Origin of the sequence: Cellulomonas sp. APG4, assembly GCF_009996735.1 — a bacterium.
Taxonomy (GTDB): domain Bacteria; phylum Actinomycetota; class Actinomycetes; order Actinomycetales; family Cellulomonadaceae; genus Actinotalea.
In genome coordinates this window covers 57,224-113,750 of the sequence record NZ_JAACYI010000010.1, presented here as the reverse complement: position 1 = coordinate 113,750, position 56,527 = coordinate 57,224, and the positions used below count along the sequence as shown (strand labels likewise).

At 73.1% G+C, this 56,527-nt stretch carries 52 protein-coding genes and 1 riboswitch (2 of these 53 cut by a window edge); of the genes, 34 read left to right on the top strand and 18 right to left on the bottom strand.

All coding sequences use genetic code 11. The annotated features are described in order from the left end of the window. The 3 genes from GXB85_RS09470 to msrA all read right to left on the bottom strand — a co-directional run. Positions 1 to 724, bottom strand: partial view of an ABC transporter permease subunit gene (locus GXB85_RS09470; protein WP_161917398.1) — the 5' portion only. It extends 134 nt beyond the left edge of the window; 724 of the gene's 858 nt are visible here — the first part of the coding sequence; it begins with the start codon at positions 722 to 724; its stop codon lies off the left edge, out of view. Then, a complete protein-coding gene (locus GXB85_RS09465; protein WP_161917397.1) occupies positions 721 to 1,710 on the bottom strand; it encodes an ABC transporter ATP-binding protein in 990 nt (329 codons plus the stop codon). Before GXB85_RS09465 ends, GXB85_RS09470 begins: the two co-directional genes overlap by 4 nt. 199 nt (positions 1,711 to 1,909) lie before the next feature. Continuing rightward, the gene (gene msrA, locus GXB85_RS09460) at positions 1,910 to 2,545 is read right to left on the bottom strand and encodes a peptide-methionine (S)-S-oxide reductase MsrA (RefSeq protein ID WP_161917431.1); all 636 of its coding nucleotides are present in this window, start codon (positions 2,543 to 2,545) and stop codon (positions 1,910 to 1,912) included. A gap of 161 nt (positions 2,546 to 2,706) precedes the next feature. Between msrA and GXB85_RS09455 the strand changes: the two genes are divergently transcribed. From GXB85_RS09455 to ilvA, 3 genes are read left to right on the top strand one after another with little or no spacing between them, the layout of a single operon-like run. Beyond that, a complete protein-coding gene (locus tag GXB85_RS09455; protein WP_161917396.1) occupies positions 2,707 to 3,918 on the top strand; it encodes a cystathionine gamma-synthase in 1,212 nt (403 codons plus the stop codon). Next, complete coding sequence (locus tag GXB85_RS09450) at positions 3,915 to 5,153, top strand: AI-2E family transporter (RefSeq protein WP_161917395.1); 1,239 nt, start codon at positions 3,915 to 3,917, stop codon at positions 5,151 to 5,153. The genes GXB85_RS09455 and GXB85_RS09450 overlap by 4 nt, the downstream gene beginning before the upstream one ends. After that, a complete protein-coding gene (gene ilvA / locus GXB85_RS09445) occupies positions 5,150 to 6,352 on the top strand; it encodes a threonine ammonia-lyase (RefSeq protein ID WP_161917394.1) in 1,203 nt (400 codons plus the stop codon). The genes GXB85_RS09450 and ilvA overlap by 4 nt, the downstream gene beginning before the upstream one ends. A gap of 61 nt (positions 6,353 to 6,413) precedes the next feature. Here ilvA and greA read toward each other — a convergent pair whose 3' ends face one another. Beyond that, positions 6,414 to 6,902, bottom strand: a complete 489-nt coding sequence (gene greA / locus GXB85_RS09440) for a transcription elongation factor GreA (protein ID WP_161917393.1) — start codon at positions 6,900 to 6,902, stop codon at positions 6,414 to 6,416. Positions 6,903 to 7,210: 308 nt separating this feature from the next. Next, complete coding sequence (locus tag GXB85_RS09435; protein ID WP_161917392.1) at positions 7,211 to 7,621, bottom strand: DUF4307 domain-containing protein; 411 nt, start codon at positions 7,619 to 7,621, stop codon at positions 7,211 to 7,213. A 176-nt stretch (positions 7,622 to 7,797) separates the two neighbouring features. Between GXB85_RS09435 and mca the strand changes: the two genes are divergently transcribed. The 7 genes from mca (at position 7,798) to GXB85_RS09400 (ending at position 13,650) form a co-directional block, all read left to right on the top strand. Next, positions 7,798 to 8,658, top strand: coding sequence for a mycothiol conjugate amidase Mca (mca, locus tag GXB85_RS09430; protein WP_161917430.1), 861 nt, complete (start codon positions 7,798 to 7,800; stop codon positions 8,656 to 8,658). After that, positions 8,655 to 8,975: a hypothetical protein gene (locus GXB85_RS09425; protein ID WP_161917391.1), complete on the top strand. Its 321-nt coding sequence runs from the start codon at positions 8,655 to 8,657 to the stop codon at positions 8,973 to 8,975. Before mca ends, GXB85_RS09425 begins: the two co-directional genes overlap by 4 nt. Further along, positions 8,975 to 9,757 carry a carbon-nitrogen hydrolase family protein gene (locus tag GXB85_RS09420; RefSeq protein ID WP_161917390.1) on the top strand — a complete coding sequence of 261 codons (783 nt, stop codon included), beginning with the start codon at positions 8,975 to 8,977 and terminating at the stop codon, positions 9,755 to 9,757. Before GXB85_RS09425 ends, GXB85_RS09420 begins: the two co-directional genes overlap by 1 nt. An 83-nt stretch (positions 9,758 to 9,840) precedes the next feature. Beyond that, a riboswitch (TPP riboswitch) is annotated at positions 9,841 to 9,960 on the top strand. Positions 9,961 to 10,051: 91 nt separating this feature from the next. Next, entirely contained in the window at positions 10,052 to 10,765 is a 714-nt protein-coding gene (locus GXB85_RS09415) for a YkoF family thiamine/hydroxymethylpyrimidine-binding protein (RefSeq protein WP_161917389.1), read from the top strand. Then, positions 10,762 to 11,445: an ECF transporter S component gene (locus GXB85_RS09410; protein WP_161917388.1), complete on the top strand. Its 684-nt coding sequence runs from the start codon at positions 10,762 to 10,764 to the stop codon at positions 11,443 to 11,445. The genes GXB85_RS09415 and GXB85_RS09410 overlap by 4 nt, the downstream gene beginning before the upstream one ends. Continuing rightward, positions 11,432 to 12,817, top strand: coding sequence for an ABC transporter ATP-binding protein (locus GXB85_RS09405; RefSeq protein ID WP_161917387.1), 1,386 nt, complete (start codon positions 11,432 to 11,434; stop codon positions 12,815 to 12,817). The genes GXB85_RS09410 and GXB85_RS09405 overlap by 14 nt, the downstream gene beginning before the upstream one ends. After that, the gene (locus GXB85_RS09400; RefSeq protein WP_161917386.1) at positions 12,814 to 13,650 is read left to right on the top strand and encodes an energy-coupling factor transporter transmembrane protein EcfT; all 837 of its coding nucleotides are present in this window, start codon (positions 12,814 to 12,816) and stop codon (positions 13,648 to 13,650) included. Before GXB85_RS09405 ends, GXB85_RS09400 begins: the two co-directional genes overlap by 4 nt. Positions 13,651 to 13,685: 35 nt before the next feature. Here GXB85_RS09400 and GXB85_RS09395 read toward each other — a convergent pair whose 3' ends face one another. Then, positions 13,686 to 14,354, bottom strand: coding sequence for a hemolysin III family protein (locus GXB85_RS09395; RefSeq protein WP_370524125.1), 669 nt, complete (start codon positions 14,352 to 14,354; stop codon positions 13,686 to 13,688). Between the two features lie 177 nt (positions 14,355 to 14,531). Between GXB85_RS09395 and GXB85_RS09390 the strand changes: the two genes are divergently transcribed. Then, positions 14,532 to 15,290, top strand: a complete 759-nt coding sequence (locus GXB85_RS09390) for an isoprenyl transferase (protein WP_161917385.1) — start codon at positions 14,532 to 14,534, stop codon at positions 15,288 to 15,290. A 265-nt stretch (positions 15,291 to 15,555) separates the two neighbouring features. Next, a complete protein-coding gene (locus GXB85_RS09385; RefSeq protein WP_161917384.1) occupies positions 15,556 to 16,914 on the top strand; it encodes a PhoH family protein in 1,359 nt (452 codons plus the stop codon). 60 nt (positions 16,915 to 16,974) lie between these two features. Here GXB85_RS09385 and GXB85_RS09380 read toward each other — a convergent pair whose 3' ends face one another. Continuing rightward, positions 16,975 to 18,402, bottom strand: a complete 1,428-nt coding sequence (locus GXB85_RS09380; protein WP_161917383.1) for an aspartate ammonia-lyase — start codon at positions 18,400 to 18,402, stop codon at positions 16,975 to 16,977. A gap of 52 nt (positions 18,403 to 18,454) precedes the next feature. Beyond that, positions 18,455 to 19,114 carry a carbonic anhydrase gene (locus GXB85_RS09375; protein ID WP_161917382.1) on the bottom strand — a complete coding sequence of 220 codons (660 nt, stop codon included), beginning with the start codon at positions 19,112 to 19,114 and terminating at the stop codon, positions 18,455 to 18,457. A gap of 176 nt (positions 19,115 to 19,290) precedes the next feature. Here GXB85_RS09375 and GXB85_RS09370 point away from each other — a divergent pair, with 176 nt between their 5' ends. Genes GXB85_RS09370 through GXB85_RS09355 form a run of 4 tightly spaced genes read left to right on the top strand, consistent with a single transcriptional unit; the run spans position 19,291 to position 23,712 of the window. After that, entirely contained in the window at positions 19,291 to 20,583 is a 1,293-nt protein-coding gene (locus GXB85_RS09370) for an extracellular solute-binding protein (RefSeq protein WP_370524124.1), read from the top strand. Beyond that, positions 20,580 to 21,560, top strand: a complete 981-nt coding sequence (locus GXB85_RS09365; RefSeq protein WP_370524123.1) for a carbohydrate ABC transporter permease — start codon at positions 20,580 to 20,582, stop codon at positions 21,558 to 21,560. The genes GXB85_RS09370 and GXB85_RS09365 overlap by 4 nt, the downstream gene beginning before the upstream one ends. Continuing rightward, the gene (locus GXB85_RS09360; protein WP_161917380.1) at positions 21,560 to 22,402 is read left to right on the top strand and encodes a carbohydrate ABC transporter permease; all 843 of its coding nucleotides are present in this window, start codon (positions 21,560 to 21,562) and stop codon (positions 22,400 to 22,402) included. Before GXB85_RS09365 ends, GXB85_RS09360 begins: the two co-directional genes overlap by 1 nt. A 26-nt stretch (positions 22,403 to 22,428) precedes the next feature. Further along, the gene (locus tag GXB85_RS09355; protein ID WP_161917379.1) at positions 22,429 to 23,712 is read left to right on the top strand and encodes an ABC transporter ATP-binding protein; all 1,284 of its coding nucleotides are present in this window, start codon (positions 22,429 to 22,431) and stop codon (positions 23,710 to 23,712) included. Between the two features lie 24 nt (positions 23,713 to 23,736). Here the strand turns inward: GXB85_RS09355 and GXB85_RS09350 are convergent, their stop codons facing one another. From GXB85_RS09350 to xseA, 3 genes are read right to left on the bottom strand one after another with little or no spacing between them, the layout of a single operon-like run. Further along, positions 23,737 to 24,801, bottom strand: a complete 1,065-nt coding sequence (locus GXB85_RS09350; RefSeq protein ID WP_161917378.1) for a carbohydrate kinase — start codon at positions 24,799 to 24,801, stop codon at positions 23,737 to 23,739. Further along, on the bottom strand, positions 24,798 to 25,160 hold the full coding sequence (locus GXB85_RS09345; protein ID WP_370524121.1) for an exodeoxyribonuclease VII small subunit: 363 nt from the start codon (positions 25,158 to 25,160) through the stop codon (positions 24,798 to 24,800). Before GXB85_RS09345 ends, GXB85_RS09350 begins: the two co-directional genes overlap by 4 nt. Before the next feature lie 25 nt (positions 25,161 to 25,185). Beyond that, positions 25,186 to 26,466, bottom strand: coding sequence for an exodeoxyribonuclease VII large subunit (gene xseA, locus GXB85_RS09340; protein WP_161917377.1), 1,281 nt, complete (start codon positions 26,464 to 26,466; stop codon positions 25,186 to 25,188). 113 nt (positions 26,467 to 26,579) lie between these two features. Between xseA and GXB85_RS09335 the strand changes: the two genes are divergently transcribed. Then, complete coding sequence (locus GXB85_RS09335) at positions 26,580 to 27,608, top strand: 4-hydroxy-3-methylbut-2-enyl diphosphate reductase (protein ID WP_161917376.1); 1,029 nt, start codon at positions 26,580 to 26,582, stop codon at positions 27,606 to 27,608. A gap of 24 nt (positions 27,609 to 27,632) precedes the next feature. Here GXB85_RS09335 and GXB85_RS09330 read toward each other — a convergent pair whose 3' ends face one another. Together GXB85_RS09330 and GXB85_RS09325 are read right to left on the bottom strand one after the other, a co-directional pair. Beyond that, positions 27,633 to 28,688, bottom strand: coding sequence for a zinc-dependent alcohol dehydrogenase family protein (locus tag GXB85_RS09330; RefSeq protein ID WP_161917375.1), 1,056 nt, complete (start codon positions 28,686 to 28,688; stop codon positions 27,633 to 27,635). Positions 28,689 to 28,901: 213 nt separating this feature from the next. Next, positions 28,902 to 30,173 (bottom strand): DNA recombination protein RmuC, encoded by a 1,272-nt coding sequence (locus GXB85_RS09325; RefSeq protein ID WP_161917374.1) that lies wholly within the window; start codon positions 30,171 to 30,173, stop codon positions 28,902 to 28,904. A 122-nt stretch (positions 30,174 to 30,295) separates the two neighbouring features. Here GXB85_RS09325 and GXB85_RS09320 point away from each other — a divergent pair, with 122 nt between their 5' ends. The 4 genes from GXB85_RS09320 to GXB85_RS09305 are packed head-to-tail and all read left to right on the top strand — an operon-like array spanning position 30,296 to position 34,317. Next, positions 30,296 to 31,069 (top strand): ABC transporter ATP-binding protein, encoded by a 774-nt coding sequence (locus GXB85_RS09320; RefSeq protein WP_161917373.1) that lies wholly within the window; start codon positions 30,296 to 30,298, stop codon positions 31,067 to 31,069. Beyond that, entirely contained in the window at positions 31,045 to 32,613 is a 1,569-nt protein-coding gene (locus GXB85_RS09315) for a hypothetical protein (RefSeq protein ID WP_161917372.1), read from the top strand. Before GXB85_RS09320 ends, GXB85_RS09315 begins: the two co-directional genes overlap by 25 nt. Positions 32,614 to 32,638: 25 nt before the next feature. Continuing rightward, positions 32,639 to 33,733: a redox-regulated ATPase YchF gene (ychF, locus tag GXB85_RS09310; RefSeq protein WP_161917371.1), complete on the top strand. Its 1,095-nt coding sequence runs from the start codon at positions 32,639 to 32,641 to the stop codon at positions 33,731 to 33,733. Positions 33,734 to 33,786: 53 nt separating this feature from the next. After that, positions 33,787 to 34,317, top strand: a complete 531-nt coding sequence (locus tag GXB85_RS09305) for an OsmC family protein (protein WP_161917370.1) — start codon at positions 33,787 to 33,789, stop codon at positions 34,315 to 34,317. 58 nt (positions 34,318 to 34,375) lie between these two features. Here GXB85_RS09305 and GXB85_RS09300 read toward each other — a convergent pair whose 3' ends face one another. Continuing rightward, positions 34,376 to 35,074, bottom strand: coding sequence for a HEAT repeat domain-containing protein (locus tag GXB85_RS09300; protein ID WP_161917369.1), 699 nt, complete (start codon positions 35,072 to 35,074; stop codon positions 34,376 to 34,378). A 671-nt stretch (positions 35,075 to 35,745) separates the two neighbouring features. Here GXB85_RS09300 and GXB85_RS09295 point away from each other — a divergent pair. The 3 genes from GXB85_RS09295 (at position 35,746) to GXB85_RS09285 (ending at position 40,493) form a co-directional block, all read left to right on the top strand. Then, positions 35,746 to 37,584 carry an ABC transporter family substrate-binding protein gene (locus GXB85_RS09295; protein ID WP_161917368.1) on the top strand — a complete coding sequence of 613 codons (1,839 nt, stop codon included), beginning with the start codon at positions 35,746 to 35,748 and terminating at the stop codon, positions 37,582 to 37,584. A gap of 240 nt (positions 37,585 to 37,824) precedes the next feature. Further along, on the top strand, positions 37,825 to 39,483 hold the full coding sequence (locus tag GXB85_RS09290) for an ABC transporter permease subunit (RefSeq protein WP_370524120.1): 1,659 nt from the start codon (positions 37,825 to 37,827) through the stop codon (positions 39,481 to 39,483). Beyond that, complete coding sequence (locus tag GXB85_RS09285; RefSeq protein ID WP_161917367.1) at positions 39,480 to 40,493, top strand: ABC transporter permease; 1,014 nt, start codon at positions 39,480 to 39,482, stop codon at positions 40,491 to 40,493. Before GXB85_RS09290 ends, GXB85_RS09285 begins: the two co-directional genes overlap by 4 nt. Before the next feature lie 62 nt (positions 40,494 to 40,555). On the opposite strand, the gene GXB85_RS09280 is transcribed toward GXB85_RS09285, so the two are convergent. Next, on the bottom strand, positions 40,556 to 41,200 hold the full coding sequence (locus tag GXB85_RS09280; protein ID WP_370524119.1) for a PH domain-containing protein: 645 nt from the start codon (positions 41,198 to 41,200) through the stop codon (positions 40,556 to 40,558). A 103-nt stretch (positions 41,201 to 41,303) separates the two neighbouring features. Between GXB85_RS09280 and GXB85_RS09275 the strand changes: the two genes are divergently transcribed. The 6 genes from GXB85_RS09275 (at position 41,304) to GXB85_RS18660 (ending at position 50,882) form a co-directional block, all read left to right on the top strand. Then, positions 41,304 to 43,157, top strand: coding sequence for an ABC transporter ATP-binding protein (locus tag GXB85_RS09275; RefSeq protein WP_161917366.1), 1,854 nt, complete (start codon positions 41,304 to 41,306; stop codon positions 43,155 to 43,157). Positions 43,158 to 43,307: 150 nt separating this feature from the next. After that, complete coding sequence (gene typA, locus GXB85_RS09270) at positions 43,308 to 45,218, top strand: translational GTPase TypA (protein WP_161917365.1); 1,911 nt, start codon at positions 43,308 to 43,310, stop codon at positions 45,216 to 45,218. A 75-nt stretch (positions 45,219 to 45,293) separates the two neighbouring features. Next, positions 45,294 to 47,009, top strand: coding sequence for a BCCT family transporter (locus tag GXB85_RS09265; RefSeq protein ID WP_161917364.1), 1,716 nt, complete (start codon positions 45,294 to 45,296; stop codon positions 47,007 to 47,009). Next, positions 47,006 to 47,911, top strand: a complete 906-nt coding sequence (locus tag GXB85_RS09260; RefSeq protein ID WP_161917363.1) for a PIG-L family deacetylase — start codon at positions 47,006 to 47,008, stop codon at positions 47,909 to 47,911. The genes GXB85_RS09265 and GXB85_RS09260 overlap by 4 nt, the downstream gene beginning before the upstream one ends. A 5-nt stretch (positions 47,912 to 47,916) precedes the next feature. Further along, on the top strand, positions 47,917 to 48,303 hold the full coding sequence (locus GXB85_RS09255; RefSeq protein WP_161917362.1) for a hypothetical protein: 387 nt from the start codon (positions 47,917 to 47,919) through the stop codon (positions 48,301 to 48,303). A gap of 497 nt (positions 48,304 to 48,800) precedes the next feature. Further along, positions 48,801 to 50,882: a VanW family protein gene (locus GXB85_RS18660; RefSeq protein ID WP_161917361.1), complete on the top strand. Its 2,082-nt coding sequence runs from the start codon at positions 48,801 to 48,803 to the stop codon at positions 50,880 to 50,882. Between the two features lie 13 nt (positions 50,883 to 50,895). Here GXB85_RS18660 and GXB85_RS09245 read toward each other — a convergent pair whose 3' ends face one another. Then, complete coding sequence (locus GXB85_RS09245) at positions 50,896 to 51,171, bottom strand: hypothetical protein (protein WP_202627766.1); 276 nt, start codon at positions 51,169 to 51,171, stop codon at positions 50,896 to 50,898. Positions 51,172 to 51,230: 59 nt separating this feature from the next. Between GXB85_RS09245 and fdxA the strand changes: the two genes are divergently transcribed. The 3 genes from fdxA (at position 51,231) to GXB85_RS09230 (ending at position 54,255) form a co-directional block, all read left to right on the top strand. Beyond that, positions 51,231 to 51,557, top strand: a complete 327-nt coding sequence (fdxA, locus tag GXB85_RS09240) for a ferredoxin (RefSeq protein ID WP_161917360.1) — start codon at positions 51,231 to 51,233, stop codon at positions 51,555 to 51,557. 11 nt (positions 51,558 to 51,568) lie between these two features. Next, positions 51,569 to 52,696: a succinyldiaminopimelate transaminase gene (gene dapC / locus GXB85_RS09235; RefSeq protein ID WP_161917359.1), complete on the top strand. Its 1,128-nt coding sequence runs from the start codon at positions 51,569 to 51,571 to the stop codon at positions 52,694 to 52,696. Between the two features lie 260 nt (positions 52,697 to 52,956). After that, on the top strand, positions 52,957 to 54,255 hold the full coding sequence (locus tag GXB85_RS09230) for a citrate synthase (RefSeq protein ID WP_161917358.1): 1,299 nt from the start codon (positions 52,957 to 52,959) through the stop codon (positions 54,253 to 54,255). Between the two features lie 72 nt (positions 54,256 to 54,327). Here GXB85_RS09230 and GXB85_RS09225 read toward each other — a convergent pair whose 3' ends face one another. Continuing rightward, positions 54,328 to 55,155, bottom strand: coding sequence for a hypothetical protein (locus GXB85_RS09225; protein ID WP_370524117.1), 828 nt, complete (start codon positions 55,153 to 55,155; stop codon positions 54,328 to 54,330). A 44-nt stretch (positions 55,156 to 55,199) separates the two neighbouring features. Then, on the bottom strand, positions 55,200 to 56,177 hold the full coding sequence (dapD, locus tag GXB85_RS09220; protein WP_161917356.1) for a 2,3,4,5-tetrahydropyridine-2,6-dicarboxylate N-succinyltransferase: 978 nt from the start codon (positions 56,175 to 56,177) through the stop codon (positions 55,200 to 55,202). Positions 56,178 to 56,266: 89 nt separating this feature from the next. Between dapD and dapE the strand changes: the two genes are divergently transcribed. Further along, positions 56,267 to 56,527: the beginning of a succinyl-diaminopimelate desuccinylase gene (dapE, locus tag GXB85_RS09215; protein ID WP_161917355.1), read on the top strand. 840 nt of this gene lie beyond the right edge of the window; 261 of the gene's 1,101 nt are visible here — the first part of the coding sequence; it begins with the start codon at positions 56,267 to 56,269; the stop codon falls past the right edge of the window.

The window sequence follows — 56,527 nt, the reverse complement described above, 5'->3', positions numbered from 1 at the left end:
CGTCGTCCATCATGAGCTTGCTGCCCGCGGTCCCGGGAAGGAACGGGCTCACGTTCTGGAAGAACGCGTGCGGGATGCTCTGGAACACGGTCTCGACCACGAGCAGCAGGCCGAGCACGGTCGCGAGAGCGGCCGCGGTGTGCCTCAGGATCGCACCGACGGCGAGCGAGAAGACCGTGATGGTGGCGAGGTAGAGCACCCCGCCGCCGAGCACGCGCAACGTCTCGCCGTCGGACAGGTCGAAGGTCATCCCCAGGCCGTCGAGGTAGGGCAGCGTGACGAGTGCCGAGAGCGCGATCGCGACGGTGGCGACCACGGCTCCCACGACGGCCGCGACGAGGGCCTTGGCCCACAGCGCGGGCAGGCGCTTCGGCACCGCGGTCAGGGTCGAGCGGATCATCCCCGTGGAGTACTCGCCCGTGATGACGAGCACCCCGAGCACGGCGAGCGCGAGCTGGCCGAAGTAGTAGCCGAAGACGATCATCGGTGCGGCGCTCGCGGGGATGCCCTGCGCGCTGGGGTCGTCCACCGCGGTGCTGAGCGAGGCCATGAGGAACGCGAGGCCCACCATCACCAGGACGGTGATGGACGAGGTCCACACGGTCGAGCGCAGCGACCGGAACTTGATCCACTCGGCCGTGAGCACGCGGCCGAACGTGGGGCCGCTGCCGGTGGTGCGGGGCCGCGAGGTCACGGCGGGGGAGTCGACGGTGGTCGTGGTCATCGCAGGGCACTCTCCGTGCTGGGCGCGTCGGCGCCGGTGGTCGTGACGGTCGGGTTCCCCGCACCGGCGAGGTGCCCGACGGGTGAGGCCGAGTGGTACTCGACCTCCTCGGCGGTGAGCTGCATGTAGGCGTCCTCGAGCGAGCTCGCGACAGGAGTGAGCTCGTGCAGCGCGAGACCTGCGGCGGCGGCGGTGTCGCCCACCTGGGCCGCGGTGCGGCCGACGACCTCGAGCAGGCCCTGCTCGGTCGAGGCGACCTGGGCGCCCTCGGCCCGCAGCAGCCGCTCGAGCGCGTCGGGCTGGGGCGTGCGCACGCGCACCACACCACCCTCGGCGCGGCCGATGATGTCGCTCACGGGGGCATCCGCGATCACGCGGCCACGCCCGACGACGATGATGTGGTCGGCCGTGAGGGCCATCTCGCTCATGAGGTGCGAGGACAGGAACACGGTGCGGCCCTCGCTCGCGAGGTAGCGGACCAGGTTGCGCACCCACTTGACGCCCTCGGGGTCGAGGCCGTTGACCGGCTCGTCGAGGATGAGCGTCTGCGGGTCGCCGAGCAGCGCGGCGGCGATGCCCAGACGCTGGCCCATGCCGAGCGAGAACCCGCCCACGCGCTTGCCCGCGACGCTGTCGAGGCCCGTGAGGCCGATGACCTCCTGGACGCGTGCCTTGCCGATCCCGTGCGTCGCGGCCTGCGCGAGCAGGTGGTTGTACGCGGTGCGCCCGGTGTGGACCGCCTTGGCGTCGAGCAGCGTGCCGACCTCGCGCAGCGGGGCGCGGTGCTCGGCGTAGCGCTTGCCGTTGACGGTCACCGTGCCGGCGGTGGGCAGGTCGAGCCCCACGACCATGCGCATGGTGGTGGACTTGCCGGCGCCGTTGGGCCCCAGGAAGCCGGTGACCTTGCCCGGGTGGACCGTGAAGGTCACGTCGTCGACCGCCGTCTTGCGGCCGTACCGCTTGGTCAGGCTTCTCGCCTCGATCATCTCTGCTCTCCTCGTCTCGGACACCACGACGCTACGGACGTGCGCGCGCGCCGGGGACGCCTGCAGGACGGAGATCGAGGGGTCGTCCGGGTCGTCCGCGAGGATGACCCCGTCATCCCCGGAGCGGAGCGGCGGTGGGTGCCGACACGGCGAACGCCGCCGCACGGGGGTCCGTGCGACGGCGCTCGTGGGTGGTGCCTCAGCCCGGGACTGGGCAGGCCACGCCGGTCGAGTGGACCGGGCAGTAGCCGTTCGGCACCTTGTGCAGGTACTGCTGGTGGTACTCCTCGGCGTAGTAGAAGCGCCCGGCGCCACCGTCACCGTCGACCGGCCTGATCTCGGTGGTGATGTCGCCATAGCCGTGGCGGCGCAGCTCGGGTGCGTAGGCCTCGCGGGTCGCCCGCGCGAGCTCGAGCTGCTCGTCGGTCGTCGTGAACACGGCCGAGCGGTACTGGGTGCCCACGTCGTTGCCCTGGCGGAACCCCTGCGTCGGGTCGTGCAGCGCCCAGAACGTGCGCAGCAGCTCACCCGTGTCGAGCACCGCCGGGTCGTACGCGACGAGCACGGTCTCGGTATGTCCCGTGAGGCCGGTGCACGTCTCCTCGTACGTGGGGAACGGCGTGAAGCCGCCCTGGTAGCCCGCGGCCGTGGTGACGACGCCGGGCAGGCGCCACATCTCCTTCTCGGCGCCCCAGAAGCAGCCGAGCGCGAGGTGGATCACCTGGGTGCCCTCGGGCCACGGCCCGGCCAGCGGCGTGCCCAGGACGGCGTGGCGCTCGGGCACGGGGTAGGCGTAGCCGTCGCGCCCCCGCAGGGCGCGCTCGGGGCTGACCATGGTGGTGCGGAGCGAGGGAAGGAACACGTCGGTCCTCTCCGGCGCGCGGTGGTCGCGCACCTGTCGCCCAGCACAACGACGACGACGCCCCGGGGTGTTCCCGCAGCACGGCCGCGCCGCGTGCCCGCGTGCGCCGCCCCCGAAGCCCTAGCCTGGTGCCCGTGACGACTCCCGCAGAGCACCACGACTGGACCGAGGCAGGGTTCGCGACCCGTGCCATCCACGCGGGGCAGGAGGCCGACCCCACGACGGGGGCCGTGGTCCCGCCCATCTACCAGGTCTCGACCTACAAGCAGGACGGCGTCGGCGGGCTGCGCGGCGGGTACGAGTACTCGCGCTCGGCGAACCCCACGCGCACCGCGCTCGAGGACGCGCTCGCGAGCGTCGAGGGCGGCGCGCGCGGCTTCGCGTTCGCGTCGGGGCTCGCGGCCGAGGACACGCTGCTGCGTGCGGCGCTGCGGCCCGGGGACCACATGGTGATCCCCGACGACGCCTACGGCGGCTCGTACCGTCTGATCGCGCGCGTCCTCGGCCCGTGGGGCGTCGAGCACAGCGCGGTGGACCTGCGTGACCTCGACGCGGTCACCGCCGCTGTCGAGCCCGGCCGGACCAAGGTCGTCTGGGTCGAGACCCCCACCAACCCGCTGCTCGGGGTGAGCGACATCGCGGCGATCGCGGCGATCGCCCGCGCGGCCGGTGCCGTGCTCGTGGTCGACAACACGTTCGCGACCCCCTACCTCCAGCAGCCTCTGGCGCTCGGCGCGGACGCCGTCGTGCACTCGACCACCAAGTACGTGGGGGGCCACAGCGACGTCGTCGGCGGGGCGGTGGTGGTGGCCGACGGTGCGCAGCTGCCGGTCGGTCTCGAGGGGCCCACCGGCGGCACGGCGCTGGCCGACGCGGTCGCGTTCCACCAGAACGCGTCGGGCGCCGTCGCGGGACCGTTCGACGCGTGGCTGACCCTGCGCGGCCTGCGGACGCTCGCGGTGCGGATGGACCGGCACTGCGCGAACGCGCTCGCGGTCGCGCGGTTCCTGGCCGAGCACCCCGCGGTGACCGAGGTCATCTACCCGGGGCTCGAGTCGCACCCCGACCACGAGCTCGCGCAGCGACAGATGCGTGGCTCGGGCGGCATGGTCGCGTTCCGCACGGGCAGCCGCGAGAAGGCGCTCGAGGTGTGCGCGCGTGCCAAGGTCTTCACGCTCGCCGAGTCGCTCGGCGGGGTCGAGTCGCTCATCGAGCACCCGGCCCAGATGACGCACGCCTCGGTCGCGGGCTCGGCCCTGGAGGTCCCGGACGACCTGGTGCGCCTCTCGGTGGGCATCGAGGACGTCGCGGACCTCGTCGCGGACCTCGGGCAGGCCCTGGCATGAGCGACGAGTCCCGTCGCCGGCCGCGGGGCCGGCGGCCGAGCGCGCCCCCGGACCTCACGGGCCAGGCCCGGACGACGGCGACCGTGACGCCCGAGGCGGGCGCCTCGGCGCGCCCCGTCGCCGACGGCGTTCCGCGCTCGGTGCAGCTCGCGGCCGCCTGGTCGTGGCGGCTGCTCGTGATCGGGCTCGCCGTCGCGGCCGTGGTGCTGGGCATGGCCTTCGGCAAGGTCATCTGGGTGCCCGTGGTGGTCGCCCTGCTGCTGACCGTGCTGCTCACGCCCGTGGTCGACGCCCTCGTGCGGCTGCGCCTGCCGCGCGGGCTCGCGGCGGCCCTGACGGTCGTCGCGCTCATCGCGTTCGTCGGTGGCCTGCTCACCCTCGCGGGCCGCCAGATCGTCCAGGGCGTCGGCGAGCTCTGGACCCAGGCGTCCGAGGGCATCGACGCCCTCCTCGTGTACCTCGCGGACGGTCCGCTGGGCCTCGACGCCGACCAGCTCGCGGGCTACGTCGAGCAGGCGCGCGACCAGCTCAGCAGCAGCAGCGGCGCCATCGCCTCGGGGGCGCTCTCGGTCACGACCACGGTGGGCCAGGTGCTCGCGGGCGCGATCATCGCGCTCTTCTGCCTGCTGTTCTTCCTCAAGGACGGACCGGTCATCTGGGCCTGGCTGCTGCGCCTGCTGCCCCAGCCCGCCCGGCTCCCCTCGTACGAGGCCTCGCGCCGCGGGGTCCTGACGCTCGGCTCGTACGCGCGGGCCCAGATCCTCGTCGCCTTCGTCGACGCGGTCGGCATCGGCATCGGGGCGGCGATCCTCGGGCTGCCCCTGGTCATCCCGCTGACGGTCCTCGTGTTCCTCGCGTCGTTCATCCCGTTCGTCGGGGCGATCGCGACGGGTGCGATCGCGGTGCTCGTCGCCCTCGTCGACCAGGGGCCGGGGACGGCCCTGGTCATGCTGCTCATCGTGCTCGGCGTGCAGCAGCTCGAGGGCAACGTGCTCCAGCCCCTCCTGCTGGGCCACGCCGTGTCGCTGCACCCGGTCGCGGTGCTGCTCGCCGTCACCGCAGGCTCCCTGGCCGCCGGGATCGTGGGTGCGCTGCTCGCGGTGCCCCTCGCCGCGACCCTCAACACCGTGATCCTCTACCTGCACGGCCGCGACAAGTTCCCACAGCTCGGTCAGGACCCTGACGGCCTCGCGAGGCGGTTCCGGCAGCTCGAGGGCACGCGGGACGGCGCATGAGGGTGGGGCCTGCCGACGTCGCCGCGGCCGCCGCGCTGCTCGACGGCGTCGCGACCCGCACGCCGGTCGAGGAGAGCCGAGCGGTGTCGGCGCTCGCGGGCGGGCCCGTGCTGCTCAAGTGCGAGAACCTGCAGCGCGCGGGGTCGTTCAAGATCCGCGGTGCGTACACGCGGATGGCGCGGCTCTCGGCCGAGGAGAAGGCGCGCGGCGTGGTCGCGGCGAGCGCGGGCAACCACGCGCAGGGCGTCGCCCTCGCCGCCCGCATGCTGGGCGTGCACGCGACCGTCTTCATGCCGCAGGGTGCCGCCCTGCCCAAGGTCGCGGCGACCGAGGAGTACGGCGCCGAGGTGGTGCTCGAGGGCTCGTCGGTGGACGACTGCCTCGCGAGCGCACGGGCGCACGCGGAGCGCACCGGGGCCGTGCTGATCCACCCGTTCGACCACCCGGACGTCGTCGCCGGCCAGGGCACGGTGGGCCGCGAGATCCTCGAGCAGGTGCCCGACGTCCGCACCGTCATCGTGCCGGTGGGCGGCGGGGGTCTGGCGGCGGGCGTCGTCGCCGCCCTCGCGGACCGCCCCGACGTGGACGTCGTCGGGGTGCAGGCGGCCGGGGCCGCGGCCTACCCGACCTCGCTCGCGGCCGGTCACCCGATTCCGGCTGCGCGGCTGCGGACGATGGCCGACGGCATCGCGGTGGGACGCCCGGGCGACGTGCCGTTCGGGATCCTGCACGAGCGCCACGTGCCGGTGCGCACGGTCTCCGAGGAGCACCTCTCGCGTGCGCTGCTGCTCCTGGCCGAGCGCGCCAAGCTGCTCGTCGAGCCCTCGGGGGCCGCAGGCGTCGCGGCGCTCCTCGCGGGTGGGCCGCCGGTGCGCACCCCCGCCGTCGTGATCCTCTCGGGCGGCAACATCGATCCGATCGTGCTGCTGCGCGTGGTGCGGCACGGGCTCGCCTCGGCCGGGCGCTACCTGCAGATGCGCGTGCGCATCGACGACGAGCCCGGGGCCCTCGCGGCGCTCCTCGGCGAGCTCGCCGCGACCGGCGGCAACGTGATGCACGTGGGTCACGTGCGCACGGGGGTCGACCTCGCGATCGACGAGGTCGAGATCGGCGTGCAGGTCGAGACCCGTGGTCCGCGTCACTGCACCGCCGTGCTCGAGCACCTGCGCGCGGCCGGCTACCGCGTGACCGAGGGCTGAGCCCCCGGGCACGACGAAGGCCCCGCACCGGGTGGTGCAGGGCCTTCGGGGTGTGCCGGGCTCAGCCCTGGAAGGGCTTGGCCGCGCGGATCTCCACGCTGATCTCGTTGCCGTTGGGCGCGGTGTACGACGTCGTGTCGCCGACCGAGCGGCCGACGATCGCCTCGCCGAGCGGGGAGCGCTCGCTGTAGACGTCGAGGTCGGACGTGCCGGCGACCTCACGCGAGCCGACGAGGAAGGTCATCTCGTCGCCTGCGACCGTCGCGGTCACGACCATGCCGGGCTCGACGACGCCGTCGTCCGCAGGGGCCTCGCCCACCACGGCCTTGCGCAGCAGCTGGGTGAGCTGGGCGATGCGGGCCTCGATCTTGGCCTGCTCCTCGCGCGCCGCGTGGTAGCCGCCGTTCTCCTTGAGGTCGCCCTCCGAGCGGGCGGCCTCGATCTTCTCGGCGATCTCACGCCGGCCGGTCGTGGTGAGCTCTGCGAGCTCAGCACTGAGTCGGTCGTGCGCCTCCTGGGTCAGCCAGGTGCCGGCAGTCGTCTCGGTCACGGTCGCTCCTTCCGAGCTCCTCGTCGGTGGCGTGGGCCATCGTCGTGCGGGTGCGCCGGGCCGAGGTGAACCCGGTGCGAGGTGGGGCGGTTGCCCCGAGGGGTGCACGCCAGGGGGAGGGCCCTCCGATGCGTCGTCGCGCTCGGTGGGAAAGCCTCGGGCCGTCTCCTCGCGCTGTCGTCGAGCCGGTGGGGCTGCAGGGCCCACGCGTGGTCGCGCCGTGGGCACCCAGCACCGCTGGCGTGCAAAACGACGAGTGTAGCAAGGTCACCGCACGGATGGCCCGCAGCGGCGCTCCGTCCGCCCCGTCAGCCCTCGTCGACGATCCAGCAGTACTTGACGACGCCTGTGACCGCGGGCTCCGAGACGCGCACCGTGGTCGCCTGCCGCACCGTGCGCTCGCCCGTCGCCGGCACGTCGACCTCGAGGACGCCCACCTGGGCGTAGGAGTGGCTGAGCGCCTCGAGCGTGCAGCGCGCCGGGGCGTGCACGTCGGTGCGGCTCACCTCGTAGACCACCTCGACCTCGCCGTCGCGCAGCGTGAAGCCGACGTCCGTCCAGGTCACGGGCGTGGCGGCGGCCCCGAGGCCGAGCCACACGGCGCCCGCGAGACCGACGGCGCCGAGGGCGCCCAGGGCGACCTTGCGACGTCGGGGTGAGAGCGCGCGCTGCGGGCCGTACCGCCCCGGAGGCGGAGCGACGGGCGGGGCGGCGGACATGTCGTCTCCTGCGGCTACGGTGGACGTCGGTCGGGGCTCGGACGAGCGCTCCGACCATTGTCCCCCGCGCCGCGGGGTGGTGGGCATGTGGTGGACGCGCCGCCCGGCGGCGCGGACGACGGAGGAGAGACGTGGGCGACTCAGGCGCGCCGCTGCGGCGCGAGGGGCTTCGGCTGATGGCGGTGCACGCGCACCCGGACGACGAGTCGAGCAAGGGCGCGGCGACCACGGCGCGCTACGCGGCCGAGGGCGTCGACGTACTGGTGGTGACCTGCACGGGCGGTGAGCGGGGCAGCATCCTCAACCCGCGCTACCCGCACGCGCCGGACACCCCCGAGGAGATGGCGCAGGTGCGTCGCGAGGAGATGGCAGCGGCGGCCGCCGCCCTCGGCGTGCGTCAGCACTGGCTCGGGTTCGTGGACTCGGGCCTGCCCGAGGGGGACCCGCTGCCGCCGCTGCCCGAGGGCTGCTTCGCACTCGTGCCGCTCGAGGAGGCAGCAGCGCCGCTGGTGCGCCTCGTGCGCGAGTTCCGACCGCACGTGATCACGACGTACGACCCGACGGGCGGCTACCCGCACCCCGACCACATCATGTGCCACAAGGTCGCGGCCGAGGCGTTCGCTGCGGCGGGTGACGCCGACCGCTACCGCGGGCAGGGTGAGCCGTGGCAGCCGCTCAAGCTCTACTACAACCACGACTTCTCGTTGAACCGCATCCGCACGGTCCACGAGGCCGTCGTGGCGGCGGGCCTCGAGTCGCCCTTCGGCGACTGGATCGAGTCCCGCGCCATGCGCGAGGTCCCGGAGCGCGAGGTCACCACGCGCATCCACTGCGCCGACCACTTCGCGGCCCGGGACGCCGCGCTCGTCGCGCACGCGACGCAGATCGACCCCGAGGGGTTCTTCTTCGCGGTGCCGCGTGACCTCGAGGCCGACGTCTGGCCGGTCGAGGAGTACGAGCTCGCGCACTCGCACGTGCCCACCCACCTGCCCGAGGACGACCTCTTCGCGGGCATCCACCCCGAGGACGAGCGGTGACTGCCGTGCCGGCGCTGGCCGCCCTCGGCGTGCTCGCAGAGGTCGAGGACGAGCTGCGGCCCGGGCTCGAGCCGCTCGACGTGAGCCCGGGGCTGCTGGGCTTTCTCGTGGTCTTCGCGATGGTGCTCGCGTGCATCCCGCTCTTCCGCTCGATGTCCGGCAAGCTGCGCGGTGTCGACCACCGTGCGCCGGACCGCGACGACGACGGTGAGGAGAGGGCTGAGGGCGGCACCGACTCCCAGCGCGCGCCCGGACCGCGCGACGGCGGCCCGGGTGACGGCGGCGTCGGCGACGAGGACGCGGGGCGCGGTCGCTGATGCGGGTCGCCGCGGTCGGCCTCGGCTCGGGCGACGATCCGCGGGTCGCCCGCGAGCACGCCGTCGGGTCGGTGCGCCGGGCCGCCGACGAGGGCGCGCAGCTCGTGGTGCTGCCCGAGTACGCGGCCCGCTTCGACCCCCGGGGGGTCGGGGTCGAGCACGCCGAGCCGCTCGACGGCCCGTTCGTCTCCGCGTTGCGGGCGGTCGCGACGCAGACGCGGACCACGGTGCTCGCCGGCACCGTGGTGCCCGCCGGTGACCTCGCCGCGAACCTGGTGGTGGCCGTCGGGGCGGACGGCGCCCTGCTCGGCACCTACGCGAAGGTGCACCTCTACGACGCGTTCGGGCAGCGCGAGTCGGACCGGCTCGTCGCGGGCGACCCGGCGGCCGCGCCGCTCGTCGTCGACCTCGACGGACTCCGGGTGGGGGTGATGACCTGCTACGACCTGCGGTTTCCCGAGTCCGCCCGTCGGCTGGTCGACGCCGGCGCGACCGTGCTCGCCGTGCCGGCCGCATGGGCGGCCGGTCCGCACAAGGCGGACCAGTGGGAGACGTTGCTGCGCGCGCGTGCGATCGAGAGCTGCGCGTACGTGCTCGGCGCAGCGCAGCAGGGCCCTGGTGTGGCCGGGGACAGCCTCGTGGTGGACCCGCTCGGTGTCGTGCTGGCTCGAGGGTCGGGTGGGGCCGCGATCGCATCCGTCGAGCCCGCGGAGGTCGCGGCCGTCCGCGAGCGCAACCCGTCGCTCGTGAACCGCCGCTACGCGGTCGTCCCCCGGGGCTGAGCGACCCTTCTCGGTGGAGCGCGCCGTCCGCGGACGTGGGTGCCCCTTGACATGGGATGTCTCGGGACGCGTAGGGTCGTGGTGACAAGCCCCCGGGGGGCGCTGACGCGCTGAGATTGTGGTCGGACCGCAAGGTCGAGCCACTGACCCGTGGAACCTGATCCGGTTCACACCGGCGTAGGGAGCTGGGCGAGGCACCGCGGTGCTGCCGGTCGCGACCGGTCGCACCGGGTTCCGGTCGTCGACCGGGTGCCGTGCTGTCCGGGGGTCCGAGCACCCTCGAGAGGCGGACCCATGACGAGCACGACACCACGAGAGGCGGCGCCCCCCGCGGGCACCGCGGCGGACGGCACGGCGTCGACCTGCCCCGCACCTGCCGTGCACCCCGCGGCCAGGCAGCCCGGTGCCCCCGACCACGTACGGATGGGCGTGGGCGCGCGCTTCACGCTCCACCCGGCCGCCGACGAGTTCGTCCCCGTGATCCTCGGCGCGCTCGCGGCGGCTCGCGCGGCGGCGCCCGACGTCGAGGTGCGGACCGACGACGTCTCGTCGTTGCTGCGCGGGCCCGAGCAGCAGATCGCCGAGTTCCTGCGCGCCGCCATCACGGCGGCCGCGGCGGCGACGCCGTCGGGCCATGTGGTCGCGACCCTCGCGTTCTCGCGCGGCTGCCCGGGCGAGGTGGGCTGCGACCTGCCCGCGGGTGAGCTCGTCGAGGTCGCCCCGGTCGACCTCGACCCCACGGGCGTGGCGGCCGCGGCCCACTGGGCGCTCTACCCGCTCGGCACCACCGACGCGATGGGCCCCATCGCCGAGGCGATCGGGCTCGCGCAGAAGGCCGGCACCTGGGGAGGCCCCGAGAACTTCGCCACCAGGCTGGACGGCGACCTGTCGCAGGTGCTCGGCACGCTCGTCGACACCTGGACCGTCGTCGGGCGGCGCGTCGCGCACGTCGCGGCGCACGCGACCGTCAGCGTGGGCAGCCCCACGGCCGCGGAGCGTGCGCGATGAGGCGCGCGTCGTGGGCGCTGCGCGACATCGTCGTGCTCGCCGTGCTCGCGGTGGTGTTCGGCTTCCTCTACTGGGTGCTCGTCCAGGCGTGGGGCGGGCTCCAGGTGCTCATGGGCCCGCTCGGCGACCTCGCGCAGAACGCCCTCATGGGCGGCTGGATCGTCGTGGCGCCGCTCGCGGTCTTCATCGTCCGACGGCCCGGTGCGGGGATCGTCGCCGAGATCGCCGCCGCGTTCGTCGAGTTCGCCTTCCTCGGGTCCCCGGCGGGGCCCATGCTGCTCATCGCGGGCCTCGTCCAGGGCGGTGGTGCCGAGCTCGCGTTCGCCGTGACGCGCTATCGCCGCTACGGCTGGCCCACCTTCCTCCTCTCCGGCGTGGGCGCGGTGACCGCGAACTTCGTGTGGGCCGGCACGCTGTACGACTGGTGGCACCAGGACCTGCTCGTGCTGCGCATCGTGCTGCAGCTCGTGAGCGGGCTCGTGCTCACCGGGGTGCTCGCCAAGGTGCTCGCCGGCGCGTTGATGCGCACGGGCGTGCTCGACGACCTCGCGCCCGGCCGTGCGCTCGCGGAGGCGGAGAGCGCTGACGCGCCGGGCGGCCCGCCGCCCGCGGCGTCCTCCTCGGGGGACGTCCTGACCCCGGGCGTCCGTGGGACCGAGGAACCTCGTGCCCGAGGCTGAGGTCACGGCGAGCGGCCTCGGCGTCCACTTCCCGCGACGCCCCGCCCCCACGCTGCTCGATGTGGGTCTCGAGCTCGAGGAGGGTGAGCACGTGCTCTGCTCGGGCGCCTCGGGCGGGGGCAAGTCGACCCTGCTGAACACCCTGAGCGGGGTGGTGCCGCAGAGCGTGCACGCCCGGGTGACCGGGCAGGTGCGCGTGCGGGGTCACGACCCGCGCACGGAGCCCGTGGCGCGACTCGCCCTCGAGGTCGGGCGCCTCGGCCAGGACCCGGCGTCGAACACGTGCCTGCCGGTCGTGCTCGACGAGGTCGCCCTCCCGCTCGAGAACCGCGGGGTGCCCGCCGCGGAGATCGGGCCGCGGGTGCGGCGTGCGCTCGCGGACGTGGACGCCGAGCACCTCGCGCACCGGCGCGTGTCGACCCTCAGCGGCGGCGAGCAGCAGCGCGTCGCGCTCGCGGCCGTGCTCGTCGCGGACCCGGCCGTGCTGCTGCTCGACGAGCCCACCTCGATGCTGGACCCGGTGGCCGCGGCGCGCGTGCTGCGGCTGCTCGGCCGGCACGGTCGCGGACGGACCACGCTGCTGGTGGGGCACGGGCTCGACGCCGGGCTCGCGGCGGCGGGGTGGTCACCCGACCGCGTGCTCGAGCTCGACGGGAGCGGCGGTCTGCGGACGGCGCTGCCCGGACGCACCGCGCCGCCCGTGCGCACCCGGCGCGGTTCCGGCCCGGTGGCGCTGCGGCTCCGAGGCGCGTCGTTCTCCCAGCACGGGCGCACCGTCGTCTCGGGGGTCGACCTCGACCTGCGCGCAGGTGAGGTGACGGTGCTGCTGGGCCCCAACGGGAGCGGGAAGTCCTCGCTCCTCCTCGGCCTGTCGGGCCTGCTGCGCGGCTCGACGCCCGAGGGGGCCGGAGACGTCGCGATGGTGTTCCAGCGGCCGGAGCACCAGCTGCTGCGCAGGTCCGTGGTCGCCGAGGTGGGCGGGCGCACGGACCTGCTCGACCGCACCGACCTCGCCGAGCACGCGCACGCCGACCCGTTCCGGCTGTCCGGAGGTCAGCAGCGTCGGCTGTCCGTCGCAGCGATGGTCGCGCTCGGCCGCCGCGTGCTCGCGCTCGACGAGCCGACGGCCGGGCTCGACGCCGTGCAGGTGGTCCGGCTCGTCGAGCTGCTGGACGGGCTCGCGGCCGAGGGCACCGCCGTCGTGATGGCGACCCACGACCTCACGCTCGCGGCAGCGGTCGCGGACCGCGTGGTGGTGCTCTCGCAGGGGCGTGTCGTGGCCGACGGCGGCGTGGACCTGCTCGACCCGGACCTGCTGGCCCAGGTCGGCCTGCGCGAGCCTGCGGCGCCGTCGGCGGCGGTGACCTCATGAGCGCGCCGACGACCACCGGCGTCGTCGGCGTGCCCGACGGTCGCCCGCCCGGTGCCGTCCCGTGGCTCGCGCGCACCGAGCCCGCGGTGCTGCTCGCCGTGGTCGTCGCCGTGCCGCTGGTGCTCGTGCGCACCTACGCCGTCGTGCCCCTGCTCGTGCTGTGGTGCCTCGCGGTGCTCGCCGTGCTGACCCTCACGGGGCTCGGGCCGCGGCGGCTCCTCCTCGCCCAGCTCCCGTTCGTCTCGTTCGGTGCGAGCCTCGTGCTCGTCAACGCCGTGACCAGGGACGGCGCGGTCGTCGCGTCCCTCGGGCCGCTCGCGGTGACCGACACGGGTCTCGCGATGGGGGCGGCCCTCGCGGTGCGCACGCTGCTCGTCGGCACGTGCGCCGTCGCCTTCCTCGCGGTGGTCGACCCGGGGCGGCTCCTGACCTCGCTCCACCTGGTGGCCAGGCTGCCCGTGCGCGTCACGTGCGCCGCGCTCGCGGCCCACCGCATGCTCGACGACCTGCCTGCCGAGTGGATGACGATCCGACGCGCGCACGCCGTACGCCGACCGGCACGAGCCGACGGCTCGCGCGAGCCGGCGCGGGACGTGCGCAGCCTCGCGACCGCCACGTTCGCCCTCCTCGCGACGAGCATCCGACGGGCCGAGCGGGTCGCGGTCGCGCTCGAGAGCCGCGCCCTCGGGGCACTTCCGCGCGGTGCGCGCACGGTGTGGCGACGTCCTGGGCCGGAGGGGGAGGTCGGTCGTCCGGGCCGGCACGACGTCGTCCTGGTCGCGGTGTGCGCGACCGCGCTCGTCCTCGCGCTCGCGACGGGTTCCGGCGGATGACCCTGCGACTGCCCTCGGGCGGGCAGGCCGCGCGGTCAGGCGTGTGCCGCGAGCACCACTGCGACGTAGTGGCAGACGAAGCCCACGACGGTGAACACGTGGAAGATCTCGTGGAACCCGAACCAGCGCGGGCTCGGGTTGGGGCGCTTGGTGCCGTAGACGACGGCGCCGAGCGTGTACGCGAGACCCCCGGCGGCCACGAGCCAGACGATCCCCGGCCCGCCCGAGCGCCAGAAGTCGGGCAGGAACCAGACCGCGACCCAGCCGAGGGCGATGTAGATCGGGACGTAGAGCCACCGGGGTGCGCCGAGCCAGAAGACGCGTGCGAGGAGCCCCGCGAGCGCGCCGGTCCACACGACCACGAGCAGGTTGCGGTGCACCGGCCACGGCAGCAGCAGCATCGCGAGCGGTGTGTACGTCCCCGCGATGATCAGGAAGATGTTCGTGTGGTCGAGCCGGCGCAGCACCCCGGCCACGCGGGGTGACCAGGTGCCGCGGTGGTAGACGGCGCTGGTGCCGAACAGGAGGATCGCGGAGACGCCGAACACGGCCGTCGAGACCTTGGCCGTGGTCCCCGGCGAGGTCGCGACGAGGACCACCGAGGCCACGACCACGAGGGGCGCCATGCCGGCGTGGATCCACCCGCGCAGGCGAGGCTTGACGGCCTCACCGAGCTGCTCGACCACGTCGCTCCTCGTCGTCACCAGTACGTACCTACGGATGCGTAGGTTACACCTGCGTAGGGACCACCCGGGCGTGTGCGGGACGCGTGCACGTCACGTGTGAGACGACAGGTCCGCTCACCGGGCGCGGTCGCCGCGCTGTAGCGTGATCCCCGCTCAGCCGGTCCCACCCGCCCGTCCCACCTGCGAGGAAGCTGCATGCGTCTGCCGCACCCGCTCTACGGGTTGTACGAGCGTCGGCTCGCCGCGTCGCTCCCGGCCGGGGCCGTGCCGCGCCACATCGGGGTGATCCTCGACGGCAACCGTCGCTGGGCGCGCAGCCTGGGGGCCGACGCCTCGACCGGGCACCAGCGCGGAGCCGACAAGATCGCGGACCTGCTGGGCTGGAGCGAGGAGGTCGGCGTCGAGGTCGTCACGCTGTGGATGCTCTCGACCGACAACCTCAGCCGCGACCCCGAGGAGCTCGACGAGCTCGTCAGGATCATCTGCGACGCCGTCGCGCGGCTGGCCGCGACCGGACGCTGGCGCCTGCAGGTGATGGGGGCGCTCGAGCTGCTCCCCGCGGCCGCCGCGGAGGACCTGCGCGAGGCCGAGCGACGCACCGCGGGCGTCCAGGGGATGCACGTCAACGTCGCCGTGGGTTACGGCGGGCGCCAGGAGATCGCCGACGCGGTGCGCTCGCTGCTCCGCGCGCACGCCGAGGCGGGCACGCTCGCCGAGCTTCCCGACACCTTCGACGTCGACCACATCGCGGAGCACCTCTACACCAAGGGACAGCCGGACCCGGACCTCGTGATCCGCACGTCGGGCGAGCAGCGTCTGGGGGGGTTCCTGCTGTGGCAGAGCGCGCACAGCGAGTTCTACTTCTGCGAGGCCTACTGGCCCGACTTCCGCCGGGTCGACTTCCTGCGCGCGCTGCGCTCGTACGCGGCCCGGGAGCGACGCCTCGGCCGTTGACGTGCGGCGTCCACCACCCCGGTGAACATCCCGTGACGTGGCGTGTCGCTTGACGCCGCCGTCGCCGGCCGCGCGTACGGTCCGAAGTGACGGACGACACACGTCGTCCACGGGAGGCCAGCCCATGGAGCATCCGCTCCGGGAGGAGGGCCGGTCCCCGGCCCCACGGCCGGTCGACCGCCCCCACCCCGTCGCCGAGGTCCGGCAGCGCGCCGGCACGAGGCGGCCCGAGCGGCGCTGAGGCGCCCGAGGAGCCACCGTGGTCATGACGTCCGACACCACCACGCGCACCCAGCCCGACCCGAGCGGTGGCTCCCCGCGCACGTACGTGCTCGACACCTCGGTGCTGCTGTCCGACCCGCGCGCGATCCTCCGCTTCGCCGAGCACCACGTGGTGCTGCCCGTCGTGGTGATCACCGAGCTCGAGGCCAAGCGCCACCACGCCGAGCTCGGCTACTTCGCGCGCTCGGCCCTGCGGATGCTGGACGACCTGCGCGTGCAGCACGGCCGCCTCGACACGGCTGTGCCGGTGGGCGACGCCGGTGGCACGCTGCGGGTCGAGCTCAACCACGTCGACCCGCAGGTGCTGCCCGCCGGGTTCCGGCTCGGGGACAACGACACCCGGATCCTCGCGGTCGCGAAGAACCTCGCCGACGAGGGCCACACCGTCACGCTCGTCTCGAAGGACCTGCCGATGCGCGTCAAGGCGTCGGCGGTGGGCCTCGCCGCCGAGGAGTACCGGGCCGAGCTCGCGGTGGACTCGGGCTGGACCGGCATGACCGAGCTCCAGCTCGCCGAGGAGCGCATGGCCCAGCTGTGGGACCAGGGGAGCCTCGAGCTCGCCGACCTCGACCTCGCCGGGCAGGACCCGGGCCCGGCCCTGTGCCACACCGGCGTGGTCGTGACGTCGCCGCGCGGGTCGGCGCTCGCGCGGATCACCGCCGACAAGCAGCTGCGGGTGGTGCGTGGCGACCAGGACGTCTTCGGCGTGCACGGCCGCAGCGCCGAGCAGCGCATCGCGATCGACCTGCTGCTCGACGAGGAGGTGGGTATCGTCTCCCTCGGCGGCCGCGCCGGCACGGGGAAGTCCGCGCTCGCGCTGTGCGCCGGGCTCGAAGCGGTGCTCGAGCGCCGCCAGCACCGCAAGGTGATGGTGTTCCGCCCGCTGTACGCCGTCGGCGGCCAGGACCTGGGCTACCTGCCCGGGTCCGAGAACGAGAAGATGAACCCCTGGGCGCAGGCCGTCTTCGACACGCTCGGCGCGCTCGTCTCGACCGAGGTGGTCGAGGAGGTCATCGACCGCGGCATGCTCGAGGTGCTGCCCCTGACCCACATCCGCGGACGGTCCCTCCACGACGCGTTCGTGATCGTCGACGAGGCCCAGTCGCTCGAGCGCAACGTGCTGCTCACCGTGCTCTCGCGCATCGGTCAGAGCTCGCGCGTGGTCCTGACCCACGACGTCGCGCAGCGGGACAACCTGCGCGTGGGCCGGCACGACGGCGTCGCGGCAGTGATCGAGGCCCTCAAGGGCCACCCGCTGTTCGCCCACGTCACGCTCACGCGCTCGGAGCGCTCACCGGTCGCGGCGCTCGTCACCGAGATGCTCGAGGGCATCGAGCAGTAGGCGTGGGCGGCTGCGTCGGGGCCGGAGCGCGCCGGTCCCGACGCAGCGCCGTCCGACCTCTCAGGCCTGGGGTGGCCGCGTCATGGCGAGCACGTCGAGGGCCGTGTCGAGCTGCTCCTCGGTGACCTCGCCGCGCTCGACGAAGCCGAGGTCGAGCACGGCCTGGCGCACCGTCACGCCGTGCGCGACGGCGTGCTTGGCGACCTTGGCCGCGGCCTCGTAGCCGATCACGCGGTTGAGCGGCGTGACGATCGACGGCGAGGACTCCGCGAGGGCCCGGGCGCGGTCGACGTTGGCCGTGATGCCCGCGACGGTGCGGTCCGCCAGCACGCGCGAGGCGTTGGACAGCAGACGGATCGACTCGAGCACGCCCTGGGCGATCACCGGGATCTGCACGTTGAGCTCGAACGACCCGCTCGCGCCGGCCCACGCGACCGTCGCGTCGTTGCCGACGACGCGAGCCGCGACCATGAGCACCGCCTCCGGGACCACCGGGTTGACCTTGCCGGGCATGATCGACGAGCCGGGCTGGAGGTCGGGGATCGCGATCTCGCCGAGCCCGGTGTTGGGGCCCGAGCCCATCCAGCGCAGGTCGTTGCAGATCTTGGTCAGGCTCACCGCGATCGTCCGGAGCATCCCCGAGAGCTCGACCAGCCCGTCGCGCGCCGACTGCGCCTCGAAGTGGTCGCGGGCCTCCGTCACGGGCAGACCCGTGTCCTGCGCGAGCAGCTCGATGACCCGCTGGGAGAAGCCTGCGGGCGTGTTGATCCCCGTGCCCACGGCCGTGCCGCCGAGGGGGACCTCGGCCGTGCGCGGGAGCGCCGCGCGCAGACGCTCGACGCCGTACCGGATGGCGGCCGCATAGCCGCCGAACTCCTGCCCGAGGGTCACGGGCGTCGCATCCATGAGGTGCGTGCGGCCGGACTTGACCACCTCGGCGTACTCGGCCGACTTCGCCTCGAGGGCACCCGCGAGGTGCTCGAGCGCGGGCACCAGGTCCCGGACCACCCCGGCGGTCGCGGCGACGTGCACCGACGTGGGGAACACGTCGTTGGACGACTGCGAGGCGTTGACGTGGTCGTTCGGGTGGACGTCGCGGCCCAGCCGGCGGGTCGCGAGCGTCGCCAGCACCTCGTTGGTGTTCATGTTCGACGAGGTGCCCGAACCGGTCTGGAAGACGTCGACGGGGAAGTGCTCGTCGTGCGCACCTGAGACGACCTCGTCGGCCGCCGCCGCGATCGCGTCCGCGAGGTCCTGCTCGAGCACGCCCAGCTCGGCGTTGGCGCGCGCCGCGGCCTTCTTGATGCGGGCGAGGGCCTCGATGTGGCCGCGCTCGAGACGCGTCCCGGAGATCGGGAAGTTCTCGACGGCACGCTGCGTCTGCGCCCGGTACAGCGCATCCGCGGGGACGAGGACGTCCCCCATCGTGTCGTGCTCGATCCGGAACCTCTCGGGGGCGTGCTGGCTGCGCGCGACGTCGTCGTTCATGACGTCCATCCTGCCAGGCCGGCGACGGTCGGCCGGAAGGGTGGGACCGAGGTCAGACGTCGATCGCACCCGCGTGCTCGACGAGTCGCGCACGACCCTCGGCGAGGGCGTACTCGACGCCCACGACGGCGCAGCGGCCCTCGGCGACGGCCGCCGCGAGCCCGGCCGAGTAGCTCTGCAGCATGCGGACCGTGTGGCGCACGTGCTCGCGGCCCAGCACCTCGGGGGTGAGCGCCAGCGGAGCGGAGGCGCCGCCCGCCCCCGGCGCGGCGTCGTCGTCCGTGGGCAGGTGGACGATGCTCGGGATCACCCGGTCGACGACCGCGCGCACGAACCCGCTCGGCAGGGTGCCCGTCGCCAGCGCGTTCGCGGCGGCACCGACGGCGCCGCACGAGTCGTGCCCGAGCACCACCACGAGCGGTGCGCCCAGCACCTCGACGCCGAACTCGATCGAGCCGAGCACCGTGGTGTCGACCACGTGCCCCGCCGTGCGGACGACGAACAGGTCACCCAGGCCGCGGTCGAACACGATCTCGGCCGCGACGCGTGAGTCGGAGCAGCCGAACACCACCGCGAAGGGGTTCTGCGCGACCGACAGCTGGGTGCGGTCCTCGACGCCCTGGGCGGGGTGCTCCATCTCGCCGCGCACGAACCTGTCGTTGCCGGCGACGAGTGCGGACCAGGCCTGGGCGGGGGTCATCCGGTGCGGCATGGGGCCATCGTGGCAGGTCGGCGGCGCGGCCGCCCGGCCGTCCCGGGGACCGGGCGCCGGGCCGGGGTCGTGCGGGGCCTCGGCGTTCCGGTGGCGGCCCGTCGGGGCCCGGTGTACCCATGACCCAGGGACGTCCGGCCGCACGGCCGGCAGGCCCGACGACCACGGGGGGTCCGGTGCGACGACGCAGATGGGCGGCAGCCACCACCGCGGGCGCGCTCGGGCTGGCTCTCGGTCTGACGGCGTGCGGCTCGTCGTCCGAGGTGCCCGTGCTCACCTGGTACACGAACCCCGACGCGGGCGGCCAGGAGCGCATCGCCGGCCAGTGCACCGAGGCCGCCGACGGCGCCTACCGGATCGAGATCTCGGTGCTCCCGCGTGAGGCGAGCGCCCAGCGCGAGCAGCTCGCCCGCAGGCTCGCGGCCCGGGACGCGTCGATCGACCTGATGAGCCTCGACCCCCCCTTCATCCCCGAGCTCGCCGAGCCCGGCTTCCTGGCCGACGTGCCCGACGACGTCGCCGAGCGCGTGAGCGAAGGGGTCGTCGAGGGTGCGCTCGCGGGGGCCACGTGGAAGGACGAGCTCGTCACCATCCCGTTCTGGGCCAACACGCAGCTGCTCTGGTACCGCACGTCCGTGGTCGAGGAGGCAGGCCTCGACCCCGAGCAGCCGTTCACCTGGGACCAGCTCATCGAGGTCGCCGCCGAGCAGGACAAGCTCCTCGCGGTCCAGGGGACGAAGGCCGAGTCGCTCACCGTCTGGATCAACGCGCTCATCACCTCCGCGGGCGGCGACATCATCGTCGACCCCGAGGCCGAGGCGTCCGAGGTCGAGCTCGGCCTCGACACCGAGGAGGGGCGTGAGGCCGCGCGGATCATCGCCGAGATCGGTGACCGGGGCCTGGGCGGTGCCGGGCTGCCGACGGCCGACGAGAACGCGTCCTTCGCGCTCTTCCAGGGGGACGACGGCTCGTTCATGGTCAACTGGCCGTTCGTGTGGCCCGCGATGCTCGCGGCCGTCGAGGCCGGGACGCTCGACCAGGAGGTCATCGACGACATCGGCTGGGCGCTGTACCCGCAGGTCACCGAGGGCACCGACGCCCGGCCGCCGTACGGCGGCATCAACCTCGGGGTCGGGGCGTTCTCGGAGCACACGGACCTCGCGTTCGAGGCCGCCGAGTGCATCGTCGACCCGGTCCACCAGGCCGAGTACTTCGCCTCCGACGGGAACCCGCCGTCGTCGACCGAGGCCTACGAGGACGAGGCCGTGCAGGAGGCCTTCCCCATGGCCGACCTCATCCGCGCCTCGCTCGAGCAGGCGGCCCCGCGTCCGCAGACGCCCTACTACAACGAGGTCTCCGCCGGGCTGCAGGAGACGTGGCACCCGCCGTCGGCCGTGGACCCGCAGACGACGCCGGCCCGCTCCGCCGAGCTCATCACCGCCGTGCTGCGAGGGGAGCGACTGCTGTGAGTGCCGACGTGGCCCCCGCGCAGGGGAGCGAGACCGTCCGTGCCGGGGCCGAGCAGGAACGGCGCAACCGCAAGGCGCGCAGCGACCGTACGCGAGCGGAGGCGCGCCTCGGCTGGTACCTGGCCGGCCCGGCGTTCGTCGTGATGCTCGCGGTCACGGCCTACCCGATCCTCCAGGCGGTCTACGAGTCGCTCTTCCGCTTCCGGCTCACCGCCCCCGGCGAGCGTGAGTTCGTGGGGTTCGGCAACTACGCGGTGGTGCTGTCCGACGGCGTCTTCTGGAGCGCGATGTGGGTGACCACCCTCATCATGATCGTCACCGTGCTCGTCGAGCTGGTGCTCGGGTTCGCCCTCGCGCTCGTCATGCACCGCGCCGTCACCCAGCTGCGGGGGTTGCTGCGCACCGCGATCCTCGTGCCCTACGGGATCATCACCGTGGTCTCGGCGTTCGCGTGGTTCTACGCGTTCGACATCAGCTCGGGCTTCATCAACTCGTGGTTCGACTGGGTGCCCGGCATCGACGAGAACCTCAACTGGTTCGCGGGCCAGGGCACGAGCCTCTTCGTGATCATGGCGTCGGAGATCTGGAAGACCACGCCGTTCATCTCGCTGCTGCTGCTGGCCGGTCTCGCGCAGGTGCCGGGTGAGCTCGAGGAGGCGGCCAAGGTCGACGGCGCCACGTGGTGGCAGGTGCTGCGCCGCGTGATCATCCCCAACATGAAGGCCGCGATCATGGTCGCGGTGCTCTTCCGGGCGCTCGACGCGTTCCGCATCTTCGACAACGTGTTCGTGATGACCAACGGGGCCAACGGCACCGAGGTGCTCTCGCTGCTCGCCTACCGGCAGGCCATCACCCGCCTGGAGATCGGCATGGGGTCGGCCATCTCGGTGCTGCTGTTCCTGTGCGTGCTGGGCATCTGCTTCATCGCGATCAAGCTCTTCAAGGTGGACCTTGCCGGGGCGAGGGGGGAGAAGTGATGGGCGCGCTGAGCGGTCGGCAGAAGGTCGGGTGGGGCGTCATCACCGTGCTCGTGCTGGTGTACGCGCTGTTCCCCGTGGCGTCGGTCTTCGCGACGAGCTTCAAGCTCCCGAGCGAGCTCACCTCGGGCAGGTTCCTGCCCAGCAGCTGGACCACCACCAACTACGAGCAGATCCTCGTGGGCGGGGCGCAGGACCTGTTCCTCTCGGCCCTGCGGAACTCGATCGGCATCTCGCTGATCGCGACCGCGATCGCCGTCGTGCTCGCGACCCTCGCCGCGTACGCGATCGCCCGCCTCGACTTCCCGGGCAAGCGGCTGATCCTCACCGCGGCGCTCGGCGTCTCGATCTTCCCGGTGATCTCGATCGTCACGCCGCTGTTCAACCTGTGGCGCAGCATCGGCCTGTACGACACGTGGGCGGGCCTGATCATCCCGTACCTGTCGCTCACGCTGCCCATCTCGATCTGGACGCTCGCGGCGTTCTTCCGGCAGATCCCCTGGGAGCTCGAGCAGGCCGCGCAGGTGGACGGAGCCACGAGCTGGCAGGCGTTCCGCAAGGCGATCGTGCCGCTCGCGGCGCCCGGGGTCTTCACCACCGCCCTCATCGCGTTCTTCATCGCGTGGAACGACTTCGTCTACGGCATCTCGCTGACGTCGACCGAGGCCGCACGGCCGGTGCCCGCGGCCCTGGCGTTCTTCACCGGGGCGTCCCAGTTCGAGGAGCCCACGGGCTCGATCTCGGCCGCGGCCGTCGTCGTCACGGTGCCCGTCGTGGTGCTCGTGCTGCTCTTCCAGCGTCAGATCGTGTCCGGCCTCACCCAGGGCGCCGTCAAGGGCTGAGCGCCCACCACCGAGGAGAGAGACCCATGGCCTCCATCGTCCTGCGCGACATCGTCAAGGAGTACGGCGACGGCTTCAAGGCCGTCAAAGGGGTGAGCCTCGACATCGCCGACGGCGAGTTCGTGATCCTGGTGGGTCCGTCCGGCTGCGGGAAGTCGACGCTGCTGCGGATGATCGTCGGGCTCGAGGACATCACCGACGGCGACCTCCAGATCGGTGGCGAGCGCGTCAACGACAAGGCGCCGCGCGACCGCCACCTCGCGATGGTGTTCCAGAACTACGCGCTGTACCCGCACCTCACGGTCTACGAGAACATCGCGTTCCCCCTGCGGCTGACCAAGGGGCAGTACAGCGACGAGGAGATCGACCGCAAGGTCAACCTCGCGGCGGACACGCTCGAGCTGCGCGAGCACCTCGACCGCAAGCCCGCCAACCTCTCGGGCGGGCAGCGGCAGCGCGTCGCGATGGGCCGGGCGATCGTGCGCGAGGCCGAGGCCTTCCTGTTCGACGAGCCGTTGTCGAACCTCGACGCCAAGCTGCGCGGGCAGATGCGCACCGAGATCGCGCGCATGCAGCGCAAGCTCGGCACCACGACCGTCTACGTGACGCACGACCAGACCGAGGCCATGACCCTCGGCGACAGGGTCGCGGTGCTCAAGAAGGGTGAGCTCCAGCAGGTCGCGAGCCCGCGCGGGCTCTACGAGCAGCCGGTGAACCTCTTCGTGGCGGGCTTCATCGGCTCGCCGCCCATGAACTTCCTGCCGGGCCAGGTCGAGGGCGACAGCCTGCGGCTGCCCTTCGTGGACGTCCCGCTCGACGCGACGCTGCGCGAGCGGATCGGGGAGCGGTCGCTCGTCATCGTGGGGATCCGGCCGGACCACTTCGGCGACGTCGCGCTGCTGCGCGACGGGCAGGACGCTGGCGTGCGGTTCTCGGCCGACGTCGACGTCACCGAGTGGCTCGGCTCCGAGCTCTACGCCTACGTGCCGTTCGACACCCACCCCGACGTCGCCGCGAAGCTCGAGGAGCTCGACCGCGACCTCGACGGCGAGGGGATGCGGACCCAGCTGGTCGTCGCGCTGAGCTCGGAGAGCCGTGTGCGCGACGGGGACACGGCCGATCTCTGGTTCGACCCGGCCCGCATGCTCGTCTTCGACCCTGAGACCGGCGAGAACCTCACGCGCGACGACGACCTGGCCCGCACGATCGACGAGGAGAACGAGGAGGACCGCAAGGCCGCGCTCGAGCGTGCGCAGGCCCGCGAGCGCCGCGAGCACGACCAGGGCCGCGACGAGGCCCGCGCGTCCTGACCGCGCCGTCGTCGTGCCTGGTGGCTACGCGTCGACCTCCGACGAGGTGGGGGGGTTCGCGCCCGCGCGGCTCACGGTGATCGCTGCGATCCTCGCGCACCTCGTGAGCACCCGCTGCCACACCTCGGGCTCGGCCGCGTGCAGGGCCGCGCGCGCGTCGGAGCCGAGCAGGTGGGCGCTCCACAGCCCGTCGACCAGGCCGCCCATGAAGGAGTCGCCCGCCCCCACCGTGTCGGCCACGTCGACCTCGGGTGCCGCGACGTCGACCTCGTGGCCCGTGGCGAGCACCGCCGTCGCCCCGTCGCCGCCGCGGGTCACCACCACGGCCGCCGGACCCGATGTCGCCCAGCGCCGGGCCACGTCGAGCGGGTGCTCGTCCGGCTCGAGCCACGCGAGGTCCTCGTCGCTGACCTTGACCACGTCGGCGAGCGCGACCAGACGTTCGACCACGGGGCGCGTGCGCTCGGGTGGTGGCATGAGCGAGGGCCGCAGGTTCGGGTCGTACGTGATCGTGGCCGACGCGCGTCGAGCCTCGAGCACGTCGGCGACGTCCGGACCGCCGGGCTCGAGCACGGCTGCGATCGACCCCGTGTGGACGACCAGCGGCGGCTGCGGAGGCGACGTCCAGCGGTCCGGCACGTGCCACGACAGGTCGAACTCGTAGGTCGCGACACCGTCCACCCCCACGTGGGCGGTCGCCACCGACGTCCGGGGCGCGCTCGCGCTCCCCGGGACGATCGTGACGCCCGAGGCCTCGAGGTGCTCCGTCAGCAGCGCGCCGTGCGGGTCCTCGCCGAACCACGTCAGCAGGTCGACGCCCCGTCCGAGGCGGGCGAGACCCAGCGCGACGTTGGCGGGGCTCCCGCCCGGGTGCTCCGCGACGTCGCCGTCCGCGCGGTGCACCACGTCGATCAGCGCCTCCCCGATCACGAGGGCACGGCGCTCGGAGGCGTCGACGGCGACCTCGGGTGAGTCCTCGACCGCGGGCGTGAGCTCTCCCTGGCGCGGCTCTGTCTCCACGAGGCCCGACGGTGCGGCGTGCTCGCCGGCCGGGGGTGGTGCGGCCGGGTCGGTCGTCGGCTCGGTCATCGGGGCTCCTCGTCGTCGGGGGCGTCCTGCTCGTCGTCGGCGGTGCTCGCGGGGCTGCCGTCACCGGGTCCCGGCGCCGTGCCCCGTGCGGCGTCGAGCCGGGCGCGAGCGCCGTCCAGCCACTGCTGGCACCGTGTCGCGAGCGCCTCGCCACGCTCCCACAGTGCGAGGGAGCCCTCGAGGGTCTCGCCTCCCGCCTCGAGCCGGGCGACCACCCGCACGAGCTCGTCGCGCGCGTCCTCGTAGCTGAGCGCCGCGACGTCGTCGGGCAGGGAGGCCGCGTCGTCGTGCGTGGCGGTGCTGGTCGCGCCGGCGGGGGTGCTCGGGGCGCGGTCGGACGGGCTCTGGCTGCGGGGCACGGGACCAGTAAACCGTGCCCCGCCGTCACGCGTCGGGCGCGGGAGCACCCGGCCCCTCGCCGTCGACCGCGGTGGCGGCGACCTCGCCGTGCGCGACCCGGAGCCGCAGCGCGTCACCGGGCGCGACGTCCGCAGGGCTGCGCACCACCGCGCCGTCGGCCGCGCGCTGCACGACGGCGTACCCGCGCTCGAGCGTCGCGGCGGGGGAGAGGGCGCGCACCTGTGCCGCGAGCCGTGCGACCTCGGCCGTCCCGGCGCGGACGTCGTCGGTGAGGGCTCGCGCGGCGGCGACGCGCAGCCTCGTCACGTGCTCGGCATGGACGTCGAGGAGCGTGTGCGGCCGCGCGAGTGCGGGCCGCGAGCGCAGACCGTCGAGGCCGTCCTGCTCACGCCGCAGGGCGTGGGTGACCGACGAACGGATGCGCGCGCGGGCCGCACGCACCGCGGCACGCTCCTCGCCCACGTCGGGCACCACGCGCTTGGCCGCGTCGGTGGGGGTCGAAGCGCGGTGGTCGGCGACGAGGTCCACGAGCGGGGTGTCCGTCTCGTGGCCGATGGCGCTCACCACGGGGGTGCGGCACGCGGCGACCGCGCGCACGAGCGCCTCGTTGCTGAAGGGCAGCAGGTCCTCGACCGAGCCGCCACCGCGGGCGAGGACGATGACCTCGACCCGGGGGTCGCGGTCGAGCTCGGCGAGTGCGGCCCGCACCTCGGCGACGGCCCCGGTCCCCTGAACCGCCACCTCGCGGATCTCGAACTCGACCTGGGGCCAGCGGGCACGGGCGTTGACCACGACGTCGTGCTCGGCCTTCGAGCGCCGGCCGCACACCAGGCCGACCACGGCGGGCAGGAAGGGTAGGGGGCGCTTGCGGTCGGCGTCGAACAGGCCCTCGGCCGCGAGGATGCGCTTGAGGTGCTCGATCCGCGCGAGCAGCTCCCCGACGCCGACGGCGCGGATCGCGTCGGCCTGCATCTGGAGCGTGCCGCGCTTGGCCCAGAACGTCGGCGTGACGTGCACCACGACGTGCGAGCCCTCGGTCACCGGTGAGTCGGCCGCCTCGAGCACGCGCACGTGCGTGCTCACGGGGAGCGAGACGTCCGCGTCCGTGTCGCGCAGGGTCAGGAAGGCGAGCGTCGTGCCCGGGCGCACGTTGAGCTGGACCACCTGGCCCTCGACCCACACCCCGGGCATGCGGTGGACGTACTCGGCGATGCGGGCCGAGAGGTGGCGCACGGGCCAGGGGTTCGCCGGCGTCGTCTCGAGCGCGCGTGCGGCCAGCGGCTCGGTACGACCCGGGGTGCTCACGCGCCCACCCTGCCACCGCTCGGCGACACCGTGCGCACCGGGCCGGGTTGCGCTCTCAGCGCACGCCCGCCCGCGAACGGGAGACCGCGCGAGGTCGCCCGTAGACTGACACGGTGACTGCTCCTGCCGAGAACCCGACCCGCCGCGTGCTCCTCGCGGCCCCCCGCGGGTACTGCGCCGGGGTCGACCGTGCGGTGATCGCCGTCGAGAAGGCGCTCGAGCACTACGGCCCACCGGTGTACGTCCGCAAGGAGATCGTCCACAACAAGTTCGTGGTCGAGACCCTCTCCGAGCGCGGTGCCGTCTTCGTCGAGGAGACCGACGAGGTGCCCGAGGGGGCACGCGTCGTGTTCTCGGCGCACGGGGTCTCCCCGGCGGTGCACGCGGCGGCCGCCGCGCGGTCGCTCCAGACGATCGACGCGACGTGCCCCCTGGTGACCAAGGTGCACAAGGAGGCGGTGCGCTTCGCGAGCGACGACTTCGACATCCTCCTCATCGGGCACGACGGCCACGAGGAGGTCGAGGGCACCGCAGGTGAGGCACCCGAGCACATCCAGGTGGTCAACTCGCCCGACGCGGTGGACGACGTGACGGTGCGCGACCCGGAGAAGGTGGTCTGGCTCTCGCAGACCACGCTCTCGGTGGACGAGACGATGGAGACCGTGCGGCGCCTGCGGGAGCGTTTCCCGAGCCTCCAGGACCCGCCGAGCGACGACATCTGCTACGCGACCCAGAACCGTCAGGTCGCGGTCAAGAAGCTCGCGCCCGAGTGCGACGTGGTGGTGGTCGTGGGGTCGGCGAACTCGTCCAACTCGGTGCGGCTCGTCGAGGTCGCACTCGACGCGGGCGCGCGGACGTCGTACCGGATCGACCGCGCGGCCGAGCTCGACCCCGCGTGGTTCGAGGGCGCGTCGACGGTCGGGGTGACCTCGGGCGCCTCGGTTCCCGAGATCCTCGTCCGCGACGTGCTCGAGTCGCTCGCGTCGATGGGCTTCGCGGACGTCGAGGAGGTGCGCACGGCGACCGAGGACCTGATGTTCTCGCTGCCGCGTGAGCTCCGCGCCGATCTCAAGGCCGCGGGCAAGGCGCCCGCCCGGCCCGAGCGTGGCGCCCGCCGTTCGCTCGAGGTGACCCCGCGCTGACCGACGGGCGCACGCGCCGTCACGTCAGCTGCGGCTGAGCACGACCTTGAGCGCCTGCGTCTGCGCGGCACGGCCGAACGTGTCGTAGGCGTCCAGCACGTCGTCGAGCGCGAACCTGTGGCTCGCGAAGCGCTCGGGCGACAGGCGCCCCTGGGCGACCAGCTTGAGCAGCATCGACGTCGTGGTCGCGCTGACGAGTCCCGTGGTGATCGCGACGTCCTTGATCCAGAGGTCCTGGAGGGCGAGCTCGACCGGACGACCGTGCACGCCGACGTTCGCGACCGTCCCGCCCGGCCGCACCAGCTCGGTCGCGAGCGTGAAGGTCTCGGGGAGCCCGACCGCCTCGATCGCGGTGTCCACGCCCAACCCGTCGGTGAGGGCGAGCACGCGGCGGACGACGTCGTCGCCGCCGGCCACGCCGTCGGTGGCCCCGAACTCGAGGGCCTGGCCCACCCGGTGCTCGTCGAGGTCGACCGCGATCACGCGCGACGCGCCGTAGAGGCCCGCCGTCATGATCGCGGCGAGACCGACCGGGCCCGCCCCGACCACGGCGACGACGTCGCCCGGGGCGACACGACCGTTGCGGACGCCGATCTCGAAGCCCGTGGGCAGGATGTCGCTGAGCATCACGGCGGCCTCGTCGGTGACACCGTCGGGAACGAGGTGGAGCGAGCCCTCGGCGTGCGGCACCCGGACCAGCTCCGCCTGCGTTCCGTCGACGAGGTGCCCGAGGATCCAACCGATGCCCGGCGCGCCCTCGTCGTCGAGGCAGTGGGCGGGGAGCTGCTCGTGGCAGTACGCGCACGAGCCGCACGAGCTGATGCACGAGATGATCACACGGTCGCCCACGGCGATCCGCGTCACGGCCGCCCCGACCTCGACGACGGTGCCGACCCCCTCGTGGCCGAGGACGCGCCCGGGTGTGACCGCTGGTACGTCGCCCTTGAGGATGTGCAGGTCCGTGCCGCAGATGGTGGTGGTGTCGACGCGCACGATGGCGTCGGACGGGGCCCGGACGGTGGGGTCCGGTACGTCGTCCCAGCTCTTGTGGCCGGGCCCGTGGTAGACGAGTGCCTTCATCTCCAGCCTCCCTCGAGGGTGAGCCGGCGCCGAGGCGTCGCCGCGTCCGCAGTGCGCAGGGCCCTGGGCGACCAGGGTGCGGTGGGCTGCTCGCGGTGGCGGGACAGCGTCGTCGTTGACCTTGTCCACGCTACGCCGATGGGCGCAGGCCTGCGGGCGTTCGTGTCATGGGCCTACCGGTCCCTGGCCGAGCACGTGGGGTGGTGGTGCATCTCAGCGAGGTTCGACCGTCACCAGCTCCGGTGCCTGGAGCTGTCGCGCGGCCCGGTCCACCTGCGGCGGGGTCTCGAGCTCGGTGTCGGTGACCCGCAGCTCCGTCAGGCGTCGCGCGCTCACGAGCACGCGCGACTCGAGTGTGCTCACCGACTCGTTGTACGCGCGCACCGCGCCGTCGAGCTGCCTGCCCAGGCGGCTGACGTGACCGCCGAGGGTCGCGAGCCTGCCGTGCAGCTCGCGGCCCAGGTCCAGCACCTGCTGGGCGTTGGCCTCCAGCGCCTCCTGCCGCCACCCGTGCGCGACCGTGCGGAGCAGGGCGACGAGCGTCATGGGCGTGGCGAGCACCACGTTGCGCTCCATGGCGTACTCGTAGAGCGTCGGGTCGGTGTCGAGGGCGGCGTGCAGGAAGGGCTCGGCGGGGACGAACATCACCACGAACTCGGGGCTGGGCGCGAACTGCGCCCAGTACTGCTTCGCCGCGAGCTCGTCGACGTGCGTGCGCAGGTGGCGCGCGTGCGCCCGCAGCCGCTCGCGACGCACGGACTCGTCGCTCGCCTCCACGGCCTCGAGGTAGCCGAGGAAGGCGACCTTGGCGTCCACGACCACCTGCTTGCCCCCGCTCAGCCGCACGACCATGTCCGGCCGCTGCTGCCCGTCGTCGGTACGCACGCTCGCCTGCTCGACGAAGTCGACGTGCTCGAGCATCCCGGCGCTCTCGACCACCCGGCGCAGCTGGAGCTCGCCCCAGCGGCCGCGCACGTGCGACGAGCGGAGCGCGCTGACGAGGCGCCCGGTCTCGTCGCGCAGCGCCTGCGAGGTCTCGCGCATCGCACGCACCTGCTCCAGGAGCGCGGCGCCCGCCGCGGCGCGGGCCTGCTCGGACGTGCCGAGACCGGCCCGGACCTCGTCGAGCACACGTGCGATCGGCTCGACGAGCGAGCGGACCGCCTCCTCTCGCTGCGCCAGCTCGTGGGCCTGGGTCTGGTGGCTCGCCGCGAGCCTCTGGTCGGCGAGGGCGAGGAACTGCTCGTTGTTGCTCGCGAGCGCCTCGGCCGCGAGCGCGCGGAACTGCTCCGTCAGGCGCCGGTGGTCGGCGTCGAGCGCGGTGAGACGCTCCGCCGCGAGACGGCGTTCGGCCGTGAGCTCGGCCCTGGCCGCGAGCGCCTCGGACTCCAGCGCGGCGGTGCGCGACCGCCCCCGCGCAGCCGCGGCGGCGGCCCCGAGGGCCAGGCCGAGCAGAAGGGTGAGAAGCACCGTCACGACGTCCATGGCCCGACCTTTGCACCCGCCTCCGACACCGGGGCCCTCGTCCTCGTGGGCGACGCGCGCGGCCGAGGTTCCGTCGCGCGACGGAGCCCGCGCGTCCTCGGTGCTGCCTAGGGTGGTGCTCGATGAACACGACCTCCGCCCCGGTCCTCGAGGTTCGCGGGCTCACCAAGGCCTTCGACCGCAAGGTCGCCGTCGCCGGCATCGACCTCAGCGTGCCTGCCGGTTCCTTCTACGGCCTCGTCGGGCCCAACGGAGCGGGCAAGACGACCACGCTCTCGATGGCCACCGGCCTGCTGCGTCCGGACCACGGTCAGGTGCTCGTCCAGGGCGTCGACCTGTGGGCCGACCCGACGCGCGTCAAGGGCATGCTCGGTGTGCTTCCCGACGGCGTCCGGCTCTTCGACCGGCTGACGGGCCTCCAGCTCCTCACCTACGCGGGCCTGCTCCAGGGCCTGGAGCGCGCGACGGTCGAGCGTCGCGCGCACGAGCTGCTCGCCGCGCTCGATCTGGCGGGCGACGCGCACGGGCTGGTCGTGGACTACTCGGCGGGCATGACCAAGAAGATCGCCCTCGCGTGCGCGCTCGTGCACGCCCCGCGCCTGCTCGTGCTCGACGAGCCGTTCGAGTCGGTGGACCCCGTGTCCGCCGCCAACATCCGCGAGATCCTCGCGGGCTACGTCCGCACGGGTGGCACGGTGATCGTGTCGTCGCACGTGATGGACCTGGTCCAGCGCATGTGCGACCACGTCGCGGTCATCGCCGCAGGGCACGTGCTCGCGGCCGGCACGGTCGATGAGGTGCGTGCGGGCCAGAGCCTCGAGGACCGTTTCGTCGACCTCGTCGGAGGCCGGACGACCGGGGAGGGGCTCGCGTGGTTGCACACCTCGTCCGACTGAAGCTGACGCTGCTCGGCAACGGGCTGCGGCGCAGCGCCTGGCAGGTCGTCGGGCTCGTGTTCGCCCTCCTGTACGCGCTGGGTGCCGTGCTCGGTTGCCTCGCCGGGCTCGTGGCCCTGAGCTTCGCGGGGGCTCCGCTGCGCTCCGACGTGCTGGTCGTCGCGGGCGCGCTCCTCGTGCTGGGCTGGTGGGTCGTCCCCCTGCTCGCGTTCGGGGCCGACGCGAGCCTCGACCCCGACCGCTTCGCGCTCTTCCCCGTGCCGCGCCGCGACCTGCTGCTGGGTCTCGCGGTCGCGACGCTCGTCGGCGTCCCGGGGGCGGCGACGACCGTGCTGGCCGCAGGCAGCGCGGCCTCGTGGTGGAGCAGCCCGCTCGCCCTCGTCGTCGGGCTCGTCGGTGCCGTGCTGGGACTCGCGACGTGCGTCCTGGGCTCGCGCGCCCTCACGACGTCCCTCTCCCACCTGGTGGGCGGACGGCGGTTCCGCGAGCTCATGGCGGTGCTCGTCCTCGTGCCCGTCTTCCTGCTCGGGCCCCTCCTCAACGCCGTCGGCGAGGGCCTCCAGGGTGCGGCCGACGTGATCCCGGACGCGGCCGGCGCCCTGGGCTGGACGCCTCTCGGAGCGCCGTGGGCCCTCGCGGGTGACGTCGCTGCGGGCCGCTGGGGCGCGGCAGGGGCCCGGCTGGTCATCTCGGCGGCCACGGTGGCGCTGCTCGCGCTGGTCTGGCACCGCGCCCTCGGCGCGGCGCTCGAGCGACCGCGGCGCGTCTCGTCCTCGCGTGTGCGCACGCGAGGGGCGGGCGCGTTCGGCGTGCTGCCGCCCACGCCCACCGGCGCGATCGCCGCACGGGCGGTCACGTACTGGGTCCGCGACCCGAGGTACGCGGCTGCCGTCGTGATCGTCCCGCTGCTGCCGGTCCTCGCGTGGTTCGCGGGCGGTGAGCGCGGCGGGGGCCTCATGCTCGCCGTCGGACCCGTGACCGCCTACCTGCTGGGCTGGGCGATCTCGGCCGACATCGCGTACGACAGCACCGCGTTCTGGACGCACGTCGCCGCGCCCGTGCGTGGTCTCCAGGACCGTGCGGGGCGCGTCGTCGCCGCCGTCGTCGTCGGCGTGCCTGCGACCCTCGTCATGACCATCGCCTCCCTGGCCCTCGCCGGCCGCTGGGACACGGCGTTGCCCGTCGTCGCCCTCGGGCTGGGTGTCCTCATGACGTCCCTCGGGGTCTCGAGCGTCGCCTCCGCCCAGGTCGTCTACCCCGTGCCGAAGCCGGGGGACAACCCGTTCTCGTCCCCCCAGGGCGGCAGCAGCGCCGCGATGGTCGTCCAGCTCGTGGGCTCCCTCGTGCTCGGGGTGCTCCTGCTCCCGGGAGTCGGCCTGACCATCGCCGCGGTCGTCACGGGGAACCCCGCTCTCGCGGTCGCCGCCGTCGCCGTCTCTCTCGGCCTCGGGGCCGTGCTCCTGGTGGTCGGTGTGCGCGTGGGCGCGGCGGCCTACGACAGGCGTGCGCCCGACCTGCTCGCCAAGCTCGTCGCGATGCGCTGAGCCGAGGCCCGTAGACTCGTCGCCCGTGGCTCTCACCATCGGCATCGTCGGCCTGCCCAACGTCGGCAAGTCCACCCTGTTCAACGCCCTGACCCGCAACCAGGTGCTCGCCGCGAACTACCCGTTCGCGACCATCGAGCCGAACGTCGGCGTGGTCCCTCTGCCCGACCCCCGGCTCGAGACGCTCGCGGAGATCTTCGGCAGCGAGCGCATCGTGCCGGCGACCGTCTCGTTCGTGGACATCGCGGGCATCGTGCGTGGCGCGAGCGAGGGGGAGGGGCTCGGCAACAAGTTCCTCGCGAACATCCGCGAGGCGGACGCGATCTGCCAGGTGGTGCGCACCTTCTCCGACGACGACGTCGTGCACGTCGAGGGCCGCATCCACCCGGCCGACGACATCGAGACGGTCAACACCGAGCTCGTCCTCGCCGACCTCCAGACCGTCGAGCGCGCCCTGCCGCGGCTCGAGAAGGAGGTCCGCGGCAAGAAGACGGACCAGGCCGTCCTGACCGCCGCCCAGCGCGCCCACGAGGTGCTCGCCGAGGGCAGCACGTTGTTCGCCGCACGTGAGCGGCTCGAGAAGGCGGGCGTGGACCCGGCCGCGCTACGCGAGCTCCAGCTGCTCACCACCAAGCCCTTCATCTACGTCTTCAACACCGACGACGCGGGGCTCGCGGACGAGTCGACCAGGGCCGAGCTGCGCGCGATGGTCGCGCCGGCCGACTGCGTGTTCCTCGACGCCAAGCTCGAGTCGGAGCTCGTCGAGCTCGATGCCGAGGACGCCGCGGAGATGCTCGCGGCCTCGGGGCAGGAGGAGGCGGGCCTCGACCAGCTCGCGCGCGTCGGCTTCCACACGCTCGGCCTGCAGACCTACCTGACGGCGGGTCCCAAGGAGGCCCGGGCATGGACCATCCGCAAGGGCTGGACGGCGCCCCAGGCGGCCGGCGTGATCCACACGGACTTCGAGCGCGGCTTCATCAAGGCCGAGGTCATCTCGTTCGACGACCTCGTGGAGGCGGGGTCGATCGCCGCGGCGCGTTCGGCAGGCAAGGCCCGCGTCGAGGGCAAGGACTACGTCATGGCCGACGGCGACGTGGTCGAGTTCCGCTTCAACGTGTAGTCGAGCGGGGTGGGTGGTCGAGGCACGCGAGGCTCGCGGCCTACGATCGCGTCATGTCGACGCCCACCTCGTCCGAGCTCCGTGACCTGCAGCGTCCCCTCAAGGAGCGCTACCGCGAGGACCCGGAGGCCGCGCGGATCCCGGCACGCGCCGTCGCTCGGGTGAGCACGGACGGGATCAGCGCCGACGTCGACGGCTGGGCGGGCACGACGACCGCTGGCCTGCACCCGGCGGCCGGCGGTGACGGGTCGCTCGCGTGCTCGGCGGACCTGCTGCTCGACGCGGTCGCGGCGTGCGCCGGCGTGACGTTGCGCAGCGTGGCGATCGCGATGGGTGTCGAGCTCCGTGCCGCCACGGTCGAGGTGGAGGGCCACTGGGACGCCCGGGGGACGCTGGCGGTGGACCGGTCGGTCCCGGTCGGTCTCACCGATGTCGAGATCACCTTTCATCTCGAGACCGACGCGGACCAGGCGACGCAGGACAAGCTCGTCCAGCTCGCCGAGCGGTACTGCGTCGTCGCACAGACGCTCGCGTCCCCTCCGCGGCTCTCCGTGCGTCGGCAGGCTCCCGACGCCACGGACTGATCGGTCGGACGACGTCGTCGGGTCCCGCTCCGACGTGTGACGGGCAACGGCCGGGGCGTCAGAGGAGGCGGGCCAGCCGTGCCTTGGCCCGGTTCTGGCGCACGATCCAGACGACGTCGGGGTCGGTGGAGCCCGAGAGTGCGAGGAACGCCGGGAGGCCGCGTTCCGGGTCAGCGGCCACGGCCACACTCCAGCAGTAGCCCAAGGCCTGCCGCAGCACGCGCACGTCGGGCCGGCGACGGTCCTCACGCGGCAGGGCGGCGAGGGACGTCGTGACCCTCGCACACGTGTCGAGAGCGGCCGCGGCCGTGTCCGGGGCCCGGAGCAGCCGCGGCTCGCAGATCCCGGCGACCGCGGCCCGCTGGACCAGCGGGTCGGCGTCAGCGGCCCAGGTCGAGCACAGCCGCAGCAGTCGCGCCGGGTCGGCGTCGCCGAGGCGCTGGAGCGCCATCGCGACCGCCTCCCGCACCCGCCAGCGGGAGTCCCGGGCGTGCCCGTGGAGGAGGCGCTCGACGTCGTCTCCCGCGCCCTCGCCCAGCAGCCGGCCCAGGCCGACGACGCCGCAGAAGACGAGGTACTCGTCCCCGGTGGACACCAGTGCGTCGAGGGTGCGTGCGTCGGCCTCCTCTCCGACCGCGCGCGCCAGCTCGATGTTGCCGCGGGGTCCCGGGAGGCCCGACTGCGTCGTCAGGTACGTCGGCCACGTGTCGACCGGGAGCCTCGCAAGGGTGTCGCGGTAGTCGTCGACCCGGCTCACCGGCGTGCGCCCGGGGCCGGTAGGCGCCGCTTGCGGACCATGGCTCCTCCTCGTCAGGGCGGGTGGCTCCCGGGCGTCGCTCCCACGGTCTGCGACGCGAGCAGCACTCTCCAGGGGCGTACGTCCCGTCTTCTGGTGCGTGCACGGCGCCGGCTCGGAAGCGGGCAGCGGCCCGATGCGTCGTGCCGAACGTTCGCCCGGGGGCCGGGAACCGTGTCAGTCCGGGCGACCCGGACACACGCGAGCCAGATCGTGTGTGTCCGGCAGGTTACGGATGTGACTGGCGCCACAGGCCCTCAGAGCGGTTTCGTCTCAGCAGACAACATCCGGAGCGACGACCTGCTAGTGCCCGGCCGTCAGCCCTTCAACGGATGATCTCGGAGGTCGCTCGCTGCCCCACGCGCGGAATCCGTTGCCGCTGCTGCGGTTCTCGATTGCACGGGGGTGAGGGGTGGGCAAACCGAATCTCACGAGATGAGACGTACCGGCCAGTATCGAATAGGTAACGATCAGAACGGGCCCCCCGAGGGCATCCCAAATGCCGGAATCTTCGGCTGTACGCTCGCCGAATCCATGGTGGAGCTCCCACCACGGGTGTGCTCGGACGGGCCCCAGGCCCGGCCCGGTCCCCGTGGAGCCGGGGGCGCGCCACATCCTTGTCAGGAGGAACAGTGAAGATCAGGCGAATCGGTGCCGCGGGCGCCATCGTCGCGACGGGCGCGCTCGTGCTGAGCGCGTGCTCCACCCCGGGTGGGAGCGAGATCGTCGAGGACACCTCTGTCAGCGTCGGCTGGAACCAGTCGTTCTACTCGCAGAACAACCTCACGGACACCGGCAACGCGACGGCCAACGCGAACATCATCTACTTGACCAACGCCCAGTTCAACTACTACGACGGCGAGCTCAACATCGCCAAGAACGAGGACTTCGGCACCTACGAGGTGACCTCCGAGGACCCGTTCACCGTCGAGTACACGGTCAACGAGGGTGTCACCTGGTCGGACGGCGCGCCCGTCGACGCCTACGACGTGTTCCTCTACTGGGCCGCCCAGAACGACCGCTGGGACAACGTCGAGCCCGAGTACGACGAAGAGTTCAACATCATCAACCAGGACGAGATCGACGCGGGCGTCTACTTCAGCTCGTCCTCGCCCGCCGCCAACCTGATCTCGGGCATGCCGGAGATCAGCAACGACGGCCGCACCGTGACCTTCGTCTACGACGAGCCGCGCTCCGACTGGGAGGTCTCGATCCAGCCCTCGCCCGTCGCCGCGCACGCCATCGCCGGCATCGCGCTCGACGTCGAGGACGCCGAGGAGGCCAAGCAGCGCGTCTACGACGCCTTCGCCAACGACGTGACCGAGGACCTCTCGGCCATCGCGAAGACCTGGAACACCGGCTTCGACTTCACCTCGCTGCCCGACGACGAGCGCATGTACCTCTCGTCCGGCGCGTACGTCATGACCGAGTTCGTCGAGGGCCAGTACCTCACGGTCACCGCGCGCGACGACTACGAGTGGGGCCCCAAGCCCAAGGTCGAGGCCATCACCGTCCGCTACAACGAGGACCCGCTGGCCTCGGCCACCGCGCTCCAGAACGGTGAGGTCGACCTGATCTCGCCGCAGGCGTCGGTCGACCTGGTCGCGACCCTCGAGGGCATGGACGGCGTGTCCTACCAGGGCACCGCCGAGGGCACCTACGAGCACGTGGACGTCGTGTTCAACAACGGTGGCCCGTTCGACCCGGCCACCTACGGCGGCGACGAGGAGACCGCGCGCCTCGTGCGCCAGGCCTTCCTGCTCTCGGTCCCGCGTGACGAGATCCTCGAGAAGCTGATCCTCCCGATCGACCCCGAGGCCGTGCTGCGTGACTCGCACAACCTCGTCCCCTCGGCTCCGAACTACGACGAGGTCGTCTCCAACAACGGCTCCGAGTTCTACAGCCACGACGACGAGGCCAACCGCCAGAAGGCGATCGAGCTGCTGGCCGAGGCCGGCGTCGAGACCCCGATCGACGTGCGCTTCCTGTACGGCGAGGGCAACGTCCGCCGCGAGAACCAGTTCGAGCTCATCTCGAACTCGGCCTCGCAGGTCGGCTTCAACCTGGTGGACGAGGGCGACGTCGCGTGGGGTGGCCGCCTCGCGCAGCCCACGACCTACGACGCGTCCCTCTTCGGCTGGCAGTCGACGAGCACCTTCGCGCTCAACGGCCAGGCGAACTTCATCACGGGTGGCGTCAACAACTTCGGCGGGTACTCGTCGGAGAGCATGGACGCCTTCTGGGACGAGCTGTCGACCAACACCGACCCGGAGCGTGAGACCGAGCTCCTGATCGACATCGAGAGCGAGCTCAACGAGGCCGGCTTCTCGGTCCCGATCTTCCAGCACCCCGGCGTGATGGCCTGGCGCGACGTGCTCGAGGGCACCTCGACCATCGCCCTGTCGCCGACCATCTTCTGGAACTACTGGGAGTGGGAGATCAGCGCCGAGGACAGCATCGAGACCGAGTGATCTCGCGTCCACGACGCTGACACGCACGACAGGTGGGGCGCCGCGGTCCAGCCGCGGCGCCCCACCGCCGTCCCGGGCACGTCCGGGACGGCGGTCGCGGACCCGACCCGCGACCAGCACCACCCAGGCCCGCACCCGGGCCGCCTCGTGCGCCCGCCACCGCGGCGCGTACGAACCCCTCCGCAGGTCCGCGTAGACTCACGCCGACCATGACCCACGTCCAGCGAGGTCCAGCACCCCATGGCAACCTCAGTGTCGAGCCGCGCCGGGAGTGACGAGCAGGCGGTCTCCGCCGCCCCCGTCAGCCCCACCGGCCCCCGCGCGCGGCTCCGCTCGAGCGGACCGATGCTCGCCTTCATCGGCAGGCGCATCCTCTCGTCAGCGATCGTCCTCCTCGGGGCGACCTTCATCGTCTACATGCTCCTGGCGATCGCCCTCGACCCGCTCGAGGACCTCTACACGAGCTCGGCGCCCAACAAGGAGCAGCTGATCCAGCAGCGCATCGACGCGCTCGACCTGGACACGCCCGCCCCGCTGCGGTACCTGAGCTGGCTCGGTGGCGCGGCCCAGTGCATCCCGGCCGCCGTCGGCATCGGCACGTGCGACCTCGGGACGAGCTGGGTCACCAACCAGCCCGTCACCGCGATGCTCAGCACCGCGATCCCGTCGACGCTCACGCTGATCACGATGTCGACCTTCACGGCGATCGCGCTGGGCATCACGGTCGGTATCGCGAGCGCGCTGCGCCAGTACACCGGGTTCGACTACGGCGTGACGTTCATGTCGTTCGTCCTGTACTCGCTGCCGTCGTTCTGGGTCGCGGTGCTGCTCAAGCTGTGGGGCGCGATCGGCTTCAACGACTTCCTCGCCGATCCACGGATCTCACCACCCGCGATCGCGGGGCTCGCCCTGCTGGGCGGCCTCATCTGGCAGGCGATCGTGGGCGGTGCAGCTCAGCGACGCGCCGTCGTGTTCGGCGTGTCCGCCCTCGCGACCGCCGCGATGCTCTTCTTCATCTCGGCGAGCGGCTGGCTGCTCGACCCGAGCCTCGGCATCGTCGTCATCACGGTGCTCGGCGTCGCGATCGCCTTCGGCGTCACCGCCGTCGCCGCGGGCCTGCGCAACCGCAGGGCGCTGTACTCGGCGCTCACCGCCGTCGCGCTCGGCGCGGCGCTGTACTACCCGCTCCAGTACCTCTTCTACTACGCGGCCAGTGGGCCGATGATGATCGGGCTCGGTCTGGTCGCGATCGCGTCGGGCGTGCTGATCGGCTGGCTCTGGGGCGGCCCCGACCGCGGGCAGTCGATGCGTGCGGCGGCGATCACGGCCCTCTTCGTCGCGGCGTTGACCTTCGTCGACCGCCTCATGGGCGTGTGGCAGGTCTACTCGAGCTCGAGCCGTATCGCGGGCCGGCCGATCGCGACCATCGGCTCGCAGACGCCCGGGCTCTCGGGCGACTTCTGGGTCGAGACGATGGACACGTACACCCACCTGATCCTGCCGACGATCGCGCTGATCCTGATCTCGTTCGCCTCGTACACGCGGTACTCGCGGGCGAGCCTGCTCGAGGTGATGAACCAGGACTACATCCGCACGGCGCGGGCCAAGGGCCTGCCCGAGCGGATCGTCACGGTGCGCCACGCGTTCCGCAACGCGCTCATCCCGCTCGCCACGATCGTCCCGCTCGACATCGCCAACCTGTTCGGCGGCGCGATCATCACCGAGCGGATCTTCGCGTGGAGCGGCATGGGGACACTGTTCCTGCGCGGCCTCAACGACAAGGACGCCGACCCGGTGATGGGGTACTTCATCGTGGTGGGCACGGCGCTCGTCGTCGCGAACATCCTCGTCGACTTCATCTACGCCGCTCTCGACCCCAGGATCCGGGTGAACGCATGACCACGCCGACGCCGAAGGTCCCCGAGCACGGCGGGACCGTCACCGAGGAGAACGTCGAGAACGCGATCGAGCTCAAGGAGGTCGAGGGCCTCTCGCAGGGCCGCATCGTCTTCCGGCGCTTCATCCGTCACCGCGGAGCCATGACGGCGGCCGTCGTGCTGGTGGGCATCGTGCTCCTCGCCACCACGTCGATCGGCTGGGGGCCCATCCCCGGCTGGTGGGACTACACCTACCGGCAGCAGCTCCCCATCGCGCAGGCCGGCGGGGCCCCGACCATGGGCTTCGACGGTGGCTTCACGATCGGCGAGCACCCGTTCGGCCAGGACAACATCGGCAAGGACGTCTTCGCGCTCGTGATGCGCGGGACGCAGCAGTCGCTGCTCGTCATGACGATCATCGGGCTCGTGGCGAGCGCGATCGGCATCGTCATGGGCGCGATCGCGGGCTACTTCCGGGGACGCATCGACAACCTGCTGATGCGCTTCACGGACATGGTCATCACGCTGCCCATCATCATGATCGGCGCGATCCTCGGTGTGCTGGTGGGTGGGGCGAACCCGATCACCCTCGCGCTGGCCCTGAGCCTCGTCACGTGGACGTCGATGGCCCGGCTGGTGCGCGGCGAGTTCCTGTCGCTGCGTGAGCGCGAGTTCGTCGACGCGGCCCGCGTGGCCGGCGCGAGCAGCACGCGCATCATGTTCAAGCACATGCTGCCCAACGCGGTGGGCGTGATCATCGTCAACACGACGCTGCTCATGGCCTCGGCGATCCTGCTCGAGACCGCGCTCAGCTACCTCGGCTTCGGCATCACGGCCCCGGACGTGTCGCTCGGCAACCTCATCAACGAGTACCAGACGGCGTTCGCCACGCGGCCCTGGCTGTTCTGGTGGCCCGGTCTGTTCATCGTGACGATCGCGCTGTGCGTGAACTTCATCGGCGACGGCCTGCGCGACGCCTTCGACCCGCGGCAGCGGCGCATCCCGAGCCAGCGCAAGATGGCGAAGGGCTGACGGTGCCCGTCAGCAACCCGGCGCGAGCGAGCTTCGCGGCGCGCGTCGTCCGGCCGGGCGGGTCAGACCTGCGCCGCCAGCACGGCGACCGCAGCGAGCGCGGCCACGGCGAGGGCCTCGAGCAGGTGCCAGCGCACCTGGGGGCGGTCGTGCTCGAGCCGGGGGTCGTCCAGGTAGCCGGCGTCCCGCAGGGCCTCCCAGCGACGGCGCACGTGCGCGGCGGCCTGGCCCGACGCCGACGTGATGAGGTCGCCCGGACGGGCGCCTCCCACGTAGGTGGACTCGGGCAGGTGCTCGAGGTCGGCCGGGCTCGCGCCGAGGGTCTGCATGCGGCTCGGGGCGGGAGCCGCCCAGGCCGCGTAGGTCCCGTACGCGGTCTCGAGCGTCAGCGCGTACTTGGTGTCGATGCGCACGATGGCGGTCCAGGGCAGGTGCACGGTGCGCAGCACGTTGCGCAGCTCGACCCCGCCGTCGCTCACGAGCACCGCGGGCCGGCCGAGCACGGCCCACACGACGAGAGCCGGCAGCGCGAGTGCCGGGCCGTAGCGCAGCGCGTCGACAGGCTCCTGCACGAGGGTCACCACCCACGCCACGGCGCAGAGCACCGCGACCGCCCACGTGAGCACGCGTCCGCTGCGGGCCCGGAACTCGATCGTCGTGCCGTCACCTGGCCGCACGCCGTCCGGCGCGCCGTCGTCGCTGCTCACGCCCCCATCCTCCCAGACCTCCGCGGTCGGCTCCTGAGCCCCGCGAGCCCCGTGCCCGCCGCCCCGTGCGGCGTGCACCGTGACGAAAGGACACGGTCCCACCGTGGTTGCTGACGCCCCTGCCGTGGACGAGAAGGCCCCGATCCTCGAGGTCGAGGGCCTCGGTGTGGAGTTCTACGTCGAGGGGGAGTGGTTCCCCGCCGCGATCGACCTGAGCTACGAGGTGCGCCCGGGCGAGGTGCTCGCCATCGTCGGCGAGTCCGGCTCCGGCAAGACGCAGTCCTCGATGTCGCTCATCGGCCTTCTGCCGCGCAACGGGCGGGCCAGCGGCTCGGCGAAGCTCGGGGGCCGCGAGCTCATCGGTCTGAGCCACAAGCAGCTGTCGCGCGTGCGCGGCAACGACGTGGCGGTGATCTTCCAGGAGCCCATGACGGCGCTGAACCCCGTCTACACCGTCGGGTTCCAGATCGTCGAGACGCTCCGCACGCACTTCGACATCGGCCCCAAGGCCGCGCGCGCCCGCGCGATCGAGCTGCTCACGCTCGTGGACATCCCGCAGCCCGAGAAGTCGGTCGACAAGTACCCGCACCAGCTCTCGGGCGGCCAGCGGCAGCGCGCGATGATCGCGCAGGCGCTCGCGTGCGACCCCAAGCTGCTCATCGCGGACGAGCCGACGACGGCCCTCGACGTCACGGTGCAGGCCGAGATCCTCAAGCTCATGCGCGACCTGCGCAGCCGCATCGACTCGGGGATCATCCTCATCACCCACGACATGGGTGTGGTCGCCGACCTCGCCGACCGCGTGATCGTGATGAAGAACGGCCGGATCGTCGAGAGCGGGACGGCCGACCAGATCTACAACCGACCGCAGCACGCGTACACGCGGCAGCTGCTCGACGCCGTGCCCCACCTGGGCAAGTCGGGTGAGGAGGACGAGGGCACGTCGTCGACGACGGCGACGCCCGCGGCCGCCGACGAGGCGGCCCGCGCCGGCGCGACCGAGGGCGAGCCGGCGGCCATGGACGCGCGCGGGCTCGTGATCGAGTACCCCGGCCGCGGTCGTGTTCCCGCCTTCCGCGCGGTCGACGAGATCGACCTGCAGATCGGACGGGGCGAGGTCGTGGGTCTCGTCGGTGAGTCCGGCTCGGGCAAGACGACCGTGGGCCGAGCGGTCGTCGGGCTGCTGCCCGTCGCGGGCGGCTCGCTCACCATCGACGGCCAGGAGATGGGCGGGATCGGCGTCAAGGAGCTGCGCGAGCTGCGCAAGCACGTGTCGATCGTCTTCCAGGACCCGGGCTCGTCGCTCAACCCGCGCCTGCCGATCGGTGAGTCGATCGGTGAGCCGCTCAAGCTCCAGAAGATCGCCAAGGGTGCCGAGCTCGACCGTCGTGTCGAGACGCTGCTCGATCAGGTGCACCTCGCGCGCAGCATGCGCAACCGGTACCCGCACGAGCTCTCGGGCGGTCAGCGTCAGCGTGTCGGCATCGCCCGCGCGCTCGCGCTCAACCCGAAGCTGCTCGTGGCCGACGAGCCCACGTCGGCCCTCGACGTCTCGGTCCAGGCCAAGGTGCTCGAGCTCTTCCAGGAGCTCCAGCGCGAGCACGGGTTCGCGTGCCTGTTCATCAGCCACGACCTCGCCGTGGTCGAGCTGCTCTCGAGCCGCATCGCGGTGATGCACAAGGGCAAGCTCGTCGAGCAGGGACCGCGGGACCAGATCCTGCGCGACCCGCAGCACTCCTACACCCGCCGCCTCCTCTCGGCCGTCCCGGTGCCGGACCCCGCCGAGCAGAAGATCCGCCGCGAGGAGCGCGACCGGCTTCTCGAGGAGGAGCTCGTGCGCTCAGGCGTGCACGTGCCGCGTACCGACCGGTCGGGTGTCGAGAGGACCGAGGGCCAGATGCAGGCCGAGGTCGACGCACGGCGGGCGGGCCGGCAGGGCAGCACCTCCGGATTCTGATCCGCGGGGCCCGTCGGCAGCGGGCGTGGGACGTGGCGGTCCGACGAGGGCCGCTGCGTGTAAAATCGGGCGGCGCGCGTGTGATGCCGCCGTGCGCCGCCCGGCTCGAGCCTCGGCCGAGCTCTCCCACCTCCTGAGATGAGTCCCCGCATGCCTGTGCGCTCCGACCTGCGCAACGTCGCGATCGTCGCCCACGTCGACCACGGCAAGACCACCCTCGTCGACGCCATGCTCTGGCAGGCCGGCTCGTTCGGCGCGCACGCCCACGTCGACGAGCGCGCGATGGACTCGGGGGACCTCGAGCGCGAGAAGGGCATCACGATCCTCGCCAAGAACACGGCGGTCCGGTACGCGGGTCCGGCGGCCGCCGCCGCGGGGCACGCGGACGGCATCACGATCAACGTGATCGACACCCCGGGTCACGCCGACTTCGGCGGTGAGGTCGAGCGCGGTCTGTCCATGGTGGACGGCGTCGTGCTGCTCGTCGACGCGAGCGAGGGGCCCCTCCCGCAGACCCGGTTCGTGCTGCGCAAGGCCCTCGCGGCCAAGCTCCCGGTGATCCTCGTGGTCAACAAGGTCGACCGTCCCGACTCGCGCATCGAGGAGGTCGTGCACGAGGCGACCGACCTGCTGCTGGGACTCGCGAGCGACCTGCACGAGGACGTGCCGGACCTCGACCTCGACGCGATCCTCGACGTCCCCGTGGTCTACGCGGCCGCCAAGGCGGGACGCGCCTCCCTGAACCAGCCCGCCGACGGCGGTCTGCCGGACTCGGAGAACCTCGAGCCGCTGTTCGCCACGATCCTCGAGAAGATCCCCGCCCCCACGTATGACGAGGGCGCGCCGCTCCAGGCCCACGTGACCAACCTCGACGCGTCGCCGTTCCTCGGCCGCCTCGCGCTGCTCCGGGTGTTCAACGGGACCCTGCGCAAGGGGCAGCAGGTCGCCTGGGCCCGTCAGGACGGGACCCTCCAGAACGTCAAGATCACCGAGCTGCTCGAGACCAAGGCGCTCGAGCGCGTCCCGACCGACTCCGCCGGCCCGGGGGACATCGTCGCCGTCGCAGGCATCGCCGACATCACGATCGGCGAGACGCTCACCGACCCGGACGACCCGCGCCCCCTGCCGCTCATCACCGTCGACGACCCGGCGATCTCGATGACCATCGGCATCAACACCTCCCCCCTCGCGGGCAAGGGAGGCAAGGGTCACAAGGTCACGGCGCGCCAGGTCAAGGACCGCCTCGACGCCGAGCTCATCGGCAACGTCTCGCTGCGCGTGCTCCCGACCGAGCGTCCCGACGCCTGGGAGGTCCAGGGCCGTGGTGAGCTGGCCCTCGCGATCCTCGTCGAGCAGATGCGCCGCGAGGGCTTCGAGCTGACCGTGGGCAAGCCGCAGGTCGTCACGAAGACGATCGACGGCAAGGTGCACGAGCCGATGGAGCACATGACCATCGACGTGCCCGAGGAGTACCTCGGCGCGGTGACCCAGCTCCTCGCGCAGCGCAAGGGCCGCATGGAGACCATGAGCAACCACGGCACCGGCTGGGTGCGCATGGAGTTCGTGGTGCCCGCGCGCGGTCTCATCGGCTTCCGGACGCAGTTCCTCACCGAGACGCGCGGCACCGGCATCGCGTCGTCGATCTCGCACGGCTACGAGCCGTGGGCCGGCGCGATCGAGACGCGGAACACCGGGTCGCTCGTCGCCGACCGCGCGGGCAAGGTCACGCCGTTCGCGATGATCAACCTGCAGGAGCGCGGCTCGTTCTTCGTCGAGCCCACGCACGAGGTGTACGAGGGCCAGGTCGTCGGCGAGAACTCGCGCAACGAGGACATGGACGTGAACATCACCAAGGAGAAGAAGCTCACGAACATGCGGTCCTCGACGGCCGACTCGTTCGAGAACCTCGTGCCGCCGCGCAAGCTCACGCTCGAGGAGTCGCTCGAGTTCGCGCGCGAGGACGAGTGCGTCGAGGTGACCCCCGAGATCGTGCGGATCCGCAAGGTCGTGCTCGACCAGACCGAGCGCGCCCGTCTGACGGCACGCGCCAAGCGGGGCTGAGGGCCGCGGTCGGCGTCGCGCCGACGGTGTGCGTCGCCGCGCGGACGACGGCGCGCTCTGCCAGTCTTGGGGTTCATGGCGACCCCCACGCGTGTCGAGCCCGCCCTGCCCGCGTACGGCCGCGGTCGCGGTGGCGTCGAACGTCGGGTCTTCTGGCCCGCGCTCGTCGTCATCGTGGTCGTGTCGGCCCTTGCGATCGCCTTCCCCGCGGCCGCCGAGAGCACGATCGGTGCCATCCAGGAGAACGTGATCGGGGCGTTCGGCTGGTACTACGTGCTGATCGTCGCGGGGTTCGTCGCGTTCTCCCTGTGGGTGGGCCTCGGCCGCTGGGGCGACGTCATGCTCGGGGACGACGACGACACCCCGGAGTTCAGCCTGGGCGCGTGGTTCTCGATGCTGTTCGCGGCGGGCATGGGCATCGGCCTCGTCTTCTGGGGCGTCGCCGAGCCCCTGTCGCACTTCGCCAACCCCAAGCCGGGCGTGGTCGGTGCGCCCGAGCGCATCGCCGAGACCGCGATGGCGCAGACGTACCTGCACTGGGGCGTGCACGCGTGGGCGATCTACGTCGTCGTCGGCCTCGGGCTCGCCTACGCGATCCACCGCAAGAAGCGACCGGTCTCGATCCGCTGGGCGCTCGAACCGCTGCTGGGGGACAGGGTCAAGGGCCGCACCGGCGACGTCATCGACGTCACGGCGGTGGTGGGCACCATCTTCGGCGTCGCGACGTCCCTCGGGCTCGGCGTCCTCCAGATCGGCGCGGGCCTCGAGCACATCGGCGTCGCCGACCAGAGCACGACCGTGCAGGTCGTGCTCATCGTGGTGATCACCGCGCTCGCGACGGCATCGGTCGTGTCGGGCCTCGACAAGGGGCTCAAGTGGTTGTCGAACATCAACGTCGCGACGGCGGGCGTGCTGCTCGTCGTGCTGCTGCTGCTCGGCCCTACGTTGTTCCTGCTGCGTGACTTCGTCCAGTCGTTGGGCGTGTACCTCGCGAACGTCATCCCCATGACCTTCAACGTGAGCGCGTGGGCCGGCGCCGAGGGGGAGGCGTGGCAGGCCGCCTGGACCACCTTCTACTGGGGCTGGTGGATCTCGTGGGCGCCCTTCGTCGGGGTGTTCATCGCCCGGATCTCGAGGGGCCGCACGGTCCGTGAGTTCGTGGCCGGCGTCCTCCTCGTCCCGACGCTCATCACGTTCCTCTGGTTCTCCGTGCTCGGCGGGAGCGCGATCTACCGCGAGCTCTTCGGCGACGGCGGCCTGATCGCCGCCGACGGCTCGGTGGTACCCGAGAACGCGCTGTTCGACCTGGTGGGCGACCTTCCCTGGGGTGGCCTGATCTCGGTGGTCGTGATCTGCCTGGTCGCGCTGTTCTTCATCACCTCCTCGGACTCTGGCTCGCTCGTGGTCGCGATGCTCTCGAGCGGTGGCAACCCGCACCCGAGCACGCCGGTCCGGGTGACGTGGGCCGTCCTCGAGGGGCTTCTCGCGATCGCCCTGCTGGTCGCGGGCGGGCTCCTGGCGCTGCAGACCGCGGCCATCCTCATCGCGCTGCCCTTCAGCGTGGTGATGATCGGTATCGCCGTCGCGACCACGCGTGCGTTGCACGGCGAGCACCAGCGCTACCTGCGCGCCCAGCGGCGCGAGCTGCGCGACCGGCTCGCTGCCCACGTCGCCGAGCGGCTCGGTGCGGCCGAGGAGACCGGGGCCACCGCAGGCCCGGACGCCACGAGGGCGCCCGCACCCCGCCCACGGCTCCGGCGCCCGGGCGCCGGGCGAGGCGGGCCCGCGTGAGCGGTCGGGGCCTGCTCGCGGTCCACGCGCATCCCGACGACGAGACCCTGAGCACGGGCGCGCTGCTCGCGACGTGGGCTGCGGCCGGCCTGCCGGTGACGGTCGTGACGTGCACGCGCGGCGAGCGTGGTGAGGTCATCCCGGCCGGGCTCGCGCACCTCGAGGGCTCGCCCGAGCTCGCGGCGCACCGCGTGTCGGAGCTGCGCGACGCCCTGGCCTCGCTCGGCGTGGGCGACCACGTGCTCCTCGACGAGGTGGAGGACGCCGCGGGCGCCGAGGGCGCCCGGTTCGCCGACTCGGGCATGGCCTGGGTCGCAGACGGTCGCGCGGGCGCCGCTGCCGACCTCCCGCCCGACGCGTTCGTCGCGGTGCCCGTCGACGATGCTGCGCACCGGCTGCTGTCGGTGCTGCGTGACCGGCGGCCCGCGGTGGTCGTGGGCTACGAGCCGGACGGCGGGTACGGCCACCCCGACCACGTGCACGCCCACCGCGTGCTGATGCGTGCCGTCGAGCTGCTCGAGCCGGACGAGCGTCCCCTCGTGCTCTGGGCCGCGGTCGACGAGCGGGTGTGGCGACGGGCGGTCGCCGATCTCGGCCCTGTGCCGACCGGGACCGTGCGGATCGACCCGACCGGCGGTGCGCCGTCGGCCGTGGTCGTGTCCGGGCAGGTGGACGTCCGGATCGACGTCGTCCCGGTGCTCGACCGCGTGCTCGGGGCGCTCGCGGCGCACGCGACCCAGGTGCGCCTGCTCGACGAGGTCGAGCACGGCCCCGCGGCGCTCGGGGCGTTCGCGCTGAGCAACGACGTGGTCCAGCCGCTCCTCCCGCAGGAGGCCTACCGGGTCGTCTCGGGTGGGGTGTGGGACGGCTGGCCCGACGGCGTGGTGGCGCGGGTACCCTGACGCGCGTGCAGCCGATCCGCCCGCGTGACGTGGCCAGGCACCTCGGCCTGCTCGCGCTCGGCGTCCTGGTGTCGCTGGTGGGCACCGGCGTGCACCGGGCGTCGCCGCCGTGGGGACTCGTGCTCGCGCTGCTGGTCGTGGTCGCCGCCGGTGTGCTGGCGCGCGCGTGGGTCGGCTGGACCGGCCTGCTCACGGTCGGCCTCGCCGTGGTCACGACCGTCGCCGTGCTCGCCAGCCGCGGTCCCGGCGGGGACGTGCTGGTGGCCCTCGACGCGCTCGGGGTCGTCTGGTACTGCGGCGGTGCCGCCGTCGGGGTCGCCGCGGTGCTGCCACGGCGCTGGTTCCTTGACACCGCGGTCGGGGCCACGGGGCCCGGTGCGGCGGCCCCGTAGAATCGCGCGCGGTGCCGGGCACACGCGGTACGGGACACAGGGGGACGAGCAGCGCATGACGACGAGCGGCGCATGACGGAGAGCACGGGATGACCGAGGGACGCCCGCTGGACGACACGGCACGTGCGAACGAGCCCACGGCGCCGGAGCCGGACGACACCACGTCGAACGGCACGGCGGCCGGACGAGAGCCCGCGCCGGAGCCGGCCGCACCCGCGGAGGTGCCGCAGACCGCTGCCGAGCCCGCCGAGGAGCCGGAGCCTGCACAGGCGCCCGGGTCCACGTCAGAGCCGGAGCAGCCGGCGACCCCTGCGTCCGCTGCAGAACCTGAGCCCGCGGGGGAGCCTGAGCTCGCCGAAGAGCCCGGGCCTGCCGAAGGTCCCGACCCCACTGAAGGGTCCGCACCTGCCGAAGAGCCGGCGCCCGCCGGGGAGCCCGCGTCCGCGCCCGAGGTGACGACGGGAGCTGTGACGGAGCCCGCGGGGGAGCCGGAGCACGTGGGAGCGCCGGAGCCGACGCCGGCGCCGGAGCGGGAGCCGACGCCCGAGGGGGCGTCGGAGGACGTCGCCCCCACCACGGTCCCGTCGTCCGACGACGTGCGCGAGCCGGGTCCGGCCACGTCTTCGGAGGAGCCGCTCACCGCCGCGGCACCCCAAGGCCCCGGCGACGTCAGCTCGTCGGGCGACGACGCGACCGTCGTGCTCCCGCCCGTCCCGTCACCGGCGGAGGCGCCCCGCCGTACCTCGGCCCTCGGCCGTCACGAGGAGCCCTCTACGGAGCCGGCCGCGACCGACCCGACGGAGGCCGAGGCCTCCGCGCCGAGCGAGCCCACGCACACCCACTCGCCGATCGACGTCTTCCCGGACGACGAGCGCTCCCGTCGCTGGCCGCGCGTGCTCGGTATCGCCGCGGCCGTCGTCGTCGTGCTCGGAGGGCTCTACGTCGGTGCGCTGTGGCTGTGGTCGGACCGCGTGCCCCCGGGGACCACCGTCGCGGGCGTCGAGGTGGGCGGCCTCACCGCCGACCAGGCGGTCTCCCTGCTCGACGAGCAGCTCGCGGCCGCGGAGACCGAGCCGGTGCCCGTCTCCGCGGGCGACAAGCGCACGACCCTGGACCCGGTCGTCGCGGGCCTCACGGCCGACCACCGCGCGACCGTCGAGGGGGTCACGGGCTTCGGCCTCGAGCCCGCGCGGCTGTGGCGTCAGGTGTTCGGGGGGGACGCCGTGCCGCCGGTCACCGAGGTGGACGAGGCGGCACTGGACGCAGCCCTGACCGAGGTCGCCGAGGGACTCGAGAGCCCGCCGGTCGACGGCACGGTCGTCTTCGTGGACGGTGCTCCGCAGAGCACGGCGTCCGAGACGGGTACCGGGGTGGACGTCGAGGCCGCGGAGCGGCTGCTGGTGGACGAGTGGCTCACCGCTCCCCGCCCCGTGGAGCTCCCGACCGAGGTCCTCGAGCCGGCGATCGACGACGCCGAGGTGGAGCGCGCGCTCGCCGAGCTCGCGCGGCCGCTCGTCGACGCACCCGTGACGGTCACCGTCGGCGAGAGTCGTGCCGAGCTCCCCGCCGAGGTGCTCGCGGCGCACGCGAGCCTCGTTCCTGAGGGCGAGGCGCTCGTGCTCGAGCTCGACGGCGAGGCGCTCGTCGAGGAGGTCGTCGCACGGATACCCGACCTGCTCAGCGAGCCGACCGACGCGCGGTTCGAGTTCGTCGACGGCGCCCCCGTGATCCAGCCGGGGGTGCCGGGCACCACGCTCGACCCCGAGGCGGTCGCGACGGCGCTCGCCGCGGTCGCGACCTCGGGGGCCGACCGCACGGCCGCGCTCGAGCTGGTCGAGACCGACCCGGCCGAGTCGACCGCCGCGCTCGAGGCCCTCGGGGTGGTCGAGGTGGTCTCGGAGTTCTCGACCCCGCTCACGAGCGAACCGCGTCGCACGAAGAACATCATCAACGGCGCGTCGAAGGTCAACGGGACCCTGGTCCGCCCCGACGAGGAGTTCAGCCTCACCGAGGCGCTCGGGCCGGTGGACGGCGTCAACGGGTTCGTCCAGGCGGGCGCGATCGTCAACGGCGAGCACACCGACGCGTGGGGCGGTGGTCTGTCGCAGCTGTCGACGACCACCTACAACGCGGCCTACTTCGCGGGGTTCGAGGACGTCGAGCACCACCCTCACTCGGAGTGGTTCGCGCGTTACCCGGAGGGCCGCGAGGCGACGATCTTCACGGGCACCCTGGACATGCGCTTCCGCAACACGACGCCGTACGGGGCGTTGCTCCAGGCGTACGTCACGGGTGGTCGCCTGCACGTCCGCGTGTGGAGCACGCCGCACTTCGAGGTCGAGAGCTCGACGAGCGGCCGGTCGAACGTGGTGTCGCCCACGACCGTCTACTCGAGCTCACCCACGTGCGCGCCGCAGTCCGCCGGGAACCCCGGGTTCACGGTCACGGTCACGCGCGTGGTCAGGCTCGAGGGCGAGGAGGTCGACCGCGAGTCCTGGACGGTGCGGTACCGACCTCAGAACCGGGTCGTGTGCGGTGAGCCGCCGTCGGCCGACGACGACGAGGACGAGGACGAGTGATCCTCGGCTGAGGTCACCCTCGGCGTGGTCCCCGTCGCGGGGGAGCGGGCGGGACGAGCTTGCCGAGGCCGATCTCGTGCGCGGGGACCCGCACGTCGCCCCGGCGCGTGCGCACCTCGACGCCGTCCTCGTCGCGCGCGATCAGCTCGCCGAGCACGTCGCTCCAGCCGTCGTCGACGCGTCTGCGGACCACGACACGCGCACCGACGGGCCACGTGGTCCACGGGGCGGGGTGGGCCCGGCCCGCGGGCGGGGTCTCACCCGGACCATCCGTCGCGTGTCGTCCCACGTGGGGGATACTAGGGGCGCGCCGACAGGTGCGCTCTCGACCGCTGTGGAGGACCGCTCGTGACCTACGTCATCGCCCAGCCCTGTGTGGACGTCAAGGACAAGGCGTGCATCGAGGAGTGTCCGGTCGACTGCATCTACGAGGGCAAGCGATCGCTCTACATCCACCCGGACGAGTGCGTCGACTGCGGTGCGTGCGAGCCCGTCTGCCCCGTCGAGGCGATCTACTACGAGGACGACGTCCCGGAGCAGTGGAGCGAGTACTACAAGGCGAACGTCGAGTTCTTCGACGCGATCGGCTCGCCGGGCGGCGCGGCCAAGCTCGGTGAGATCGACCACGACCACCCGATCGTCGCCGCCCTCCCGCCGCAGCAGACCGAGGCCTGAGCGGGTCGGGCATGGGCCTGCACGGCGACGCGCTGCCCGACTTCCCCTGGGACGGCCTGCGCCCGTATGCGGACACCGCGCGCGCCCACCCCGACGGCTTGGTCGACCTGTCGGTCGGCACGCCGGTCGACCCCACACCGCCGGTGGTGCGCGAGGCGCTGTGCGCAGCGGCCGACGCACCCGGCTATCCGACCACCCACGGCACGGCGGAGCTGCGCGAGGCCGTCGCGGCCTGGTTCGCGCGGCGGCGCGGCGTACCCGGCCTCGACCCGGCCGCGGTGCTGCCGACCGTCGGGTCCAAGGAGCTCGTCGCCCTGCTGCCCTCATGGCTCGGGCTGGGCGCGGGCGACGTCGTCGTGCACCCCGAGGCCGCCTACCCGACGTACGACGTGGGTGCGAGGCTCGCGGGCGCGGACCCGCTGCCGGCCGACGACGTCGCCGTGTGGGCCGGTCGCGACGACGTGCGCCTGGTCTGGCTGAACTCGCCCTCCAACCCCACCGGCCAGGTGCTCGACGTCGACGCGATGCGCGCCGTGGTCGAGGCCGCCCGGCGGATCGGCGCCGTGGTCGCGAGCGACGAGTGCTATGCGCTGCTCGCGTGGGACGAGCCGTACGCGAGCGAGGGGGTGCCGAGCGTGCTCGACCCGCGCGTGTGCGGGGGGCGGCACGACGACCTGCTCGTGGTCCACTCGCTCTCGAAGCAGTCCAACCTCGCGGGCTACCGGGCGGCGTTCGCCGCGGGCGACGAGCGGCTCGTACGACGCCTGCTCGAGGTGCGCAAGCACGCCGGGATGATGGTGCCCGCTCCCGTCCAGGCGGCGATGGTCGCGGCGCTGGGGGATGACGACCACGTGGCCGAGCAGCTCGGGCGCTACCGGCGACGGCGTGCGCGGCTGCGGACGGCGCTCGAGAGCGCAGGGTTCGAGGTCGACGGCTCGCCCGCGGGCCTGTACCTGTGGGTCCGCGCCCCAGGGGCGGGCCAGGACTGCTGGCGGACGGTCGAGGACCTCGCGGGCCTCGGGATCCTCGTCGCGCCGGGCTCCTTCTACGGTCCGGCGGCGGCCCGGCACGTGCGGGTCGCCCTCACGGCTCCCGACGACGCCGTCGAACGCGCCGCCGCCCGTCTCACCGGGGCGTGACGAGGATCACGCGACGTGGGGAACGATTCCTCCCACCTCTCGGTGCCGGAAGAGCCCGGCTTGGCCTAGTCTTGGCACGCACGTGACGCCCGCGAGGCCTGCCGACGTCGTCGGGCCTGTGACGGGAATCACCTGGACCAGGGGACGTTCGACCCTGGCCGATTGGGACCGCGCACCGTGGCGCAGGTACGGTCGACCGGGCGGACGAGCCCGGAGCACGGACGGACGTCGACACGATCGCGTCCCGAGGAGGAGACCCCATGGCTGAGGCCCCGAAGACCCCGGTCGAGCTGCGCGCCGACGACCGCACGCTCGAGCTGCCGCGGGTCTCCGCGACCGCGGGGAACGACGGGATCGTCGTCTCCTCGTTGCTCAAGGAGACGGGGCTGGTGACCGTCGACCCCGGCTTCATGAACACCGCGTCGTGCGAGTCCGAGATCACCTACATCGACGGTGACGCGGGCGTGCTGCAGTACCGCGGCTACCCGATCGAGCAGCTCGCCGAGCACTCGTCGTTCCTCGAGGTCGCCTACCTGCTCACGCATGGTGAGCTGCCGAGCGCGGACGAGCTGTCGGCCTTCGTCGAGCGCGTCGAGCGCCACACCCACCTCCACGACAACTTCAAGGCGCTGATCGGCGCGTTCCCCACGAACGCCCACCCGATGGCGGTGCTGTCGAGCGCGGTCTCCGCGCTGCCCGGCTACTACCCCGAGAGCGTGGACCCGTTCGACCCCGCGACGGTCGAGCTCGCGACCGTGCTGCTGCTGGCGAAGGTCCCCACGATCGCCGCCTACGCGCACCGGCGCGCCCTGGGCCAGGAGATGATCGGCCCCGAGAAGGGCCGCGGCTACGTGGCCGACTTCCTGCGGATGGCGTTCCAGCCCAACGGCGAGTCGTGGGACCCGGAGCCCGCGATGGTGCGCGCGCTCGACGTGCTCCTGCTGCTGCACGCCGACCACGAGCAGAACTGCTCGACGTCGACGGTGCGGATCGTGGGCTCGAGCCACGCCAACCTCTACGCGTCCGTGTCGGCGGGCATCAACGCACTGTCCGGGCCGCTGCACGGCGGCGCGAACGAGGCCGTGCTGCGCATGCTCACGCAGATCCAGGAGAACGGCGGCGACGCCACCGAGTTCATGCGCAAGGTCAAGAACAAGGAGGACGGCGTCCGTCTCATGGGCTTCGGCCACCGGGTCTACAAGAACTACGACCCGCGGGCCGCGATCGTGAAGAAGGCCGCGGACGACGTGCTCTCGAGCCTCGGCAAGCGGGACGAGATGCTGGACATCGCGATGCGCCTCGAGGAGATCGCGCTGAGCGACGACTACTTCATCGAGCGCAAGCTCTACCCGAACGTCGACTTCTACACCGGTCTGCTCTACAAGGCCATGGGCTTCCCGACGCAGATGTTCACGCCGCTGTTCGCGGTCGGGCGCATGCCCGGCTGGATCGCGCAGTGGCGCGAGATGATGGCCGACCCGGCGACCAAGATCGGTCGCCCGCGGCAGATCTACACGGGCCCGACGACGCGCGACTACGTCCCGGCCGACCAGCGCTGAGCCGCAGGACCACCTCGACGACGGCGTGCGACCGGTGCGGTCGCACGCCGTCGTCGTTCCAGGGGGCGCGTCTCAGTCGTGGAGGGTGAGCTCGACGACCCCGCTCGCGAGGGGGTCGGTCTCGTCCGGCGCCCACGTCCCTGTCGTGCGGTCCCACACCTGGTCCTCGTGCCGCACACGCACCACGTCGTGCGTCCACGCGACGGCGACCGCCCACTGCGCGGCGGCCCATCCCGCCCTCGAGGGCTCGCCCGCGGCTGACAGGTCGATCCTCACCAGCCCGCCCTCGACCACTGCGACGAGTCCCAGGTCGCGCTCGAGCCGAGCCGCGAGTGCCGCCGGGTCACCGACGCCGTCGGCCTCGGGGAGCGTGCACGTGAGGGCCGCGGGGGACCAGCCGGTGAGCGCCGAGGCCCAGGCCCGCGACCGCGCCTCGTGCTGGGCGTACGCGTCGGGGAACGCCGAGCGCTGCACGGTCTGCGCGGCCTCGGTCACGGCCATCTCCTCGTACCCGTCCACCTGCGCGAGCGCGTCGTAGAACGCGTTCGTCGAGTAGACCGGGTCCATGATCTCCTCGACGCTGCCCCAGCCCTGGGACGGACGCTGCTGGAAGATCCCGACCGAGTCGCGGTCGCCGTAGTCGATGTTGCGCAGCTTCGACTCCTGCAGGCCCGTCGCGATCGCGATCGTCGCCGCTCGCGCGGGCATGCCCCGGCGCACCGACGTCCCCGCCAGGAGTGCCGCCGTCTCGGCCTGGTCGGGTGCGAGGTACCACTCGGTGCCGTCCGCGACCGCGGCACAGCGCTCGACGCGCGGCTCGCCGTCGTTCGCGCGCAGCAGGGCCGCGACGCCGGCGGCCCCGCCGACCACCACGAGGGCGAGCGTCAGCGTGCCCGTCACGGCCCGCGCGGCCGCTCGACGCCGACGTGCCCCGCGCCGAGCCGTCATGAGTTCGCGTGCAGGTCCGGGTTGAGGTCGACGCCCACGCCCTGGCGCCGCAGCACCTCGACCGCCCCCGACGTCGAGCCGCGGCGGAGGAGCAGGCCGGGCAGCCCTGACAGCTCGGCGGCCTTGACGACGTCGCGGCCCGCGAGAGGGGTGCCCGCGAGCGCGTCGCCGACCACCGCGACCTTGGCGCCCGCGGTCACGTACAGCCCGGCCTCGACCACGCAGTCGTCGCCCAGCGGGAAACCGAGACCCGCGTTCGCGCCGAGGAGTGACCGGCGCCCCACCGAGATCGTGACGCGCCCGCCGCCCGAGAGGGTGCCCATGATCGAGGCGCCGCCGCCGACGTCGCTCCCGTCGCCGATGACCACGCCCGCCGAGACCCGCCCCTCGATCATCGAGGCGCCGAGGGTGCCCGCGTTGAAGTTCACGAAGCCCTCGTGCATGACCGTGGTGCCCTCGGCGAGGTGCGCGCCCAGGCGCACGCGGTCGCCGTCGGCGATCCGGACGCCGGCCGGGAGCACGTAGTCGACCATGCGCGGGAACTTGTCGACGCCGTGGACGGTGGGGAAGCGCCCGTGGGCCGCGCGCAGCCGCAGCCGCGTCGTCTCGAATCCCGCGACCGCGCACGGACCGTGGTCCGTCCACACGACGTTGGGCAGCACGCCGAAGAGTCCGTCGAGAGAGAGGCCGTGCGGTGCGACGAGGCGATGGGACAGCAGGTGCAGCCGCAGGTACGCGTCGGCGGTCGAGGTCGGCGGCGTGTCGAGGTCGATCTCGGTGCGCACGACCACCGTCCGGACGGAGCGCGCGTCGTCGGACCCCACGAGCGCCCTCAGGGCGGGCTCGGCGGGGTCGGCGTCGGGGGCCGGACCCAGCGCGGGTGCGGGGTACCAGACGTCGAGGGTGGTGCCCGGGCCCTCGTCGCCGGTGGTCACGGTGGCCAGGCCGGTGCCCCAGGCGGTGCGCGAAGTCATGGGACCAAGCCTAGGGGCCGCCTGCCGCACGGGACGGGCGTCCTGAACCGCGAGACGCCGACGACGGCGTGCGGGCTAGGGTCGGCGCCATGGCCGAGCGACCCCACCTGGACCTCGAGGGCGACCTCGTCACCCTCGCACGCGCGCTGTGCGACACGCCGTCGGTGAGCGGCGACGAGGCAGCGCTCGCGGACGCCGTCGAGCACGCCCTGCGCGCCTACCCGCACCTCGAGGTGCTCCGCGACGGTGACGCCGTCGTCGCCCGCACGCACCTGGGGCGCGCCGAGCGCGTCGTGATCGCGGGTCACCTGGACACGGTGCCGGTCGCCGACAACCTGCCGACGCGGCTG

Coding starts and splice junctions, on each gene's coding strand:
- GXB85_RS09465 (WP_161917397.1), bottom strand. CDS start 1,710: ATGATCGAGGCGAGAAGCCTGACCAAGCGGTACGGCCGCAAGACGGCG.
- msrA (WP_161917431.1), bottom strand. CDS start 2,545: ATGGTCAGCCCCGAGCGCGCCCTGCGGGGGCGCGACGGCTACGCCTAC.
- GXB85_RS09450 (WP_161917395.1), top strand. CDS start 3,915: ATGAGCGACGAGTCCCGTCGCCGGCCGCGGGGCCGGCGGCCGAGCGCG.
- ilvA (WP_161917394.1), top strand. CDS start 5,150: ATGAGGGTGGGGCCTGCCGACGTCGCCGCGGCCGCCGCGCTGCTCGAC.
- GXB85_RS09435 (WP_161917392.1), bottom strand. CDS start 7,621: ATGTCCGCCGCCCCGCCCGTCGCTCCGCCTCCGGGGCGGTACGGCCCG.
- mca (WP_161917430.1), top strand. CDS start 7,798: ATGGCGGTGCACGCGCACCCGGACGACGAGTCGAGCAAGGGCGCGGCG.
- GXB85_RS09420 (WP_161917390.1), top strand. CDS start 8,975: ATGCGGGTCGCCGCGGTCGGCCTCGGCTCGGGCGACGATCCGCGGGTC.
- GXB85_RS09415 (WP_161917389.1), top strand. CDS start 10,052: ATGACGAGCACGACACCACGAGAGGCGGCGCCCCCCGCGGGCACCGCG.
- GXB85_RS09410 (WP_161917388.1), top strand. CDS start 10,762: ATGAGGCGCGCGTCGTGGGCGCTGCGCGACATCGTCGTGCTCGCCGTG.
- GXB85_RS09400 (WP_161917386.1), top strand. CDS start 12,814: ATGAGCGCGCCGACGACCACCGGCGTCGTCGGCGTGCCCGACGGTCGC.
- GXB85_RS09390 (WP_161917385.1), top strand. CDS start 14,532: ATGCGTCTGCCGCACCCGCTCTACGGGTTGTACGAGCGTCGGCTCGCC.
- GXB85_RS09385 (WP_161917384.1), top strand. CDS start 15,556: ATGACGTCCGACACCACCACGCGCACCCAGCCCGACCCGAGCGGTGGC.
- GXB85_RS09380 (WP_161917383.1), bottom strand. CDS start 18,402: ATGAACGACGACGTCGCGCGCAGCCAGCACGCCCCCGAGAGGTTCCGG.
- GXB85_RS09375 (WP_161917382.1), bottom strand. CDS start 19,114: ATGCCGCACCGGATGACCCCCGCCCAGGCCTGGTCCGCACTCGTCGCC.
- GXB85_RS09360 (WP_161917380.1), top strand. CDS start 21,560: ATGGGCGCGCTGAGCGGTCGGCAGAAGGTCGGGTGGGGCGTCATCACC.
- GXB85_RS09355 (WP_161917379.1), top strand. CDS start 22,429: ATGGCCTCCATCGTCCTGCGCGACATCGTCAAGGAGTACGGCGACGGC.
- GXB85_RS09350 (WP_161917378.1), bottom strand. CDS start 24,801: ATGACCGAGCCGACGACCGACCCGGCCGCACCACCCCCGGCCGGCGAG.
- GXB85_RS09330 (WP_161917375.1), bottom strand. CDS start 28,688: ATGAAGGCACTCGTCTACCACGGGCCCGGCCACAAGAGCTGGGACGAC.
- GXB85_RS09325 (WP_161917374.1), bottom strand. CDS start 30,173: ATGGACGTCGTGACGGTGCTTCTCACCCTTCTGCTCGGCCTGGCCCTC.
- GXB85_RS09320 (WP_161917373.1), top strand. CDS start 30,296: ATGAACACGACCTCCGCCCCGGTCCTCGAGGTTCGCGGGCTCACCAAG.
- GXB85_RS09305 (WP_161917370.1), top strand. CDS start 33,787: ATGTCGACGCCCACCTCGTCCGAGCTCCGTGACCTGCAGCGTCCCCTC.
- GXB85_RS09290 (WP_370524120.1), top strand. CDS start 37,825: ATGGCAACCTCAGTGTCGAGCCGCGCCGGGAGTGACGAGCAGGCGGTC.
- GXB85_RS09285 (WP_161917367.1), top strand. CDS start 39,480: ATGACCACGCCGACGCCGAAGGTCCCCGAGCACGGCGGGACCGTCACC.
- typA (WP_161917365.1), top strand. CDS start 43,308: ATGCCTGTGCGCTCCGACCTGCGCAACGTCGCGATCGTCGCCCACGTC.
- GXB85_RS09265 (WP_161917364.1), top strand. CDS start 45,294: ATGGCGACCCCCACGCGTGTCGAGCCCGCCCTGCCCGCGTACGGCCGC.
- dapC (WP_161917359.1), top strand. CDS start 51,569: ATGGGCCTGCACGGCGACGCGCTGCCCGACTTCCCCTGGGACGGCCTG.
- GXB85_RS09230 (WP_161917358.1), top strand. CDS start 52,957: ATGGCTGAGGCCCCGAAGACCCCGGTCGAGCTGCGCGCCGACGACCGC.
- dapD (WP_161917356.1), bottom strand. CDS start 56,177: ATGACTTCGCGCACCGCCTGGGGCACCGGCCTGGCCACCGTGACCACC.